We start from the raw sequence: 57,671 nt of genomic DNA on the forward strand, positions 1-57,671 counted from the left end.
CCGGGTTGCTCTGGATGCGCAAATGTTCGAGAGACGCGTGCAGATCGTTCAACGCTTCGGCAAAGGTGTCGTCATAGACGAACGGCTGGCGCAGCTGGATCGACTCCGCCAGGGTCTGGCAGGCCTTGCCCTGCTGGCGCAGCAGGCGTTGGCAGCGGAACAGCACGTCGCTGTGGAAAAAGGCTTCGGCCAGCGCGTTATAGGGGTAATGGGAAGAACTCGCGCGTTCGTGGATGTCCTGGGCGAGGAAATACAGCTTCAGGTAACGGCTGACTTTCGAACCGGGTCGGCCGTTGCCGACGCGGTGCAGGATGATTTCCTTGGCGCTGTTGAGCGCGGCGACGACCCGACCGTTCTGCTGGGCCAGTTCCAGGCGCCGCGCCTCGACGTCCAGTTGACGGATCGGTTCGAGCAATGACGATTTAAGCTTCAGGTAACGGCCTAATTCGCGAAATAGTCGCGCCAGGCTTTGCTGCACCGGCTGGTTGGAAAACAGCGCATGCCAGAGGACCGAGAGCAGGCCATACCACGCTGCACCGGCCACCAGCAGTGAAGGTTCGTGCCAGAAGTCAGTCACCGCGCCGCCGCGCTGGTCCACGCCGATGACGGTGTAGACCGAGAGGATCAAGGTGGCCGAGGCGATCGCGCCATAGCGCTCGCCCAAAGCGCCCAGCATGGTCAGGCCAAAGGCAGCCAGGGCCAGGGCGACAATGAACAGGACGGGGTAGGGAAACAGCAACTCCACCGACAACGCGGCAACGGTGAAGCACACCAGCGTCACGACCAGCGCGTTGAGGCGGCCTTGCCAACTGTCATCGGTCTCGGCCAGGGCGCTGGCGATGATGCCCAGGAACAGGGGGATCAGCAGGCCCATTTCATCCAGATACCAGCACAGCCCCATGCTGCCGGTCAGGGCGATGAACACCCGCACGCTATAACTGAACTTGTCCAACGCCCAAAGGCGCCGCAGGGATTGGCTAAACGAGGTCGATGACATTAAGTGCAAGGGCCTGACGGGCAATGACGCTAAATTGAGGCAGTAATGACGCCGATGCAATGGCGGCGATCACATCTGACAGCAAAAAGTGTTCCGGGGGCAAATGACGCACTTCAATCCTGTGGCGAGGGAGCTTGCTCCCGCTGGGCTGCGGAGCAGACCCTTCTTTATGCGCTGAAATTTTTCAGACAGAGCTCGATGCCCGTTTTGCGACTGCTGCGCAGTCGAGCGGGAGCAAGCTCCCTCGCCACAAGAGCAGGCTCAACATCGGTGAGGGTCAGACGTACTGCGCCGCCGCATACCCCGAAGCCCAGGCCCACTGGAAGTTGAACCCGCCCAGGTGGCCGGTGACGTCCAGCACTTCGCCAATGAAGTACAGGCCGGGGCTTTTCAACGATTCCATGGTCTTGGACGAGACTTCCCGGGTGTCGACGCCACCCAGGGTAACTTCGGCGGTACGGTAGCCTTCGGTGCCGGCCGGGACGACATTCCAGCTCGCCAGTTTCTCGGCGATGTCCGCCAGTTCGGCGTGGGTGTATTGCTTCATCGGCTTGGAGACGAACCAGGTGTCGGCCAGCAGGTTGGCCATTTTCTTGGTGAACAATTCGCCCAGTAGCGTCTTGAGCTCGCTGTTGGGCCGTTCGGCTTGTTGCTGTTGCAGCCATTGCGGCACGTCGTGATCGGGCAGCAAATTGATTTGGACCGTGTCCCCCGGCTCCCAGAAGGATGAGATCTGCAGGATCGCCGGGCCGCTCAGGCCTCGGTGGGTGAACAGGATGTTTTCGCGAAAACTCTGGTCGTTGCAGCTCACCAGGCAATCCACCGAGGTGCCCGACAGTTCGGTGCACAGGGTCTTGAGCTGATCAGTGATGGTGAACGGCACCAATCCGGCGCGGGTTGGCAGCAACTCATGGCCAAACTGCTTCGCTACCTGATAACCGAAACCGGTTGCCCCCAGGGTCGGAATCGACAGCCCGCCGGTAGCGATGACCAGGGACTGGCAGGCGAGGGCGCCAAGGGTGGTTTGCAGCTGGTAGCCACCGTCGGTTTTTTCGATCCGCTCGATTGAAGTGTCCAGGTGCAGGCTGACGCCGGCCTGGTCGCATTCTTCCAACAGCAGGCCGAGGATGTCGCTGGATTTGTTATCGCAGAATAACTGGCCGAGTTTTTTCTCGTGATAGGGCACGCCGTGCTTGGCCACCAGCGCAATAAAGTCCCACTGGGTGTAGCGGGCCAGGGCCGACTTGCAGAAGTGCGGGTTCTGCGAGAGAAAGTTGCCCGGCTCGGTGTACATGTTGGTGAAATTGCAGCGCCCGCCGCCCGACATGAGGATTTTCTTACCGGCCTTGTTGGCGTGGTCCAGCAGCATCACCTGGCGCCCGCGCGCGGCAGCGGTCAGCGCACACATCAAACCTGCGGCGCCAGCGCCAATGATCACGACTTCGGTAGAGCGCAAAACGGTGTCCTCTAAATGTCTGGGGTCTGGCAGGAGTTTGCTCTTGTGGCGAGGGAGCTTGCTCCCGCTCGAGCGCGAAGCGGTCGCAAAACCAACGAACGCGAACTGTCTGAAGAACCGCGTTTATAGCTTTCAAGGCTGCTGCGCAGCCCAGCGGGAGCAAGCTCCCTCGCCACAGAGTGAATCAACTGGAATCAGAGGATCCGCACCCGCAACGACCGACCCTTGATCTTGCCATCGTTCAAGCGTTGCAGCGCCTGCTTGGCGATGCCGCGTTCCACGGCCACGTAGGCCTGGAAATCGAAGATCGCGATCTTGCCGACCTGGGCGCCGGGGATGCCGGCCTCGCCGGTCAGGGCGCCGAGGATATCGCCGGGACGGACTTTGTCCTTGCGCCCGGCGCCGATGCACAGGGTGCTCATGGCCGGCAGCAGCGGGCCGCCGCCCTGGGACTTGAGATTGTCCAGTTGGTCCCAGCTCAGCGGCGATTTCTGCAATTCCTCGATGGCTTGGGCGCGGTGGGCTTCGGACGGCGCCACCAGGCTGATGGCGATGCCTTTCTCACCGGCGCGGCCAGTGCGGCCGACGCGGTGGATGTGGATTTCCGAATCCCGGGCCAGTTCGACGTTGATCACCATGTCCAAGGCATCGATGTCCAGGCCGCGGGCCGCCACGTCGGTGGCCACCAGCACCGAGGTGCTGCGGTTGGCGAACATTGCCAGTACCTGGTCGCGGTCGCGTTGTTCAAGGTCGCCATGCAGGCCGACGGCGGAGATGCCCTTGGCCGTCAGGTGATCGACGGTTTCCTGAACCTGCTGCTTGGTGAAGCAGAACGCCACGCAAGAGGCCGGGCGGAAATGCGCCAGCACCTTGACCACCGCGTCCATGCGTTCCTCGGGGGAAATTTCGTAGAAGCGCTGCTCGATCTGCGCGTCGGAATGGAACGCCTCGGCTTTCACTTGCTGCGGGTCACGCATGAACTTGGAGGCGAGCTGCTTGATGCCCACCGGGTAGGTGGCGGAGAACAGCAGCGTCTGGCGGCGTTCCGGGGTCTGCTGGATGATGTCTTCGATGGCGTCGTAGAAGCCCATGTCGAGCATGCGGTCGGCTTCGTCGAGGATCAGCGTGTTCAAGCCGTCGAGCACCAGCGAGCCCTTGCGCAGATGCTGCTGGATGCGTCCCGGCGTGCCGACGATGATGTGGGCGCCGTGTTCGAGGGAGGCTATCTGCGGGCCGAAGGATACGCCGCCGCACAGGGTCAGGACCTTGATGTTGTCCTCGGCGCGGGCCAGGCGGCGGATTTCCTTGGCGACCTGGTCGGCCAGCTCACGGGTCGGGCACATCACCAGGGCCTGGCAGCCGAAGTAGCGCGGGTTGATCGGGTTCAGCAGGCCGATGCCGAAGGCGGCGGTCTTGCCGCTGCCGGTCTTGGCCTGGGCGATCAGGTCCATGCCCTTGAGGATCACCGGCAAGCTTTGCGCCTGGATCGGCGTCATCTGGGCATAACCGAGTGATTCGAGGTTAGCCAGCATGGCGGCGGACAGCGGCAAAGTATTAAAAGCGGTGGCAATGGTGGTCACGGGACTGGCCTGCAAAACAAAATGTCGCGCAGTGTAGCAGCCTCGTGCCACTTTCTTCGAAAGATCTGGACGAGCTGTGAGGGCCGAACCGTAGAACTGTTTAGTCTGGAGAGAGGGTGGAACCTGTGGCGAGGGAGCTTGCTCCCGCTGGGGCGCGGAGCGGCCCCAAACCGGCCAACACGGTGCCCCTGGAAGTTCGCGTCGCCTGGATTGCGTCTGCTGCGCAGCCGAGCGGGAGCAAGCTCCCTCGCCACAAAAGCCCTGAAGCCTTAAAACCGTCCGAGTCCTATCTAATGCTCGATATGCTCATCCGGGCGTTTCACCCGTCGCCCGTCTTCGCGTGACAACTGGGAAAAGATCGTCGCCGCCAGCATCGCCATGACCCCCACCGTCACGAACGTCAACTGGAACGCGCCCAGCACGGTCTCCACCCCGTCGTTGCCCACCTGGGCGGTAAAGCCGCCAAGTAGCGCGCCAGCGCAAGCCACGCCGAGGCTCAGGGACAGTTGCGCCACCACCGACAACAGGCTGTTGCCACTGCTGGCGCTGGCATCGTCCAGGTCGATCAGGGTCACGGTGTTCATCGCGGTGAATTGTAGCGAGTTGATCGCCCCCAGCACTGCCAGATGCGCCAGCAACAGCCAGTACGGCGTCTGTTCGCTGACCAGTCCCATGCTCGCCAGCATCACGCCCAGGGCGAGGGTATTGGCGGTAAGGACAATGCGATAGCCGAAGCGCTCGATCAATGGCCGGGCGACCGATTTGGCGACCATCGCCGCGGCCGCCAGGGGCAGCATGCTCATCCCGGCCTGGGAGGGCGAATAGCCCAGGGCGACTTGCAGCAGCAGCGGTACCAGGAACGGCAGGGCACCGCTGCCCAGGCGCGCGAACAGATTGCCGAGGATACCCACGGCGAAGGTCCGGGTCTTGAACAGTGACGGTGGGAACAGCGCGTTCTCGACGTGCCCGGCCCGCAACCAATAGGCCGCCAGGCAGGCCATGCCGCCGAACAGCAGCAACATCACCCGCAGGTGCGGCAGGTGCAATTCGCCCAGGCCTTCCATGGCGATGGTGATCAGCACCATCGCCGCGCCAAACAGCAAAAAGCCCAGGCCATCGAAGCGCGTGCGCTCGCTGCCGCGCAGGTCCGGAATGAATTTCCACACGGCATAGCAGCCGACCACGCCCACCGGCAGGTTGATGATGAAGATCCAGTGCCAGGTCATGTACTCGACCATCCAACCGCCCATGGTCGGGCCGATCAGCGGGCCGAGCAGCCCGGGGATGGTGATGAAACCCATGATCCGCACCAGTTCCGAACGCGGATACGCCCGCAGCACCACCAACCTGCCCACCGGCAGCATCAACGCACCGCCCAGGCCTTGGATGACCCGGGCGCCGATCAGCATGCTCAACGAACTGGACAAGGCGCAGAGCAAGGAGCCGAAGCTGAACAGCAGGATCGCGCCGAAGAAAATCTTCTTGGTGCCGAAGCGGTCGGCGATCCAGCCTGACGCCGGGATCAACAGCGCCACGGTGAGCATGTAGGCAATGATCACGCCTTGCATGCGCAGCGGGTTTTCCGCCAGGTCACTGGCCATGGCGGGCAGGGCGGTGTTGAGGATGGTCCCGTCGAGGGACTGCATGAAGAAGGCAATCGCCACGACCCACGGGAGCCAGCGGGCGGTGACTGCATCGAGGGGAGCGCGGTTGGGCATGGGACCTCTTGTATGAAAAGTGAACAATTTCCTGTGACGAGGGATCTTGAAAAAATGAACAGTTACCAGTGGCAAGGAAGCTCTTGTGGCGAGGGAGCTTGCTCCCGCTGGGCTGCGAAGCGGCCCCAATCGACCGGCACGGTCCATCTGAAGGACCGCATCGTTTGGATTACGACTGCTGCGCAGCCGAGCGGGAGCAAGCTCCCTCGCCACTGAGGTACAAAGCCACCTTCTTTGCTGCTACAGGGTCAAGGTCAACCGCTTGACCAACGCCCCCGGCAACAACATCGAGGCCGTGGCCCGTTGGCTGTAGGTGCTGGCCGAAAGCAGAAGTTCCCGCTCCCGGGTCAGCGCTTCGAGCTGCGAGCCCAGCAGGCTGTAGACGCTGTCGTCGAAACGCATCGTGCTGACCGGTGCCTGGATCTGGCCGTTCTCGACCCAGAACGTGGCGAAGCGGGTCATGCCGGTCAGGCGCGCCGCCGGTTGGTCCGAGTAGTTCAGGTACCAAAGGTTGCTGATGTACAGGCCAGTGCCGAGTTCTTCAAGGATGTGCTTCTGCTCCAGCTGCCCGCCCTGCATGTCCAGCGCCGTAGGGTATTCGTAGCTGCTGGCACCGTTGGCGGTGAGGCCGTATTCGGCGGCGCTGCGGGAGTTGACCAGTCGAGCATTGGCTGTGCCCTTGGCAATCAGCGTCAAGTCATCGCGGGGATAACCTTCGTCGGAAAACGCCGGGCTCAAGGAGCCGCTGACCTGTTCGGTCAGCCACACGTTGGGGCTCAAGCTGGCTTCATTGGCGTAGAACTTCTGCAACGGGCTTTGCTTGCTGGCAATCGCCCGGGCCGAAAAACCGCCCCAACTGAGCATGCCCATGATCTCTTCCAGGGCGGCCGGCGCCAGATAAGCCCGATATTCGCCGGGCGGCAACGTGCGCAGCGGGCGGCCGAGAAATTCCAGTTGCTCGCGAGCCTGCTCGAAGCGTCGGGCGAATCCCTCGCTGCTCCATTCATGCCCGGCATAGCTGGCCTTCACCGCTTGGCCGTTCTCATGGAACAGGCTGAAATCGAAGTTGAAGCTGTTGGCCTGATGCCAGCCGAACGCGCCTGAAGAACTGGCGAAACCACGGCTGATGGGCCCCGCAGCATAAAATCCGACCAGATCCAGGCCCTCGGCGGCGCCGGTGATTTCAGCGATGGCCTGCTCCGTTTCGGGCAATGGATGGGCCTGTACGTTGTCGCTGTGCCAATGATTACGGTTGAGCAACAGGTAGGGATCGGCGGGCAACAGTGGCAAGGTTTCGCGCAGTTGCTGCAGCCCTTCGGCCAGTCGCTGCAGGTCGGTCTCGGTGTCACCGGACAACGTGATCTGCAAATCGGCGTGGCGGCCGTCATTGATCAATTTGAAACTGATATTGGCCTGCTGCACCTGGCCGGCCTGGCGGACCTTGCCGTGGTTGAAGCGCACGAAGGCCGACGACTCGGAGGCGTAGCCGAGGGTGAATTGTTCCGGCTCGCGCAGCGCATCGCGCAGCCAATCGACTAACGCCTTGAACGCCCCCGCTTGGTTATTCTCAGTGCTCATCAGACGTCTCCCCCAAACACATCGACATTGCTGAACACACAGGCCGGCGATGCATGGCCGACGCGGATGACCTGGTTTGGTTCGCCCTTGCCGCAGTTCGGCGTGCCCAGGACCTGGGACGTGCTGGCATCGCCTACCGCCCTCAGGCTCTTCCAGAATTGCGCGGAGATGCCCCGGTAGTTGGGGTTCTTCACCACGCCCTTGAGCTCGCCGTTCTCGATCAACTGGCCCCATTCGCAGCCGAACTGGAACTTGTTGCGGGCGTCATCGATGGACCAGGAACGGTTGGTGCGCATCAGCACGCCGTGCTCGATGCCCTGGATCAATTGCTCCAGGGATTGGTCGCCGGGTTCGATGTTCAGGTTCGCCATGCGGTCGATGGGCGGCCGGTTCCAGCCGCAGGCGCGGCTGTTGGCGACACCGTCGAGGCCTGCGCGAAATTGCGAGAGTGCCCCGCCCAGTGGGCGCAACAACAGGCCTTCGCGAATCAGGAACTGCTTGCTGGCGGCGCTGCCGTCGTCGTCGTGGCTGTAGCTCGCCAGTTCTTCGGGGATGTCCGGGTCGAAGGTCACGTTCAACAGGCTGGAGCCATATTGCAATTGGCCGAAATCGCTGGTCTTGACGAAGCTGGTCCCGGCGTAATTGCGTTCATCCCCGAGGATGCGATCCAGCTCCAGCGGATGGCCGATGGACTCGTGAATCTGCAGCATCATCTGGTCGGGCATCAGCAGCAGGTCGCGTGGGCCTTGGGGTGTGTTGGGCGCCATGAGCAATTGCAGGGCCTGGTCGGCAATCCTCGGGCCGGCCCCGATCAGGCCGCAACGGCTGATCACATCGAAGCCGCCTTGCTGGCCGAAATTTTCCCGGCCCAGGGTGCGGGTCTGGCTGTCGTGGCCGTCGAAGGCGGTAACGTCGAGAGCCGGATAGATGAAGCGCTGGGCCTGGCGCAGTTCGGCACCGGCACTGTTGAGGTAGATCTGCTCGACCTGGGTCAGGCCGATGCTCGCCTGCCAGTTCACCAGGCGCTCATCCGCAGGCACGGCGGCCGATTCGTCGCCGAGCAGTTGGTAGCAATCGCTCAGTGGAGGGAAAGCCTGGTCGAAGTGCGGCGAGAAGTAGTCAGCGCGGTCGCTGGACACCGCTTGCTCGCGCAGGTCGAGCAGGGCATGGGGCTTGAGTTGGCGAGCGTGTCGTTCGGCGCGGTCCAGCGCCGCTTGCAGGCCGGCCTGGGACAGATCATTGGTGGCCGCATAGGCCTCGACGCCGTTGACCCGCACGGTGAGCATCGCACCTTCATCACGGTTGAGGCTGGGCGGTTCGGCGACGTTCTTGCGCACCGACAGGTGCTGACCGGACTCACGGACATAACGCAGGGAAAAGAATTCAGCGCCCGTGCGCAAGGCAGCAAACCGCTGCTTGAGCTGGGGATGGAAGTCGAACATGAAACCTCCTTGTCTGGAGTGGCGATGCAGCGAGGTGCGGCGCATTGACGCGGTGGCTCTAGAGTAGGCCTGCGGCGGGGGAGGGATCAAGGCAGATGGGAGTTTTGCGCTGTCAGGTTGGACGCCTTCGTCGGATCGCCGCCCGGAGCAGGCTCGCTCTCACAATGGATATTTGGCGGTCACGAAATCTATGTTCACCCAGAGCCCATGTGGGAGCGAGCTTGCTCGCGATGGCGGTGTGGCAGTCAACGAAGATGTTGAATGGGCCGGCCCCATCGCGAGCAAGCTCGCTCCCACAATGGGATCTTCAGCGGTCACAAAATCTGTGTCCACCACTAAACCCCTGTGGGAGCGAGCCTGCTCCGGGCGGCGATCCGACGAAGGCCGCGCCGCGGTACTGAGTTTTACTGTGCAGCCGTCGCCACTTCACGCAACGGCTTGCCCCGCACCGGTGCATCGCCGGCTACGTAGTAAGGGGCTGTGCTGCGCGGCAGCGGCTTGCGGCCACGGATCTTGTCGGCGATTTTCTCGGCCATCATGATCGTCGGCGCGTTCAGGTTGCCGGTGGTGATGATCGGCATGATCGAGGCGTCGACCACGCGCAAGCCTTCCATGCCATGCACGCGGCCTTCGCCGTCCACCACGGCCATGTCGTCGGTGCCCATCTTGCACGAGCAGGACGGGTGGAACGCGGTTTCGGCGTGCTCGCGGATGAACTGGTCGAGTTGCTCGTCGGTCTGCACGTCGATGCCCGGGCTGATCTCGCGACCACGGAAGGCGTCGAGCGCCGGTTGCTGCATGATCTCGCGGGTCAGGCGGATGCCGTCGCGAAATTCCTGCCAGTCCTGCTCGGTCGCCATGTAGTTGAACAGGATGCTCGGGTGCTGGCGCGGGTCCTTGGACTTGGCCTGGATCCGACCACGGCTCGGCGAGCGCATGGAGCCCATGTGCGCCTGGAAACCATGCTCCTTCACACCGTTGCTGCCGTTGTAGTTAATCGCCACCGGCAGGAAGTGGTACTGGATGTTCGGCCATTCGAAATCCGGGCGTGTGCGGATGAAACCGCCGGCTTCGAACTGGTTGCTGGCGCCGATGCCGGTGCCGTTGAACAGCCACTCGGCGCCGATGGCCGGCTGGTTGTACCAGAGCAGCGACGGGTACAGCGAGACCGGCTGCGTGCAAGCGTATTGCAGGTACAGCTCCAGGTGATCCTGCAGGTTTTCGCCGACGCCTGGCAGGTCGTGGACCACCGGGATGTCGAGACTCTTCAGCAGCTTGGCCGGGCCGACACCGGAGCGTTGCAGGATCTGCGGCGAGGCGATGGCGCCGGAGCACAGCAGCACTTCCTTGCGGGCACGGGCTTCGACGCGCTCTTCAGCGGCGCCCACCAGGTAGCGCACGCCGACCGCGCGCTTGCCTTCGAACAGGATCTTGTCGGTCAGGGCGTGGGTGACGATGGTCAGTGTCGAGCGCTTCTTGGCGACGTCCAGGTAACCGCGCGCGGTGCTGGCGCGACGGCCGTTGGGCGTGACGGTACGGTCCATCGGGCCGAAACCTTCCTGCTGGTAACCATTGAGGTCCTCGGTGCGCGGGTAACCGGCCTGCACGCCGGCTTCGACCATGGCGTGGAACAGCGGGTTGTTGCCGGCCTTGGGGGTGGTCACGCTGACCGGGCCTTCGCCGCCGTGGTAATCGTTCGGGCCGATGTCGCGGGTTTCGGCCTTGCGGAAATACGGCAGGCAATCGAGGTAGGTCCAATCTTCCAGGCCGGGTAGCTTGGCCCAGTTGTCGTAGTCCAGGGCGTTGCCGCGGATGTAGCACATACCGTTGATCAGCGAAGAACCGCCCAGGCCCTTGCCGCGACCGCACTCCATGCGACGGCCGTTCATGTGCGGCTCCGGATCGGTCTCGTAGGCCCAGTTGTAGCGACGACCCTGGAGAGGGAATGCCAGGGCGGCGGGCATCTGGGTACGGAAGTCGAGGCGATAATCCGGGCCGCCGGCTTCGAGCAGCAGGACGGTGACGCCTTCGTCTTCGGTCAGGCGGGTGGCCAAGGTGTTACCGGCCGAGCCGGCACCGATGATGATGTAATCGAATTCTTGGGACATGAAATGCACCCTCTTTTTGAGTTGGGTTCAGGTCAGGCTGCCGAGTGCCACGTTTCCCGTGGCGAGGGAGCTTGCTCCCGCTCGGCTGCGCAGCAGTCGCAAAAAGGGCGACCGTGTTCTGTCTGGAAAACTTGGGGGGCTGAAGTGGGGCCGCTTCGCGGCCCAGCGGGAGCAAGCTCCCTCGCCACAGAAGCCTCACCTCAGGTGCCGTGTCCGATCAGAACACCGACGTGTAGTCGCCCATTTCGACCTGTACCGACTTGATGCGGGTGAAGTTGTTCAGCGAGCTGATGCCGTTCTCCCGGCCCACGCCCGATTGCTTGTAGCCACCGACCGGCATTTCCGCCGCCGATTCGCCCCAGGCGTTGATCCAGCAGATGCCCGCTTCGAGCTGGTGGATCACGCGGTGGGCGCGGTTGAGGTCGCGGGTCACGACGCCAGCGGCCAGGCCGAAGTCGGTGTTGTTGGCGCGGCGGATCACTTCTTCTTCGGTTTCATAGGTGAGGATGCTCATCACCGGGCCGAAGATTTCTTCGCGCACGATGGTCATTTCATCGGTGCAGTCGGTGAACACGGTCGGCGCGACGAACGCGCCCTTGGCGAATTCGCCTTCCGTCAGGCGACCGCCGCCGCACAGCAGGCGCGCGCCTTCGGCCTTGCCCTTCTCGATGTAGCCCAGCACGCTTTCCATGTGGGCGAAGCTCACCAGCGGGCCGAAATTAGTGTTTTCGTCTTCCGGGTTGCCGACGCGAATGCGCGCCACGCGCTCGACGATCTTGGCTTCGAAGGCCGCCTTCAGGTGGCTCGGCACGAACACGCGGGTGCCGTTGGTGCAGACCTGGCCGGAGCTGTAGAAGTTGGCCATCATCGCGGTGTCGGCGGCGCGGTCCAGGTCAGCGTCGTCGAAGATGATCAGCGGCGACTTGCCGCCCAGTTCCATGGTCACGTCCTTGAGCGAAGAACTCGAAGCGCTGGCCATGACCTTCTTGCCGGTGTCGGTGCCGCCGGTGAAGGAGATTTTCTCGATGCGCGGATGTTCGGTCAGCCAGGTGCCGACTTCGCGGCCGCTGCCGGTCAGCACGTTGAACACGCCCGCTGGAACGCCGGCCTCGGTGTAGATCTCGGCCAGTTTCAGGGTGGTCAGCGAGGTGACTTCGCTGGGCTTGAAGATCATCGCGTTACCGGCGGCCAGGGCCGGGGCGGATTTCCACAGGGCGATCTGGATCGGGTAGTTCCAGGCGCCGATACCGGCGACCACGCCCAGGGGCTCGCGACGGGTGTAGACGAAGGAAGTGGTGCGCAGCGGAACCTGCTCGCCTTCGATGGCCGGCACCAGGCCTGCGTAATATTCCAGCACGTCGGCGCCGGTGACGATGTCGACGTATTTGGTTTCGGAGAACGATTTGCCGGTGTCCAGGGTTTCCAGGGCGGCCAGCTCATCGTTGCGCTCGCGCAGGATGTCCACGGCGCGGCGCAGGATGCGCGAGCGCTGCATGGCGGTCATGGCCGCCCAGACTTTCTGGCCTTTTTCGGCGCTGACCACGGCACGCTCGACGTCTTCTTTCGTCGCGCGCTGCACCAGGGCGAGAACTTCACCGTTGGCCGGGTTGATGGCTTCGAAGGTGGCGTCGCCGCTGGCATCGCTGTACGCGCCATCGATGTAGAGTTTTTGCAGTTCGAAACGGGCCATAAAGTCCTCGCAAGTGCATAAGTGGTTGGCTGAGCACCGAGCGTGTCGTTCATAGCTGACTACGCGCTGCGGTGGCGGTTCAGGTGTCGAGCGATTCTGTGTGCTCTGGCGTTCCTGACTTGGCCAGTTGGAAATCCATGTATTCGTAAGCGATCTGGTGTGCCTGGGCGGTATCGAACGCGTCTCCCGACAGCGCCCCGCGCAGCCACAAACCGTCAATCAGCGCGGCCAGGCCCCGTGCCGCGCTACGCGCCTGGTCAACAGGCAAGACGCGGCGGAACTGGCAACACAGGTTGGAATACAGACGGTGATCGTTGATCCGCTGCAACCTGTGCAAAGACGGGTGGTGCATGCTGGTGGCCCAGAAGGCCAGCCAGGTTTTCATTGCCGGGCCGTTGACCTGGCTGGCGTCGAAGTTGCCTTCGATGATCACCTTCAGGTGAGCTCGCGGGCTCGAGTCCGTCAGCGCTTGGCGACGCGCGGTGACGTTCTCGCTCAGCACAGTCATCAGGTACTGGGCCGTCGCTGCGATCAGGCCATTCTTGTCCTGAAAGTAGTGACTGATGATGCCGTTCGAAACACCGGCCAAACGGGCGATCAGCGCAATGCTGGCGTCCCCCATTCCGACCTGATCGACCGCTTGCAACGTGGCTTCGATCAACTGCTGGCGGCGGATGGGTTGCATACCGACCTTGGGCATCTGCAAATCTCCTTAGGCCATCGGACGGACGAGTTCGGTCCGCCTTCATGAGGGCCAGTCTATTTTGTTTTGATTGAACGTTCAATCAACAAAGAATAAGCTCTGCGACAATTCGTCGCGATTTACCGAAAATTCCTACGCGTAAATGGCGCGAATGAGAGGCATCAAGGGGCCCAAGACCCGCGCATGACGGGGGCGAGGGCTCCAAGGGTGTCTTTATAACACCCGCCGGTCGGCTGCCCACTCACCGATTGGTCGGGTATCGCGTTGCCTTGTCCTTCTCTCGCACTGCCTGGAGCATCCGTGCAATGAGTTCTGCCTTGCTAATAAAGACCCCACCGCAAAAGGTGACGGTCAACGGTTGGGTGTTCTACACCTCCACCGCGCTGATCCTGCTGCTCACCGCCATATTGATCATTGCGCCACAAGAGGCAGGCCGATTGCTCGGCATTGCCCAGGCGTGGCTGTCCCGCAGCTTCGGCTGGTACTACATGGTGGTGATCGCCGCCTACCTGGTGTTCGTGGTTGGCCTGGCGCTTTCCTCCTACGGCAAGCTCAAGCTGGGCAGCAAGCACGACACGCCGGACTTCAGCTACGGCGCCTGGGCCGGGATGCTGTTTTCGTCGGGCATCGGCATTTCCCTGCTGTACTTCGGTGCGTCCGAGCCGCTCGACCATTACTTCAACCCGCCTGAGGGCGTGGCCGGCAGCCAGATGGCCGCGCGCCAGGCCGTGCAGCTGACGTTCTTGCACTGGGGCCTGCATGGCTGGGCGATCTATGCCTTGGTGGGCTTGGCCGTGGCGTATTTCGCCTACCGGCATAACCAGCCGCTGGCATTGCGCTCGGCCTTGTATCCATTGGTGGGCGAGCGCTGGGTCAAGGGCGCGGCCGGTCACGCGGTGGACGGGTTTGGCATGTTCGTCACGTTGCTGGGGCTGGTGACCAACCTGGGGATCGGCTCGCTGCAAGTCGCGTCCGGGCTGGAAAACCTCTTCGGCATCGAGCACAGCAACACCAACCTGCTGATCGTGATCATCGTGATGAGCACCGTGGCGACCATCGCCGCCGTGTCCGGCGTGGAAAACGGTATCCGCCGGCTGTCCAACCTGAACATTGTGTTGTTCAGCGGCTTGCTGATCTTCGTGTTGTTGTTCGGTCCGACCCTGCACCTGCTCAACGGTTTCGTGCAGAACGTCGGTGACTACCTCAACGGCGTGATTCTCAAGACGTTCGATCTGTATGTATATGTCGACGACAGCGCCAAATCTGACCGCTGGCTGGGGCTGTGGACCCTGTTCTACTGGGCCTGGTGGATCTCCTGGGCGCCTTTCGTCGGCATGTTCATCGCGCGGATTTCCCGTGGCCGTACCGTGCGCGAGCTGGTGGCGGGCGTATTGCTGATTCCGCTGGGCTTTACGTTGGCGTGGCTGTCGATCTTCGGTAACTCGGCCCTGGACCTGGTGATGAACCAAGGGGCGGTGGAGCTGGGAAAGACGGCGCTGACACAGCCGTCCATGTCGATCTATCAATTGCTGGAGTTTTACCCGGCCTCGAAAGTCGTGATCGGCGTGTCGATCTTCGTCGGTTTCGTGTTGTTCCTGACCCCGGCCGACTCCGGCGCGGTGATGATGGCGAACCTTTCATGCAAGGGCGGCAGCGTCGACGAAGATGCGCCGCATTGGTTGCGGATTTTCTGGTCCGTGGTCATCACGCTGGTGACCGTTGGCCTGTTGTTCGCCGGTAACTTCGAGGCGATGCAAACCATGGTGGTGCTGGCCGGATTGCCGTTCTCGGTGGTGTTGGTGGTCTTCATGTTCGGGCTGCACAAGGCCATGCGCCAGGATGTGCAGGCTGAGCAGGAACGGGCGGAGTTGGCGGCGCTGGGTCGGGTCTTTAGCTGACCGCATTTGATAGTTGCGAACACTATTGTGGCGAGGGAGCTTGCTCCCGCTGGGACGGTCCGACGCTTCGGGCGAAGCAACCCCAAAATTTGACCCCGCGGGGTTTCAGATAGAACAGTGAACCAGGGTTTGCGACTGCTGCGCAGCCGAGCGGGAGCAAGCTCCCTCGCCACGGGATAGCATTTCAATTCTTGTTTCTGCGCACACAAAAACGCCGCGATCATCTCGCGGCGTTTTTGTGTGCGTGGGCTTTAGCCCAGGTTCTTGCCGAGCAGCGCGTGGTACAGCTCGCTGTCGCCGAGGATGCCGACGACTTTCTGGTTGTCGTGCAGCACCAGTTTGTTGCCGGTCTGGTAGCGGATCTGCAAGGCGTCGCGCATGCCGATGTTGGAGTCCACCAGCGTTGGACGACGGCCCAGGTCTTCCACGGCCTGGCCGGGTACCCAGTTCTGCAGGTCCAGAGCCGAGCCGTTCTGCCGGGCGCCCTTGATGGTGTTGCCTTCGGCCAGGTCGAGCCAGGAATCGCCGCCCGGGTCCAGGCACACCGAGCCGTTGATGCGCTTGCAGTTGTCCAGGGTGCGCATCAGGCTGCGACCGCAGAGCACGTTGAGCGGGTTGGTATGGGCGACGAACGTGCGCACATAGTCGTCCGCCGGGTTCAACACGATCTCTTCCGGCTTGCTGTACTGGATGATCCGGCCGTCTTTCATGATCGCGATGCGGCTGCCCAGTTTCAGGGCTTCGTCGAGGTCATGGCTGACGAACACGATGGTCTTGCTCAGCTTGCGCTGCAGCTCCAGCAGTTCGTCTTGCAGACCCTGGCGGATCAGCGGGTCGAGGGCCGAAAAAGGTTCGTCCATCAGCAGGATGTCGGCGTCCATCGCCAGGGCGCGGGCCAGGCCGACCCGTTGCTGCATGCCGCCGGACAACTCGTCGGGCTTCTTGTTGCGCCATTGGGTCAGGCCCACCAGCTCGAGTTTCTCGTCTACCAGCTTGCGGCGTTCCTTCTCAGGCCGGCCCTGCATTTCCAGGCCGAAGCTGATGTTCTCGCGCACCGTCAGCCAAGGCATCAGGGCGAATTTCTGAAACACCATGGCGATACGCTTGGTGCGCATCATCTTCAGCTCGGCGGGGCTGCAGGAGGCGATGTCGATCTGGCGCCCGTCGTGCTCGACGAACAGCTTGCCGCGGCTCACGGTGTTCAAACCGTTGATGCAGCGCAGCAGGCTGGATTTGCCTGAGCCGGAAAGGCCCATCAAGACGCAGATTTCGCCTTTCTCGATGTCCAGGCTGGCTTTTTCCACGCCGACGATCTGCCCGGTCTTCTTCAGGATTTCATTGCGGGTCATGCCCTTGTCGAGCAGTTTGAGGGCTTCGCGTGGATCTTTGGAAAAGATCACGTCGACCTGGTCGAAGCGAATGATGCTCATGCGTCACCCCCTACTTTGGCGTCGGGTTGTTTGCAGATTCGGTCGAGCATGATTGCCAGCAATACGATCGCCAGGCCGGCTTCGAAGCCCAGTGCGATATCGGCGGTATTCAATGCGTTGACCACAGGTTTGCCCAGGCCGTCGGCACCGACCAGCGCAGCAATGACCACCATCGACAACGACAGCATGATGCACTGGGTGATACCGGCCGCGATGCTTGGCATCGCGTGGGGCAGTTCGATGCGCGCCAGTAGCTGGCGACGGGAGCAGCCGAAGGCTTTGCCGGCGTCCATCAGTTCTTCCGGAACGTCGCGGATGCCCAGGTAGGTCAGGCGGATGGGCGCGGCGATCGCGAACACCACCGTAGAGATCAAGCCTGGGACCACACCCAGACCGAAGAGGGTCAGGGTAGGAATGAGGTAGACGAAGGTCGGTACGGTCTGCATCAGATCGAGTACCGGACGCATCAGGGTGTAGAACATCGGTTTGTGCGCGGCAACAATGCCCAGCGGCACGCCGATCAGTACGCAGACCAGGGTCGCGAAGAGCACCTGGGCGAGGGTTTCCATGGTCTCTTGCCAGTAACCCAGGTTGAGGATCAGCAGGAAGGACGCGATGACGAAAACGGTCAGGCCCCATTTGCGCTGGATGAAGTGCGCCAGTAGCGCGATGAGGCCAATTAGCGCCAGCGGATTGAACCAGGTCAGCGCAAACGTCACGCCGTGAATCATCGTTTCCAGGAACAGCGCGATTGCGTCGAAGGTATTGGCGCCGTTTTGCGTCAACCATTCGACAAAGCCCGCGATGTACTGGCCCAAGGGTATTTTCTGATCAATAAGCATGGTAGTGAACGTCCGCATGCAAGGAATAAACAGCCCGGGCGAGCGAACCCGCCCGGCATAAGCTTTTTACTGCGCGAGCTTGGCTTTCACGGCCTCCAGGCCAGGTTTACCGTCAATGGTGGTGACGCCAGCGAGCCAGGTATCGAGCACCTGTGGGTTTTTCTTCAGCCAGGCCTTGGCGGCGGCCTCGGGTTTCATCTTGTCGTCCAGCACGTTGCCCATCAGCGAGCTTTCCATGTCGACGGTGAATTCCAGGTTCTTCAGCAACTGGCCTACGTTGCTGCATTCCTGGCTGTAGCCCTTGCGGGTGTTGGTCGCCACGGTAGCGGCACCGAAGTCCGGGCCGAAGAAGTCGTCGCCGCCGGTCAGGTACTGGATCTTGAAGCGGGTGTTCATCGGATGGGGAGCCCAGCCAAGGAACACCACGTCGGTCCCGCGCTTGGAGGCGCGATCGACCTGGGAGAGCATGCCGGCCTCACTGGACTCGACGACCTTGAAGCCCGCGTCCTTCAGGCCGAAGGCGTTCTTCTCGATCATGCTCTGGATCAGGCGGTTGCCGTCGTTGCCCGGCTCGATGCCGTAGATCTTGCCGTCGAGCTCTTTCTTGAATTTAGGAATGTCGGCGAAATCGTGCAGGCCTTTGTCATACAGGGCCTGGGGAACGGCGAGGGTGTATTTGGCGCCCTTGAGGTTGGTGCGCACGGTTTCCACGGTGCCGGCTTCGCGATAGGCCTTGATGTCGTTTTCCATGGTCGGCATCCAGTTGCCGAGGAACACGTCCATGTTCTTGCCATCGGCCAGGGACTTGTAGGTCACCGGCACCGAAATCATCGTGGTCTTGGTCTTGTAGCCTAGGGCGTCGAGCACCACGCTGGTGGTGGCGGTGGTGACGGTGATGTCGGTCCAGCCGACATCGGAGAAGTTAACGGTGCTGCATTGCGCGGGCTCTGCAGCGTTGGCCAGCATTGGAAGACTCAGCATGGCGGCCAACAACAACGGCTTGGAACCTTTCATGGGTGGACTCCTGGTGTTTTATTGGCAGTGTCCGGTCGGGACAACCGCGCTTTTTTTGCTTTTTTAAGTTGCGGTTGGTGGCGCGTGAGCACGCTTTGTGACACGCGGCCTTGCAAACGAGCCGTAACCGATCATGTACCAGTGCAAATCCGACGCCTACAGGGTGAGTCGTATCCAGTACAGGGAGGGTCGCATCCAGTGTTGGTGACGTCGTTTACAGATTTTTTCGGCCCTCGGCTGGCTTCTGAACCGCAAAAAAACGTCGTAAAACCTGGGCGACAAGGACGCGGCGCTGGTGGGCATGATTGCGTCGGTGTCAGACGTCGAAAGCCCATTCAAAAGCCGGATGATGCGGCCATCCCGGCGTTGAGCGTAGCAGCTGCGCCACCGGACGCTCCTGCGCCCGGACGTGACCGTTCTGGAGATTCAAGGCAATGGCAATCAGCGTGTTCGACCTGTTCAAGATTGGTATCGGCCCATCCAGTTCCCACACCGTTGGGCCCATGCGCGCCGCGGCGCTGTTTATTGAAGCGTTGCGCGCGAAGTCGCTGTTGCACGAGGTGCGCCGCGTCGAGGTGCAACTGTTCGGTTCGCTGTCGGCCACCGGCATCGGCCACGGCAGCGATACCGCCACGATCATGGGCTTGATGGGCGAATGGCCCGACTCGATCGATCCGTCGCAGATCGGCACGCGCATCGAATTGCTGCGCGAGACCCAGACCCTGTTGCTCGATGGTCGCCTGCCGGTGCCTTTTGTCTGGTCCCGGGACATGCGCCTGCTCGACGAAAACCTGCCGTTCCACCCCAACGCAATGACGCTGGTGGTAGAAGGTGACAATGGCGAGCTGCATCGCGACACCTATTATTCCGTCGGCGGTGGTTTTGTCGTCGACCAGGCCCAGGCCTCCAGCGGTGTCATGGACCTGGACACCACCGAGTTGCCTTACGACTTCTCCAGCGCCGAAGAACTGCTCGGGCTGTGTCGCACGCACAACCTGCGGGTGGCCGAGTTGATGATGGCCAACGAGAAGGTCTGGCGGTCGGAAGAAGAGATTCGCAGCGGCCTGATGAAACTCTGGCGGGCCATGCAGGACTGCGTCGAGCAGGGCCTCAAGCATGAAGGCATCTTGCCGGGCGGCTTGAACGTGCGTCGACGGGCAGCGAAGTTGCACCGCAGCCTGCAAGAGTTGAACAAACCGAACGTGATCGGCTCGACCCTGAGCGCCATGGAGTGGGTCAACCTGTTCGCCCTGGCGGTCAACGAGGAAAACGCCGCCGGTGGGCGCATGGTCACGGCGCCGACCAATGGCGCGGCGGGGATCATCCCGGCGGTGCTGCATTACTTCATGAAATTCAGCGAGGCCGTCACCGACGCCAACGTCGTGGATTATTTCCTTGGCGCGGCGGCGGTCGGAATCCTGTGCAAGAAGAACGCCTCGATCTCGGGCGCCGAAGTGGGCTGCCAGGGTGAGGTCGGCTCGGCCTGTGCAATGGCGGCGGCGGGCCTGGCGGAAATCCTCGGGGCCTCGCCGGAACAACTGTGCAACGCGGCGGAAATCGGCCTGGAGCACAACCTCGGCCTGACTTGCGACCCGGTCGGCGGCCTGGTTCAGGTGCCGTGCATCGAGCGCAACGCGATTGCCGCGGTAAAAGCCATCAACGCCGCGCAAATGGCCCTGCGCGGCGATGGCCAGCATTTCATCTCCCTGGACCGCGTGATCCGCACCATGCGCGATACCGGCGCCGACATGCATGACAAATATAAAGAGACATCGCGGGGCGGGTTGGCAGTCAGTGCGGTGGAATGCTGATCCAGGATTCACAAGATAATCCCGTGGCGAGGGAGCTTGCTCCCGCTGGGGCGCGAAGCGTCCCCTTTGCAGTTTTCTGACAAACCGAGGTGCCCGACTCAGGCCCGCTCAGCAGCCCCGCGGGAGCAAACTCCCTCGCCACGGGTATCGAGAAAACCGCTCGTAAAATGAACACCGCTACAAAAACACGCCATGTTTTGGCGCGTCGCAAACAGATAAGGCGTGACTTATCGGTCACGCCTTCGGACGCCGCGCTACCGTCCGTCCCCGCGCTTGCGGTGACAACCATCGCGCAAACGGCGCAGCCCAGTTACCACAAGTGCTACCGATCTGCTCACGGCCCGCTGTGGCAGGCGCCTGTCGCGCTTGATAGCACTTATAACCCAGCCTCGACAGGCCCCTTATATAGACAGGTCGGCATGTCGTTTTCAGGAGTTATTGAACGCGCATTCAAATTTAGGCATGGCAATTGCTCTGTCCTGATAAAGCCCCGTCTCACGCAAGAGAACGGTGGGCAATAACAAGAGCCTCCGCCTGAGGCCATCACCCGCTTTGTGTGAGGAGATACCGCGATGACGACGTCCAACTCCGGGGCCCAACCCCAGAACCGTGCGCCTCAATCCATCGGCTTTTTGCTGCTGGACAATTTCACGCTGATTTCCCTGGCGTCCGCGGTGGAACCGCTACGCATGGCCAACCAACTGTCCGGTCGCGAGCTGTACCGCTGGACCACCCTGACCGTCGATGGTGGCCAGGTCTGGGCCAGTGACGGTTTGCAGATCACGCCAGACGCCTCCATGCACAAGGCGCCATCCCTGGACACCGTCATCGTCTGTGGCGGCATCGGCATCCAGCGCACCGTCACCCGTGAGCATGTTTCGTGGCTGCAAAGCCAGGCCCGTCAGTCCCGTCGCCTTGGCGCGGTCTGCACTGGCAGCTGGGCCCTGGCCTGCGCCGGCCTGCTGGACGGTTTCGATTGCAGCGTGCACTGGGAATGCCTGGCGGCAATGCAGGAAGCTTTCCCACGGGTGTCGATGAGCACGCGCCTGTTCACCCTCGACCGCAACCGCTTCACCAGCTCCGGAGGCACCGCGCCACTGGACATGATGCTGCACCTGATCAGTCGTGATCACGGTCGCGAGCTGTCGGCGGCGATTTCCGAGATGTTTGTCTACGAACGTATCCGCAACGAGCAGGATCACCAGCGCGTGCCGCTCAAGCACATGCTCGGCACCAACCAGCCGAAGCTGCAGGAAATCGTTGCGCTGATGGAGGCCAACCTCGAAGAGCCGATCGACCTGGACGAGCTGGCGGTGTACGTCGCCGTGTCCCGGCGCCAGTTGGAGCGGTTGTTCCAGAAGTACCTGCATTGCTCGCCGTCGCGCTATTACCTCAAGCTGCGGCTGATTCGGGCGCGGCAACTGCTCAAGCAGACGCCGATGTCGATCATCGAAGTGGCCTCGGTGTGCGGCTTCGTCTCCACACCGCACTTCTCCAAGTGCTACCGCGAGTACTTCGGCATTCCGCCACGGGATGAGCGCGTCGGTTCCAACACCACGCAACAGGTGGCGATGATGCCGCTGCCGCAGGCTCTGGTGTTGTCACCGCTGTCCGGCCCGCTGTCGGCGCTGAGCCAGGCGCGTAACGAGTCGACGTTTGCCAGCGTAAGGCTCTGAACCGAGGCGCTATCATCGCGAGCAAGCTCGCTCCCACAGGTTTTGTGTCGTTTACAAATCCTGTGGGAGCGAGCTTGCTCGCGATTTGGTTTTATCAGGCGCTATGGTTCTGCTGATACTGCGTCAACGCTGGCAGCAGTTGCTTGTCGATCGCCTGACGCACGGCCGGGAGGATGGTCGCGCTGCTGGTATACATCTCCTTGACCATCCGCCGCAGTTCATTGGCGCGAGCCCTGTCCAAACCGCGCACGGCGCATTCACACGCCTGCTCGGCCGTCGAGCCGCTGGGAATCTGCAACCCCAGGGCCTTGAGATGGCCCAACAGGTCTTCCTGGTCGATCAAATCGGCGTACATCATGACGCTTTTCCTTGTTCAGGGATTGGGGTCGTGTCTCGATTCTGGTAGCCACCCGAAGCGGCGGCAAGGGCAAATCGTCGTTCTGTCATGAATGACTATGAGCGCGTCGTTTTCGGCTAACTCGCCGGGTCCTGGACTGGGCACACTGGCCCCAAGCTGAATCACGATGGTTTGGTCACCCTCGCGCAACAGCTCCTCCAGTAACGCTCCTGCCCCGATCATGTCACGGCTTGATCGGGGATTTTTTTGTCTGTGAAAAGCAGGGAGAAATGGGTTGTTTGTTCGGGCGCCATCGCGAGCAAGCTCGCTCCCACAAGGGTTCTGTGTCGTTCACAAAATCTAATGTGGGAGCGAGCCTGCTCGCGAGGAACGATGACGCGGTCTACCGCTGCAACACCAGAATCCGCGACAACAACTCATCCCGATCCACATAACACCCCTGGAAATGCCGCGCCCCGGTCGCCGGGTCGAAGGCGTTGCGGGCGTGGAGGGTGCGGCGGTTGTCGAAGCACCAGAATTGGCCGGGTTCGAGCCGCTGCATCAGGCGAAAGCGCGGCTCGCGGGTCAAGGCGATGAAGCGTCGGTAGGCGCGATAGAGCCTGGGCATTTGCTCGACCGACGTATCGAACGGCCCGCGCAGGAAGTTCGCCATGCGAATTTCCGAGACCTGCCCGAGGGCGTCCAGGGCAATGATCGGCGCCAGGCAGCGGTAGTCGCTGTGGCGGTCCTTGTTGCGGAACTCCACCCGGATCTGGCACAGCGCGTCGAAGGCTTCGGGATCTTCCTTGCGCAGCGCTTCGGCAATGGCGAAGCCGTCGACAAAAATACTCTCGCCACCCACGGCGTCGTTCACCAGGCAATGCAGGAACTGCAACCCCGGCTGCAGCTCTCGTGTCGGCAGGTCGCTGTGCAACGGCAGGTTGAAGGCAGTGTAGGCGTTGCTGTCGGCGTCGGCCTTGGATTGCACGTTGAACAGCACGCCGAAATTGCTTTCGCGAATGAAGGAAATGCGTTGCGCAATCTGTTTCAGCGAGCCGGGTTCGGTGGGCACGCCGCGTACTTGGGTCAGGCCGATGTCGCGTACCGCCAGCAACCATTGCAGCAGCGCGTCGGCGTCCTCCATCAGTGCCAGGTAGTCGAACACCGGCAGTTGCAGGTCGCATTGCCAGAGTTGTCGTTGCGGCTTGCTCGCCAGGCGCTCGGCCCTGGATTGCTCGTCATAGGCGTGGGCGCGCAGCCAGCCCGGGTCGAATTGGCTCTGGTGGCCGTCCTGCCAGGCCACGCACAGGCGACCTTGATCATCGACGCGGATTTCACCGGGCGCCAAGTCTTCGGGCACATCGACGATTTCCAGGACTTGCTCACGGGTGACGCTGTAGACGCATTGCTGACAAGGGCAATTGTCTCGCAGCCACGGGTGATGAAAGGGGCTGACCCGGCCATCGGCCCACGTGACGTGAACCCGATCGGCCAACGGTGTCGCAGCGGTCAACGCGTGGACCAGAGGATAGCTGCGGAAGTCGGCAATTGCGGCGGCGGTGTGCATGGCGATCTCCTCGGGACTTTATCGGGCGGGGGGCAGTGCGATGACCCGACCGATATAGGCCGGCGCCGGCAGGTCGGTCTGGCTGTCGAGCAGGGCTCTGAGTTGGCCCAGGGTCTGTTCGGTGAACGGTGCAGAGCGTGGCCCCGCCAGATCGACGTGCAGCAGCATCTGTTCGTTGCCGGCCAGCTCTTTGTCGCCGCCCGCCAGGTGCAGGCTGTGGTAGAGATGCAGGCGTTTGGCGTCGTGGCCAATGATTTGCGTATGTACCTCGACGTCGGCGCCGAGCTTCACTTCGTGCAGGTAGTTCAGGTGCAGCTCGAGGGTGAACAGGGAATGGCCGCTGGCTTCGCGACTTTGGCTGTCCAGGCCGAGCCGGTCCATCAGCGCGTCGGTGGCGTAGCTGAAGATCAGCAAGTAGAAGGCGTCGCGCAAATGGCCGTTGTAGTCGACCCATTCGGGGAGGATGCGGGTTTGGTAGGTGGTGAGGGTGGGCATGAGGTGGGTTCCGATGGTGGTGGCGATTGGGAGGCCGCTATCGCGAGCAAGCTCGCTCCCACAGGTTTTGTGATCGACACATAGCTAATGTGGGAGCGAGCTTGCTCGCGATGGGGCCAGACTTGCTGGCCCAAAAAACCAAGGTTTACTCGCCGAAGGCCATGCCATGCTTGGCCTTGGTGGTCTTCACCGCCTCCAGCACCGCCATCAGGCAATCATCACGATAGCGTTCCAATGCCGAAATGCTGTGCTGGCCCAATTGCTCGCTTGTCCCGTCCACCACATCATCGATCAGCTTTTCGGTCAGTTCCGGTGCCGGCAGATAGGTCCAGGGCAACTGCAGAGCCGGGCCGAACTGGGCCATGAAGTGGCGCATCCCAGCGTCGCCGCCGGCCAGGGTGTAGGTCAGGAACGTGCCCATGAACGACCAGCGCAATCCAGCGCCAAAACGGATCGCGTCGTCAATTTCCCCGGTAGTCGCCACGCCGTCATTGACCAGGTGCAGCGCCTCGCGCCAGAGCGCTTCGAGCAAACGGTCGGCGATGAAACCGGGCACTTCCTTGCGCACGTGCAGCGGTCGCATGCCGAGGGACTCATAGACTTGCATCGCTGCTTGGACGGCTTCGGGCGCGGTGTTCTTGCCACCGACCACTTCAACCAGCGGCAGCAGGTAGACCGGGTTGAAGGGGTGCCCGACCACGCAGCGCTCCGGATGGGTCGAACCCTCGTAGAATTCGCTTGGCAGCAACCCTGAGGTACTCGATCCGATCAGTGCAGTTGGCTTGGCGGCGGCGCTGATCTGGGCGTGCAGTTCGAGCTTGAGTTCCAGCCGTTCGGGGGCGCTTTCCTGGATGAAATCGGCGTCGCGCACGCATTCTTCGATAGTCGCGACAAAGCGCAGTCGATCCTGGGAGGCGCCAGGGGCCAGGCCTTGTTTCTCCAGGGCGCCCCAGGCATTGGCGACGCGTTTGCGCAACGCGGCCTCTGCGCCCGGTGCCGGGTCCCAGGCAACCACGTCGAGGCCATGGGCGAGGGCGCGGCTGACCCAGCCGCTGCCGATGACACCGCTGCCCAGGGCGGCGAAGGTTTTGATGTCGGTGATGAAGCGCATGGTGATTTCCTGAAAAAAGTGAAGATCAACTGTGGGAGCGAGCTTGCTCGCGATGGCGGCGGTACATCCCATGCATCTTTGGAGGCAGGAATATCGCTATCGCGAGCAAGCTCGCTCCCACAGGGAATACGGTGGAGATTTGGCTAGCCGCGCTGGACCAGGCCCATTTTCTTGCGACCTTCAGCCGGGGTCAGGACGCGTGCCCCGAGGCGGCTGAGGATTTCGCCGGCGCGCTCCACCAGTTGGCCGTTGGTGGCGAGCACGCCTTTGTCCAGCCAGAGGTTGTCTTCCAGCCCCACCCGCACGTTGCCCCCCAGCAGCACGGCTTGGGCGGCCATCGGCATTTGCATGCGACCGATGCCGAAGCCGGCCCACACTGCGTCGGCCGGCAGGTTGTCGACCATGGCTTTCATCGTGGTGGTGTCGGCCGGTGCGCCCCATGGGATGCCCAGGCAGAGTTGGAACAGCGGGTTGTCCAGCAGGCCTTCCTTGATCATTTGCTTGGCGAACCACAGGTGGCCGGTGTCGAAGATCTCCAGCTCGGCCTTCACGCCGAGCTCGGTGATGCGCTTGGCGCCGGCCCGCAATTGCGCCGGGGTGGAGACGTAAATGGTGTCGCCGTCGCCAAAGTTCAGGGTGCCGCAATCCAGTGTGCAGATTTCCGGCAGCAATTCTTCGACGTGGGCGAGGCGGGTCAGCGGGCCGACCAGGTCGGTGTTGGGACCGAAATCCATCGGCTGCTCACCGCCACCGATTTCCAGGTCGCCGCCCATGCCGGCGGTGAGGTTGACGATGATGTCCACGTCCGCCTCGCGGATGCGCTCCATCACTTCACGGTACAGCGCCACGTCGCGGCTGAACTTGCCGGTCTGCGGGTCGCGGACGTGGCAATGGACCACCGTGGCCCCGGCCTTCGCCGCCTCGACGGCCGCCGCCGCGATCTGTTTCGGGGTGACCGGCACGTGGGGGCTCTTGGCGGTCGTGTCGCCAGCACCGGTGAGTGCGCAGGTGATGATGACGTCGTGGTTCATGGTGCGGATTCCTTCAGGCGAGGTGGGTCACTGCGCAGCCCTTGGGTTGCGCAGATGGAGAGCGATTGATCAGTTACTGGTGAGTTTCAGGTTGTCGGCGGCGGGCTTGCCGTCGAAGGTGGTCACGCCTTCGAGCCAGCGCTGTTTGTCTTGCGGATGATCCTTGAGCCATTGCCGGGCCGATTCGAGCGGATCCTTGTGATCGAGCAGCGGCTGCATCATCCGGCTCTCGTCCTCGGCGGTGAAGGTCAGGTTGCTCAGCAGGCGGCTGACGTTCGGGCATTGCTCGGCGTAGTTCGGTGCGGTGACGGTCCAGACGGTGGCCATGCCTTCGTTCGGACCGAGGGCGTCTTCGCTGCCGGTGAGGTAAGTCATCTGCACGTTGACGTTCATCGGGTGTGGCGCCCAGCCGAAGAACACCACGGCTTCCTTGCGCCGCACGGCGCGGTCCACGGCGGCGAGCATGCCGGCCTCGCTGGACTCCACCAACTGGAATTTGCCCAGGCCGAACTGGTTCTTGGCGATCATTGCCTTGATCTGCGTATTGGCGCCTGAGCCAGGCTCGATGCCGTAGATCTTGCCGCCCAGCTCCTTCTCGAACTTGGCGATATCGGCGAAGGTCTTCAGGCCCTTGTCGGCCAGGTAAGTCGGCACGGCGAGGGTGGCGCGGGCGTCCTGGAGGCTGGGTTGCTCCAGCACTTTGACCTGCTTGGCCTGGACGAACGGCGTGATGGTCTGGGTCATCAACGGGTTCCAATAGCCCAGGAACAAGTCCAGGCGCTGGTCGCGGATGCCGGCGAAGATGATCTGTTGGGAGGCGCTGGTCTGTTTGGTCTTGTAGCCGAGGCCGTCGAGCATCACCTGGGTCAAGGCGCTGGTGGCGATGACGTCGGTCCAGTTGACCACGCCCAGGCGCACGTCCTGGCAGGCGGCGGGTTCGGCTGCCAGGGTGGCCGAGCTGAGGAACGCGGTACCGGTGAGTGCAAGAACGCAGGAGCTGATCAGTCTTTTCATGTCGGGTTCCTCGGCAGCTTGTTGTTATGGGTTCCGGCATCTGCGTGCCGGTGATGCCAAAGTACGCAGCCGTGGCTTGTTCAAAACGCACAGCGGCGACGTGGTCTTGCACTACAGCGACTCTTGCACTTGAACACCCCTTCCAACTGGCGTATCAAAGTCCGCACGCTGCCCGCCAACCGAGTGCGTTCCATGTCCCAGGATTTCTATTTCTTGTTGATGCCGGGTTTCTCGGCCATCGGTTTCATTTCGGCCATCGAGCCGCTACGGGTCGCCAATCGCTTCCGTGGCGAGCTGTATCGCTGGCATGTGTTGAGCGCCGATGGCGGGGCGGTGTTGGCGAGCAACGGCATGTCGGTCAACGCCGATGCCGCGCTGGAACCGCTGAAAAAAGGCGCGACGTTATGGGTGGTGGCTGGGTTCGAGCCGTTGAAATTCGTCACTCCGGTGTTGGAGCGCTGGCTGCACCGACTGGACAATGACGGCGTTATCCTGGGCGGGATCGATACCGGCAGCGTCGTCCTCGCGGATGCGGAATTACTGGACGGGCATCGCGTCACCCTGCACTGGGAAGCGATTGAAGCGTTCAAGGAATCCTATCCACAGCTCAGCGTGACCCAGGAACTCTTCGAGATCGACCGCCGCCGCATTACCTGCGCCGGCGGCACCGCATCCATCGACCTGATGCTCGACCTCATCGGCCAGGCCCACGGTTCGGAATTGGCGATCCAGGTCAGCGAACAATTCGTGCTCGGTCGCATTCGTCCGCGCAAAGATCACCAGCGCATGGAAATCGCCAACCGCTACGGCATTCGCAACAAGAAACTGGTGCATGTGATTGGCGAGATGGAAGCCCACAGCGAGCCACCCCTGACGACCTTGGCGCTGGCCGAATCGATCAATGTCACCCGCCGGCAACTCGAACGCCTGTTCCGCCTGCACCTGAACGACACCCCCAGCGGCTTCTACCTGCGATTGCGCCTGGAAAAGGCCCGGCAACTGCTGCGCCAGACCGACATGAGTGTGCTGGAAGTGAGCATTGCCTGCGGCTTTGAGTCACCGTCGTACTTCACCCGCAGCTACCGGGCTCGGTTTGCCCGGTGTCCGAGGGAGGATCGACGACGGCAGGGGGACGAGCGGGAGGTGGTTTGACGGGCTTATATCCGATCGGCGTGTTTGGCGCTGGAGGACAAGGCTTTACTGATTGGTCGAAGGGGTATCGCAAGCAATAGTGAGCCTGGAAAATTTCCCGTGGCGAGGGAGCTTGCTCCCGCTTGGGGCGCAGCCGCCCTGAAACCGGATACCGCAGTGCAGCAGGTGAACCCTGCAGGCCGGTTTTACGACTGCTGCGCAGCCGAGCGGGAGCAAGCTCCCTCGCCACAGGTACGGTGTTTGTCTTAGGAGATCTATTTCTTCATCAGCGCCGAGCAGGCTGCTTTATAGGCCTCGTGCTGATATTTGTTCAGCGTCGCCGGCAGGGCGAAATCATGTTTCTTGCTCTGGGCGTTGATGGTCTGTGGCGACAGCAGCGTCACCTCGCAACCTTCCAGCAACTGGAACACCCCTTCGATCTTGAACGTGGTCGGCCCACCGGCGAACTCGCCTTTCTTGCTGCGCTTCTTGATGGCGATGCGCTCGATGCCATTGTCCGTCACGAACGCCCGTACCTGGGCGGCGAAGGCCTTGACGTTCGAGGCTTGATCGTCATCGTCCAGAGCGATCTTCTTGATGTTCAATGCGACGTGGCTCAACGCCTGCTGGTCCAGCGAGGCAACGGCGATGATCGCTTCGCTGCCTTTGATTTCGATGCCGCACGTTTTCATGTGAATTCCTTTGCTGGATGGAGGCGGGCAGCTCTTATAGCTCCAACTGATCAGCATGGATGCCAAAGGCCGCAGCAATTTTCTCGCGGGTGGCCCGGCGAGGCTTGGCGACAGATTCTTGCTGAGCAAACGCGGGTTGAGAAATACCGAGGCGCCTGGCGACCTCATCCTGAGTCAGGTTCAAATGTTCACGCCAGGCGCGTATTGGCGTGGCGCCGTCGACGATACGGCTGACAACCTCATGCGGGATCAGGTCGGGCTCCAGCTTTTGCGCAACGTACTGCGCATACGGAATGACCACGAATGCCGGATTTCCGTCTGCGTCGTTGATGATCTGAATATCAGTAGGTTCGTTCATCGCGTTTCTTGACCTCTTGAATGCTGACGACCTTGATCGCCCCGTCCCAATCGAACATGACTCGATAGCTACCTACCCGCAGGCGGTACGCATAGCCATGGCCAACAAGTGCTTTGACATTCACCACGTCAGGCATCTGGGCGAGCGTCGTAACGGCGTCCCGAACCTGAACCTGATGGACGGAGTGCAATTTCAAAAGCTGCTTAACGGCTTTTCTGGTCCAGTGAATAGTGTTCATGGAAGGATATAAGTCTTTTATAAGATTTGCGAATCCTGACTTATATCCCGTCCAGAGCCAACGCGTGAAAGATGTCTGAATATTGCCCTCACTCCTGCCCAATCGACTCCAAAAACTCCGACCGATCATCGCTCACCTGGGCCATGCAGTCGTTTTCGGCGATCTTGTAGGCGTCGCTGCCGGGTTTTGCCGGGAAGGCGGCGATGGCGCAGTCGGCGTCGCGCTGTTTCTGCCACAGTTGCTGGGCCGCCTTGATCTTGGCGGTGATGTCGTTGAGCTGGGCCTTGTCGCTGGCGTAGCGGGTTTGCAGGCGCTCGTTGAGGCTTTGCAGGTTTTCGTTGAGCAGTTGTTCGGCAGCTTTTTTTCCGTAGACCGAGCAGGCCAGGGTCTGGACGTCGTTTTCAACTTCGTCGCAGGGGTTGGGCTCGGTGTCTTCGGTCGGGTGGGCGACGGTGCTGATCAATGCCAGGGCGAGAAGAATCGATTTCATCGGGTTGTCGCTCAAATCCAGTGAAAGCCAGTGGTGCCGCGGATTCTGGCGCAAGCGCCGGGTAAATAACAGATGGTCGGAGGGGGCCTGTCGCAGCCCATTGTCGCGGATTGACGCTTTCGGCAATTCCCCTGTCGTTTTTGCACCCGGTCGCCACCGCCCTCCGGCATATGCTGGCCCCAAAGCGCCGGCACACGATTCGGCGCATGAATCGCCAACAAGGGGACTGCCTGATGAGCCCAGCCGAATTGCACGCCGACAGCATCGTTATCGACGGGCTGATCATTGCCAAGTGGAACCGCGACCTGTTCGAAGACATGCGCAAGGGCGGCCTGACCGCAGCCAACTGCACAGTGTCGGTGTGGGAAGGTTTCCAGGCCACCATCAACAACATCGTTGCCAGCCAGAAACTGATCCGCGAGAACAGCGACCTGGTGATCCCGGTGAAAACCACCGCCGACATCCGTCGCGCCAAGGAACAGGGCAAGACCGGCATTATCTTCGGCTTCCAGAACGCCCACGCCTTCGAAGACCAGCTCGGCTACGTCGAGATATTCAAGCAGCTCGGCGTCGGTGTGGTGCAGATGTGCTACAACACCCAGAACCTGGTGGGCACCGGTTGCTACGAGCGCGACGGCGGCCTGTCGGGCTTCGGCCGCGAAATTGTCGCCGAGATGAACCGCGTCGGCATCATGTGCGACCTGTCCCACGTCGGTTCCAAGACCTCCGAAGAAGTCATTCTCGAATCGAAGAAACCGGTCTGCTACTCCCACTGCCTTCCGTCTGGCCTGAAAGAACACCCGCGCAACAAATCCGATGAAGAGCTGAAGTTCATCGCCGATCACGGTGGTTTCGTCGGCGTGACCATGTTCGCGCCGTTCCTGGCCAAGGGCATCGATTCGACCATCGACGACTACGCCGAAGCCATCGAATACACCATGAACATCGTCGGCGAAGACGCCATCGGCATCGGCACCGACTTCACCCAGGGCCATGGCCAGGACTTCTTCGAGATGCTGACCCACGACAAGGGCTACGCCCGTCGCCTGACCAGCTTCGGCAAGATCATCAACCCCCTGGGCATCCGCACCGTGGGCGAGTTCCCGAACCTCACCGAGACGCTGCTCAAGCGCGGTCACCCTGAGCGGGTGGTGCGCAAGATCATGGGTGAAAACTGGGTCAACGTTCTTAAAGACGTCTGGGGCGAATAAACCCGCTGCGTCACTGAATCCTTCACCTGCGGCCACTCGCGCCGCAGGCACATCACGAATTTCCGGAGTCAAGTTTTCATGGCCAAGATCGCCCCGCAACTGCCTATCGAAGTCGACAGCGAAACCGGTGTCTGGACCTCCGACGCCCTGCCGATGCTGTACGTGCCGCGGCACTTTTTCGTCAACAACCACATGGGCATCGAGGAAGTGCTGGGCGCCGACGCCTACGCCGAGATCCTCTACAAGGCCGGCTACAAATCCGCCTGGCACTGGTGTGAAAAAGAAGCCGAATGCCATGGCCTGGAAGGCGTCGCGGTGTTCGAGCACTACATGAAGCGCCTGTCGCAACGTGGCTGGGGCCTGTTCAAGATCCAGGACATCGACCTGGACAAAGGCACCGCCAGCGTCAAGCTCGAACACTCGGCGTTCGTCTACGTGTATGGCAAGGTCGGGCGCAAGGTCGACTACATGTTCACTGGCTGGTTCGCCGGCGCCATGGACCAGATCCTGGCCGCGCGTGGCAGTTCGATCCGCACGGTGGCCGAGCAGGTCTACGGCGGTTCCGAAGAAGGCCACGACGACGGCCTGTTCATCGTCAAGCCGTTGTAAGTCGAGGATCGCGCCATGGCTTTTGAAGCAATGTTCCAGCCGATCCAGATCGGCAAACTGACCATCCGCAACCGCGTGCTCAGCACCGCGCACGCCGAGGTCTACGCCACCGACGGCGGCATGACCACCGACCGGTACGTGAAGTATTACGAAGAGAAGGCCAAGGGCGGCATCGGCCTGGCGATCTGCGGCGGCTCGTCGGTGGTTGCCATCGACAGCCCGCAGGAATGGTGGAGCTCGGTGAACCTGTCCACCGACCGTATCATCCCGCACTTCCAGAACCTGGCCGACGCCATGCACAAGCATGGCGCCAAGATCATGATCCAGATTACCCACATGGGCCGTCGCTCGCGCTGGGACGGCTTCAACTGGCCGACCCTGATGTCGCCGTCCGGCGTGCGTGAGCCAGTGCACCGCGCCACCTGCAAGACCATCGAGCCGGAAGAAATCTGGCGGGTGATCGGCAACTACGCCCAGGCCGCGCGCCGGGCCAAGGCCGGTGGCCTGGACGGTGTCGAGTTGTCCGCCGTGCACCAGCACATGATCGACCAGTTCTGGAGCCCGCGGGTCAACAAGCGTACCGACGAGTGGGGCGGCAGCTTTGAAGGCCGCATGAAGTTCGGCCTGGAAGTGTTGAAGGCCGTGCGCGCCGAAGTGGGCGACGATTTCTGTGTGGGCATGCGCCTGTGCGGTGACGAGTTCCACCCGGACGGCTTGTCCCACGAGGACATGAAGCAGATCGCCAAGTACTACGACGACACCGGCATGCTCGACTTCATCGGTGTCGTGGGCTCGGGTTGCGACACCCACAACACCCTGGCCAACGTCATCCCGAACATGAGTTATCCACCGGAGCCGTTCCTCCACCTGGCCGCCGGTATCAAGGAAGTGGTCAAGGTCCCGGTGCTGCATGCGCAGAACATCAAGGACCCGAACCAGGCCACGCGGATCCTGGAGGGTGGCTACGTCGACATGGTCGGCATGACCCGTGCCCACATCGCCGACCCGCACTTGATCGCCAAGATCAAGATGGGCCAGATCGACCAGATCAAGCAGTGCGTCGGCGCCAACTACTGCATCGACCGCCAGTACCAGGGCCTGGACGTGCTGTGCATCCAGAACGCCGCGACCTCCCGTGAATACATGGGCGTGCCGCACATCATCGAGAAGTCCACCGGGCCCAAGCGCAAAGTCGTGGTGGTCGGTGCCGGCCCCGCCGGGATGGAAGCAGCGCGCGTGGCCGCCGAGCGTGGCCACGACGTGACCCTGTTCGAGAAGAAGGAATTCATCGGCGGGCAGATCACCACCGCCTCGAAAGCCCCGCAACGGGACCAGATCGCCGGTATCACCCGCTGGTTCCAACTGGAGCTGGCACGCTTGAAAGTCGACCTGCGCCTGGGCGTGGCGGCGGATGCGCCTACCATCATGGACCTGCGTCCGGACGTGGTGGTACTGGCCGTCGGCGGGCACCCGAACCTGGAGCAGAATGAGCACTGGGGCGCCGCCGAAGGGCTGGTGGTCAGCAGTTGGGACGTGCTCGACGGCAAGGTTGCGCCGGGCAAGAACGTGCTGGTCTATGACACCATTTGCGAGTTCACCGGCATGTCGGTGGCCGACTTCCTCGCCGACAAGGGCAGCCAGGTCGAGATCGTTACCGACGACATCAAGCCGGGCGTGGCCATTGGCGGGACCTCGTTCCCGACCTACTACCGCAGCATGTACCCCAAGGAAGTGATCATGACCGGGGACATGATGCTGGAGAAGGTCTACCGCGAAGGCGACAAGCTGGTGGCGGTGCTGGAGAACGAATACACCGGTGCCAAGGAAGAACGCGTGGTCGACCAGGTGGTGGTGGAGAACGGCGTGCGGCCGGACGAAGAAATCTACTACGCGCTGAAGGAAGGTTCGCGCAACAAGGGCCAGATCGACGTCGAAGCCTTGTTCGCGATCAAGCCCCAGCCGTGCCTGGAGCAGAGCGGCGATGGCTACCTGCTGTTCCGCATCGGCGACTGCGTGGCCCAGCGAAATACCCACGCGGCCATCTACGACGCCCTGCGGTTGTGCAAGGATTTCTAACGGCTTGCACATGATCCTGTGGGAGCGAGCTTGCTCGCGATAGCGGTGGGTCAGTCAATTCAAATGGGACTGACAGAATGCAATCGCGAGCAAGCTCGCTCCCACAGGCACCGAGTAAGGCATCTCGACCTGCAAGACCCTGAGGTCTTTGGGAGCAACACCTATGTTGAACACCCTTCTTCCAATCCTGCTGTTCGCAGCCCTGGGCCTCGCGGTCCTCGGCGCCTTGCGGCGGGTGAACATGTGGCGCCGGGGACGGCCGGCCAAGGTCGACCTGATCGGCGGCCTCTTTGCCATGCCCAAGCGCTACATGGTGGATCTGCACCATGTGGTGGCGCGGGACAAATACATCGCCAACACCCACGTTGCCACGGCGGGCGGTGCGGTGGCATCGATTGTGTTGGCGATACTCGTCCACGGTTTTGGCCTGCACAATCGCATCCTCGGCTACGCCTTGCTGCTGATGTCGGCGGTGATGTTCGTCGGCGCGATCTTCATGTACTTGCGTCGGCGCAACCCGCCAGCGCGTTTGTCGAAAGGCCCGTGGATGCGCCTGCCGAAAAGCCTGTTGGCCTTCTCGGCGTCGTTCTTCCTGGTGACCCTGCCGGTGGCGGGCATCCTGCCGGAGAACTTCGGTGGCTGGCTGGTGGCGGCGATCCTGGGTGTCGGTGTGCTTTGGGGCGTGTCGGAATTGTTTTTCGGCATGACCTGGGGAGGGCCGATGAAGCACGCCTTCGCCGGTGCCCTGCACCTGGCCTGGCACCGCCGCGCCGAGCGCTTTGGTGGTGGCCGTTCCACTGGCTTGAAGCCGCTGGACCTGAACGACCCCACCGCGCCGCTGGGTGTGGAAAAACCCAAGGATTTCACCTGGAACCAATTGCTCGGTTTCGACGCTTGCGTGCAGTGCGGCAAGTGCGAAGCAGCCTGCCCGGCGTTCGCCGCCGGGCAACCGTTGAATCCGAAAAAACTCATCCAAGACATGGTCGTCGGCCTGGCCGGCGGCACCGATGCGAAATTCGCTGGCAGTCCGTATCCAGGCAAACCTGTGGGCGAGCACAGCGGCAATCCGCATCAGCCGATCGTCAACGGCCTGGTGGACGCCGAGACCCTGTGGTCCTGCACCACCTGCCGAGCGTGCGTCGAGGAATGCCCGATGATGATCGAGCACGTCGATGCCATCGTCGACATGCGCCGCCACCTGACCCTGGAAAAAGGCGCGACGCCGAACAAGGGCGCCGAGGTGCTGGAAAACCTCATCGCCACCGACAACCCTGGCGGCTTCGCCCCGGGCGGGCGGATGAACTGGGCGGCGGACTTGAACCTGAACCTGCTCAGCGAGAAAAAATCCACCGACGTGCTGTTCTGGGTCGGCGACGGCGCCTTCGACATGCGTAACCAGCGCACCCTGCGGGCGTTCGTCAAAGTCCTGAAGGCGGCGAAAATCGACTTCGCCGTGCTCGGCCTCGAAGAGCGCGACAGCGGCGACGTGGCCCGGCGCCTGGGTGACGAAGCGACGTTCCAGCTGTTGGCCAAGCGCAACATCCAGACCCTGGCCAAATACAGCTTCAACCGCATCGTCACCTGCGACCCCCACAGCTTCCACGTACTGAAAAACGAATACGGCGCCTTCGATGGCAACTACCTGGTGCAGCACCACAGCACCTACCTGGCGGAAATCATCGACGCCGGCGCCCTGAACCTCGGGCAGCACAAGGGCAACAGCGTGACCTATCACGACCCATGCTACCTGGGCCGCTATAACGGCGAATATGAGGCGCCGCGCCACGTGCTGCGTGCGTTGGGCATCGAGGTCAAGGAAATGCAGCGTTCCGGTTTCCGTTCGCGTTGCTGCGGCGGTGGCGGCGGCGCGCCGATCACCGACATCCCAGGCAAGCAGCGCATCCCGGACATGCGCATGGACGACATCCGCGAAACCGGCGCCGAGCTGGTGGCGGTGGGTTGTCCACAATGCACCGCGATGCTCGAAGGCGTGGTCGAACCACGGCCGATGATCAAGGACATTGCCGAACTGGTGGCCGACGCGCTGCTTGAAGACGCGGCCCCGAACAAGCCTGTGGCCCCGGCCAAACGTGAACCCGCGGAGGTGCATTAATGAGCGACATCATCCGCCGCGACCCTCGCGCCGAGTGGATCGCCCGCAACCGCCTGCACCCGCTGCACGCGGCCATGCAACCGGTACAGCACAGCTGGATGGGGCCCAACGGCGTCATTCGCAAGAATGTCCATGGTGTCGGTTTCATCGGCCCCAACGGCATCAAGCGCATCGACCGCAGCGGCGCCCAGCAGGGCGGCGCAACCAAGCGTACCGCGGCGACTGAGGTGCAACTGCCACTGCATCAAGTCGTGCAACCGGCGTTCTACATCAGCGTTGTGCCGGATATGGTCGGTGGCCGTCTCAGCAGCCACGACCGCGATCTGCTGGGCCTGGCCCATCAACTGGCCGGCAGCGAAGGCGCGGTATTGGCCGTGGTCTTCGGCGAGCACAAGGAAAGCGCTTTCGCCACCGCAGGCGTGGACCGCCTGCTGGTGCTCGATGGCGAAGAATTCAGCGGTTATGCACCGGAGCAACGGGTGCAAGGCTTGCGAGCTGTGGATAACCAATTCAACCCACTTCACTGGCTGCTGCCTGACAGCCGCAGTGGCGGCGGTGAATTGGGGCGACGCTTCGCCGCGGCCTTGGGCGAGCGCCCGGCCACACGGGTCTGGCAGGTCAAGGGCGAGGAGTGCATCGGCCGCGCCGGTGCGGGCTTGCAGGATTTGGCCCGGCCGTTGGCGCGCTTGATCTTGGCCGCCGCCGAATGCGCCGAGCCGGTCAGCGAAACCCGTCACGAAGCCTTGCCGGTGGAGTTATCCACAAGCGTGGCCCGCAGCTTGTCGCGCATCGAGGACCTCGGCGCGGTGGCGGTGGACCCGGGCGCGATTCCGATGGCCGAGGCCGAGTTCATTTTCTCCGGCGGCAACGGGGTCAAGGACTGGGCGTTGTTCCACCAGACCGCCGCGGCTCTGGGCGCCACCGAAGGCGCCTCGCGGGTGGCGGTGGACGACGGCTTCATGGCCCGCGATCGTCAGGTCGGTGCGTCCGGCACCTGGGTCACCGCACGGGTCTATGTGGCCGTGGGGATTTCCGGGGCGATCCAACACCTGCAAGGCATCGGTGCCTGCGACAAGGTGGTGGCGATCAACCTCGATCCGGGCTGCGACATGATCAAGCGCGCGGACCTGTCGGTGATCGGCGACAGCGCGGCGATTCTCCAGGCCCTGATCGCGGCGGTAGAGGCTTACCGCAACGAAGCCAGGCGCGATGCGGCTTAAGCTAAGGAAACGTTCATGACTACCCAAGTGATCAGCCTCGTCTCCATCGGCGCCCACCCGACCTCTGGTCGACCCCGGCGCGCCGAGCAAGATGCCCGCGCCGTGGAACTGGGCCTGCAACTGGCTGGCAATGACCTGCAAGTGCTGCATGCCGGCGATGTGGCCGAGCCGGCCCTGCGCGCCTACCTGGGCATGGGGCTGGATGAACTGCATGTGTTGGAGAACCCGAATGGGGCCGATGCGTTGCCTGCCCTGACCGACTATCTGCGTGACGCTGGCGCCCAAGTGGTGTTGACCGGTAGCCAGGCGGAAACCGGCGAAGGTTCGGGCATGTTGCCGTTCCTGTTGGCCGAGAGCCTGGGGTGGCCATTGGTGGTGGGGCTGGCCCAGGTCGAATCCATCGAGAACGGCACGGCCCTGGTGCTGCAAGCCTTGCCCCGCGGCCAACGACGCCGTCTCAAAGTGCGCCTGCCGTTTCTCGCCACTGTGGATAACGCCGCGCCCAAACCTCGGCAAAGCGCCTACGGGCCGGCCCGGCGGGGAGCGCTGCATGCTGAAGAAGTCGAAATCATCGACGATGCCTTGCTGGCGGTGGCGACCCTGCAGCCGGCCAAGCCAAGGCCCAAGCGCCTGAAAGTGATCAAGGCCAAGAGCGGCGCCGACCGCATGAAAGCCGCCACGGCCAAGGCCAGCGGCGGAGGCGGGCAGGTGCTCAAGGGCGTGAGTCCGGAAGCCGGGGCCGAGGCGATTCTGAAATTGCTGGTGGAAGAAGGGGTGGTTCGCTAAACCCAGACTCAACTTGGATCCCTGTGGGAGCGAGCTTGCTCGCGATAGCAATTTATCAGTCACTGCAGAGTGACTGCTCTGGCCCTATCGCGAGCAAGCTCGCTCCCACAGGGGATTGATGGAGCACCTGGAGCTGGTGCCAAGCTCACATATAGATTTGGTTACCCACAATCCCTGTGCGCGCCTCTGTGGATAACCTGTTCGCCCCTCGCTACACCCCATGCCACTCAGGCTCTCCAGCCCATCGATTAAAAAATAGCCAACCTAACCTTCGGTTTTTATTGGCTTTTCTCTGTGAATAAACCCCGGCCCGAGAGAAACTTGCCCCCAATCTCTGTTGGCGCTTCTGTGGATAAGATGTTCGCTCTCCGCTACAAGCCAAGCGCTTCGGCGCTTACAGGGAATTGATCAAATAATAGCCAAACTCCCGTTGTCTTCATAAAAGACACCGGAAAACGCCGATTTATAGCGCGTCCGACGGGTTTTCCACAGAACCGTCAAATTTACCCCCAAACACTGTTGGCGCTTCTGTGGATAAGGTGTTCGCTCTGCTCTGTAACCCTTTATATTCAGGCTTCTCAGCGGCTTGATCAAAAAACAGTCAAACCGCCAGAAAACCGTTGCCGACGCATAAGTCACGGATTTTATTCACATCGACGCTTAAAAAAATCCTGACGCTAGCAGGGTTGTCCCCATTTGCTGTGGGTGTCCATGTGGATAACTTGTTCGCGAAACCCTGTAAGCCACGGCGGGCTTAGCGCCAATCGCGATAGATCAAATTTCATACAGTTCTAAGGAACTGCCTTGACGTACGGATGTCGCCTGTCTTCACTCAGGGCACAAGGACACCGCGACTTTATCCATGTCTGGTTCAGGGAGAACGCATGATGGATAGCAAGCCCCCCACCCCGTTACCCGATTCAGCCCCGACGTGTATCCCGACGCCTGCCACCGCGCTGCCCCGACGTGTTCATCGTCGCGCAGCCAACCAGCGTGCGCGCCTATAACGCCTGAGCTTTTCCCCACGACACCGTTGATTGCCGCTCCAACCCATACGGGATAGCGGCCAGGCGCTTGTGCGCCTGTGGATTTACAGGCAACCGCAGAGTTGCCCCTTCTGCCTGAGAGGAATTGAACATGACACGGATCTCGACCCCCATCAGTGAAATCAAGGAACACTACGACGTTATCGTCATTGGTTCCGGCTACGGCGGCGGCATCGCCGCGTCGCGCCTGTCCCGGGCCGGGCGCAAGGTCTGTCTGCTGGAGCGGGGCCGGGAGATCCAGCCCGGCGAATACCCCAACACACTGCTCGCCGCCACTGAGGAGTTGCAGGTACACGACCCCGACGGTCACATCGGTTCGCGCACCGGGTTGTTCGACCTGCACGTCAACGCCCAGCAGAACGTGGTGGTCGGGTGTGGCCTGGGTGGCACGTCGCTGATCAATGCCAACGTCGCGTTGGAAGCCGAGCCTGGGGTCTTCGAAGACCCGCGTTGGCCACTGGCAATGCGCGAGCACAGTGACACGCTGCTCAAGGACGGCTACGCCCGGGCCCGGGAGATGCTCAAGCCCAATCCCTATCCGGCGTCTGCGCCGAACCTGCCCAAGCTCGACGCCCACAAGAAGTCGGCGGATTACCTCAAGCAGGGCGCGCATTTCTACAAGCCGCCGATCAACGTGACCTTCGACAAGCTGCCCAACAACCTCAACCACGTCGGCGTCGAACAACTGCCGTGCAACGGCTGTGGCGACTGCGTCTCGGGCTGTAACAACAAGGCGAAGAACACCACGCTGATGAACTACCTGCCGGACGCCTGGAACCACGGCGCGGAGATTTTCTGCCAGGCCGAGGTGCGGCACCTGGAGCGCGACGGCGATGGTTGGATCGTGCATTTCCAGTACCTGGACAGCGGTCGCGAGATGTTTTCGGCGCCGACGCTTTTTGTCCGCGCGGACATCGTGGTGGTGTCCGCCGGCACCTTGGGCTCCACCGAAATCATGCTGCGCTCGCGGGACAAGGGCTTGTCGATGTCCGCCCAGTTGGGCGAGAACATGAGCGGCAACGGTGACATCCTCGGCTTCGGCCACAACTGCGACCAGGTCATCAACGGCATCGGCTTTGGCGCCCATTCGGCCAAGGAACTCGAGCCGGTGGGGCCGTGCATCACGTCGGTGATCGACATGCGCACCGAGGGCGACTGGCGCAGCCGGATGGTGATCGAGGAAGGCTCTATCCCTGGCGCCCTTGGCCGGGCCATGGTGCCGAGCATGGCGACGTTCGCTGAAATGATCGGCGTGCCGACCGACACTGGCTTCGGTGCCAGCCTCAAGTACAAGGGCCGCGAGGCCGAGAGCTTTCTGCGCGGGCCGTATTACGGCGCGCTGCACAACATGCAGACCTACTTGATCATGAGCCATGACAACGGCAAGGGCCGCATGGTCCTCGACAACAAGGATCAGCTACGCATCGACTGGCCGGGTGTCGGCGAGCAGGAAAACGTCACCCTCGGCAACGAACGGCTGCACCAGAGCACCAAGGCCCTGGGCGGGATCTGGGTCGAGAACCCGATCTGGACCAAACTGCTCAAGCACAGCATCGTCTCGGTCCATCCGCTGGGCGGCTGTGTGATGGGCGAAGACGCGGTCCAGGGCGTGGTCAACCACAAGGGCCAGGTGTTCAGCGGTGCCAGCGGCACCGACGTCTACCCGGGCCTGTACGTGACGGACGGCTCGGTGATCCCGACGTCCCTGGCGGTCAACCCGTTGCTGACCATTTCGGCGGTCAGTGAGCGCAACATGGGGTTGCTGGCGGCCGATCGCGGCTGGCTGATCGATTACACGCTGCCGTCGGCCCCGCGCAAACCGGTAGCGGCGCCGACCCTCGGGGTGCAGTTCACCGAAACCATGAAGGGTTACTTCTCTACCGCATTCACCGAGCCCCAAGGCACCGACCTCAACCTTTACGAAGCGGCGGCCAAGCGCGGCCAGGCCGATAACTCGCCGATCGAATTCACCCTGACCATCACTGCCGCCGACCTTGATCGCTTGATCAAGGAACCGGAGCACGCCGCGACCCTGGTGGGCACCCTCGATGCGCCTCTGCTGTCGGCCAAGCCGCTGGTTGCCAGCAACGGCGTGTTCAACCTGTTCGAGCAATACCAGGAGCAGGTCGGCGTGCGCCATATGAACTACGACATGAAGCTGACCGCCGAAGACGGCAGCGACTACTTTTTCAGCGCCTTCAAGACCGTGCCCGAGGACAACGGCGTGCTGAACATCTGGCACGACACCAGCACGCTCTACGTCACGCTCTATCGCGGACCGGACAAGACCGGCGCAGTGCTCGGCTCCGGCGTAATGCACATCCTGCCGGCTGACTTCGCCAAGCAGATGACCACCATGAAAGTGCTCAATGCCCGTAATGAGCGTGAGCGAGTGGAGGCGCTGGCGCGGTTCGGCAAGTTCTTCGCCGGCATTTTGTGGGAGAGCTACGGCGGTGTCTTCGCCGGGGACGTCTACTTCAACCCGGACGCGCCGCCCCGCCTGAAACGGCCATTGGATGCGCCGGCGCCGGTGGTGCATTTCTTCCAGACCGAGGACAACGTCGAGTTGCGCCTGACCCGCTACCAGGCCGGCAGCAAAGGCCCGGTGATGTTGGTCCATGGCCTGGGCGTGGGGTCGAATATCTTTTCCACCGACACCATCCACACCAACCTGCTGGAGTATCTGTGCAAGCACGAATACGACGTCTGGTTGTTGGACCTGCGCGTCAGCATCCTGCTACCGGCCAGCAAAAATGAATGGAACGGCGACCAGGTCGCCCAGTACGACTTCAAGGCCGCCATCGAACAGATCCAACAGGCGACCCTGGCCCGTGACGTGCAATGCGTGGTGCATTGCTACGGTGCGACGACCTTCTTCATGTCGATGCTCGCGGGGTTGCAGGGCGTGCGCTCGGTGGTCTGCTCGCAGATCGCCGCCGACACGGTGGTCGCCACCGCCACCGGTCTGAAGGCCGGGTTGCACCTGCCCGGCATGCTCGATGCCATCGGCATCAAATCCATGACGGCCTACGCCGATACCAAGGAAAGCTGGTTCAACAAACTCTACGACAAGGCCCTCAACGGCTATGCCCGGATCGAGGCCCAGGGCTATTGCACCAACCCGGTCTGCCATCGCATCACGTTCATGTATGCGTCGCTGTACCGCCACGACACCCTCAACGAAACCCTGCACGACAACCTGCATGAGCTGTTCGGCGAGTCGAATATCCAGACCTTCGAGCACTTGGCGCTGATCGTGCGCAAGGGGCATCTGGTGGACTTCAAGGGCAACGACGTCTACATGCCGCATTTCGATCGGTTGAAGTTGCCGATCTGCTTCATCAGCGGCGCCGACAACCAGTGCTACCTGCCGCAGAGCACCCTCAAGACCTACGAGCGGTTGTGCGACATGCATGGCCCGCAGTTGTTCAGTCGCCATGAAATACCGGGCTATGGCCACATCGACTGCATGTTCGGCAAGGATGCGGTGGTGGATGTGTATCCGATCATTCTTGAGCACCTGGAGAAGACCGCGCTCGGTTGACTCAAGACCGAGTCGACCGCATCGCGAGCAAGCTCGCTCCCACAGGGGGCCTATGTGCCGCTGAATTCGTGCACGCCGCGAAACCAGTGTGGGAGCGAGCTTGCTCGCGATGGCGATCGCCAGAGCGATGTATCTCGTGAGTCAGGAATAAGGAAAAGGATGCCATGAACACTTACATCCGCTGGTTCCAACGCGTCATCTGGATCGGAATCGTCATGAACATGGTCTTCGCGATCCCGGCGCTGTTTGCGCCGGCGTTGCTGACGTCCATGATTGGCCTGCCCCCCGTATTGTCCGATCCCTGGCTGGAAAACGCCGGCATGTTGCTGGTGGGGATCAGCCTGTTCTACATGCCTTCGGGCTTCAACGCGCCGCGTTTCGTGGTGCATTCGTGGTTGTGCGTGCTGTCGCGGCTGGTGGCGGTGGTGTTCTGGATCTACCTGATCAACACCAACAACCAGGGCTCGCTGTTCGTGCCGATGTTGATGGGCGACCTGACCATGTTCTTGGTCCTGGGCGTGCTGTTGTACCTCGGCAGCCCAGTGGCCAACCGTCCGCTGGCGTTGCTCTGCGCCGGTTGGCGCGAGTGGCGCGCCGGCTGGGCGCTGCGCTGGCAGAGTCACGGGTTCAAGGTCGGCACGTTGGTGGTGGTCTTGCTGTTGGGTTTCATCGGCTACCAGACCTGGTACCAGATGATCCGGGAAGTGCCGCAACCGGACTTCGCTTCCGACGAAGACCACTACAAATACGCCGCCATCGGTCTGGGAATCGAGGCGCGGATTCCCTACTACCTGTTCGCCGTGCTGCCGCAGATGTGCCCGGAAAAACTGCCCAAGCCGGGCGGCTACGAGGTGTTCGGTTTCCTCTATGAAAACGGCAAGGACCTGCCCATCGGCATGGCCAAGCGGCAGCTCGGCTATCCCACCGTGGAGCCGAACTGCGCGCTGTGCCACACCGGTTCCTATCGGGCCAATGCCACTGACGTAGCGGTACCGGTCGCCGCCGCGCCGGCCAATACCCTGCAACTGCAAGCCTTCCAATGGTTCGCCTACGAGTGTGCCAGCGACCCGAAATTCACCCCCGATGCGGTCATGACGGCGATCAACAACAAGTTCCAGCTGGGCTTTTTCGAAAAGCTCTACAACCGCTACCTGATCATTCCGATGGCCAAGAGCGCGTTGCTCAAGCAGAAGCAGGCCTACGCCTGGCAGAAGCTGCGTCCGGCCCAGGGGCCAGGACGGACCGACACCTTCAACCCGACCAAAATGGTGGTCTTTGGCTTCCCGGATGACTCCACGATCGGCACCGTGGACCTGCCCCAGGTGTGGAACCAGAAACCTCGTGAATCCATGTACCTGCACTGGGACGGCAATAACAACAAGATCCACGAACGCAACTACGCGGCGGCCATGGCCGTGGGCGCGACGCCGGAATCGGTGCTGCCGCCGAGTTTCAATCGCGTCACGAACTGGCTGCTGGGCCACAAGGCGCCGGCCTGGCCGTTCGCTCTGGACCAGGCGAAAGTCGCCCAGGGCAAACCGATCTGGGAACAGAACTGCGCCGCTTGCCATGATTTCGGCCGCAGCGACACTGGCCAGGTCACCACCAACATCGACCAGTTGGGCACCGACCCCCATCGCCTCAACTCCTTCACCACCGGCCTGGTCACGGCGTTCCACGGCTTCAAGAAACCGCCGTTCGACTTTGGCGCCTACCGCAAGACCCAGAGCTACAGCAACACCCCTACCGACGGCATCTGGCTGCGGGCGCCATACCTACACAACGGTTCGGTGCCAACCCTGTGGGATCTGCTGCAAGCGCCGGAACAACGTCCGCAAGTGTTCTACACCGGCTCCGATATCTACGATCCGCAGAAGGTCGGTTTCGTCACCAGTGGCGCGCAGATGAAGGCGTCGGCGGATTTCAAATACGACACCCGCCTGGAAGGCAACCACAACGGCGGTCACCTGTATGGCACGCAGCTGTCGGACGTCGACAAGCGGGCCCTGATCGAATTCATGAAGACCCTGTAGCCCGGGGCATTACGAAGGAGCGTTCACATGTCATTACTGCACCATTGGGAACATGAGTTCGACAAGGTCAAGGTCCGCCTGCACGGGTTGGTCACGCGGCTGGAGATGTCCTGGAAGAAACTCGTCAACGACCTGGAGCCCGAGGAGTTCCAGGCCATCGTCAAATTGCTGGAGCGAGGCCACGACCAGGCCCGGCATGTCATCGATCACGGCGATCTGCCGGACGACGAACCGGCGGTGCCGTGGGAGTTGGCTCACGGCCTGTCGATCCTGAAGATCGGCAACGCCACGCCGCTGCCGCAAAGCGAAGACGAGTTGCCCACCCGGGTTCTCAAGGACGGCACCTTGCTCGGTTGTCGCAAATGGGAGTTGCTGGACCTGCTGTGGAGCGAGGCGCTGCTCAAGTGGATCGAAAACCTGCGTCACCACGCGCCGTTCGCCACAAACCCGGCGCTGGTGAAAATGGACAACGACGTGGTGCTGGCCATCGCCGGCGATTGGGGCACCGGGCCGTTCGACAGCCACGCGCCCGCCGTGGCCGTCGCCAACCAGATGCAACTGGCCCAGGCCGATTTCACCATCCACCTGGGCGACGTGTATTACGCCGGCACCCATTCCCAGGAAGACGTTGACATGGTCGGCTGGCCCCAGGGCAAGCACGGCTCGTTCACGCTCAATTCCAACCATGAGATGTACAGCGGCGCACACGGTTATTTCAAGGAACTGGCCAAGCGTTTTCCGGTGCAACAGGGCACCAGCTACTTTGCGTTGTACAACGACGATTGGTTGGTGGTTGGGCTCGACAGCGCCTACGCCTCGGATGCTATGAACCTGTACATGGACGGCACCCTCAACACCCAGCAGATCGAATGGATGAAGAGTCTGCCCAAGCGCAAGAAGCTCATGGTTCTCAGCCATCACCAGGGCTTCGATATCTCCGGGCACAACAAGACTGCGCTCTACCAACCGGTCTGTGACGCCTTGGGGCGCGAGCCGGATTATTGGTATTGGGGGCATTTGCACAATGGCATCTGCTATGCGCCGCAAGGCGGGTTGCACGCGCGCTGCGCCGGGCACGGAGCGATTCCCTACGGCACCACCAGCGAATTGAACGGACATGCGCGGGTGTTGTGGTCGGAAACTGAGCTGGCGGGGGACGAGGCGTATCCGGAGCGGGTGTTGAATGGGTATGTGAAGGTACAACTGAAGGGAGAGGAGATTGTCGAGACGTTTTATGGGGAGGATGGCAGTGTGCGGTGGTCTTCCCGGTAGTCGGTGAATGTCAGGCCGCTATCGCGAGCAAGCTCGCTCCCACATGGGGTCTTCGGTGCGCTGAAGATCCCCTGTGGGAGCGAGCTTGCTCGCGATGCTTCTGACTTAGCCCTGGACCGGCACGCCCTTGAGGTACGGCGCCGGCTCGGCCCCGAGGTTGTTGAGCAGGCGCTCGCTGTACCAATCCACGAAGTTCACCACGCCGAACTCATAGGTCTTGGAGTACGGGCCTGGCTGGTAGGCGGTGGAGTTGATGCCGCGCTGGTTTTCCTCGGCCAGGCGACGGTCCTGGTCGTTGGTGGCGTCCCAGACTTCGCGCATGCGTGCCACGTCGTAGTCCACGCCTTCGACCGCATCCTTGTGCACCAGCCACTTGGTGGTGACCATGGTTTCCTGGGCGCTGATCGGCCACACGGTGAACACGATGATGTGGTCGCCCATGCAGTGGTTCCACGAGTGCGGCAGGTGCAGGATGCGCATCGAGCCCAGGTCCGGGTTCTTGATGCGACCCATCAGCTTGGCGCAGCCTTGCTTGCCGTCCATGGTCATCGACACGGTGCCCTTGAGCAGCGGCATGCGCACGATGCGGTTGCGCAGGCCGAAGCTGGCGTGGGCGTACGGGATCTTCTCGGCATCCCAGGCGGCGGCGGAAGCGGCCACGTGGTCCTTGAACGCCTGGTCGGCGCGTGGGTCGGTAACGTCGTCCCATTCCAACAGGGTCTTGAGCAATTCAGGGTGCGAGGCGTTGCAGTGGTAGCACTCGCGGTTGTTCTCCAGCACGAGTTTCCAGTTGGCCTTTTCCATCAAGGTGGTTTGCACCGCCACCTTGGTGTTCTCCATGTCGTACGGTTCCATGTAGTGGTTCAGGGTCGACAGGAAATCATCGATGGCCGGCGGGTTTTCGGCCAGGCTGATGAAGATGTAGCCGCCAGCAGTCTTCACGTTCACCGGCTTGAGGCCGTACTGCTTCATGTCGAAGTCGGCGCCCATCTCGGTGCCGGCGAACAGCAGGCGACCGTCCAGTTCGTAGGTCCACTGGTGGTAGTGGCAGACCAGTTTGGCGACCTTGCCCTTTTCGCTGGTGCACAGCCGCGAACCGCGGTGGCGGCAGACGTTATGGAAGGCGTGCACCACACCGTCGGCGCCGCGAATCACGATGATCGGGTTCTTGCCGATTTGCAGGGTCAGGTAGTTGCCCTTGGCCGGGATTTCGCAAGTCATGCCGGCGATCAACCATTCTTTCTGGAAGATTTCCTGCATGTCGATATCAAACAGGCGCTCATCACTGTAGAACGGTTGCGGCAGCGAAAAGGTACGCTCGCGCTCTTGCAGCATTTGCGCGGTGGCCTTGCGTGCGGGTTCCAGCGGATCGCCCAGGCTCAGGGTAGTGGTGTCCATCGTTTTATCCTCGTGGCCCTCTAAGCGGGGCCGGTGAAAATGGCTAATCGGTTGTGCTACGCAAGGCAGAAAACTTTGTTTATCTGTTGGGGCGAGTGTGGGGCCGCGCAGGGGCACAACCTTATCCATGGGCGACATGGCCCAATCTGTTCCCGACGCGCAAGCCCCGGTCGTTGGGGGCTGGTCGCGATAAGTATGTGAATGTCGCAGATAGGTAAATGGTCACTCAGGTGCCTGCGCACAATCGCCATCATGAAGGCCGACAGTCGGCCGTGGAGATCAGCATGTCCAATAATTTCCTGAACCCGGTCACCACCCAGACCTGGGCCAATGGCCGACATATCGTGCGTTGCGTCAAAGTCATCCAGGAAACCTGGGATGTGCGCACCTTTTGCTTCATGGCCGACCAGCCGATCATGTTCTTTTTCAAGCCCGGGCAGTTCGTCACCCTGGAGCTGGAAATCGAAGGCCAGCCGATCATGCGTTCCTACACCATCTCCAGCTCGCCGTCGGTGCCCTACAGCTTCTCCGTAACGATCAAGCGCGTGCCGGGGGGCAAGGTCTCCAACTGGTTGCACGATACCCTGCATGAAGGCCAGGAACTGGCGGTGCACGGGCCGGTGGGGTTGTTCAACGCCATCGATTTCCCGAGCCCGAAAGTCTTGTACCTCAGTGGCGGCGTGGGCATCACGCCGTGCATGTCCATGGCGCGCTGGTTCTACGACACCAACGCCAACGTCGACATGACCTTCATCCACAGCGCCCGCTCGCCCAAGGACATCATCTACCACCGCGAGCTGGAGCACATGGCGTCGCGGATCGACAACTTCAGCTTGCACCTGATCTGCGAAAAGCATGGCCTGGGCGAGCCGTGGGCCGGGTATCGCGGTTACCTGAACCACAAGATGCTGGAATTGATGGTGCCCGACTTCCTCGAGCGCGAAGTGTTCTGCTGCGGCCCGACGCCTTACATGACGGCGGTCAAGCGCCTGCTGGAAGCGGCCGGCTACGACATGAAGCGTTACCACGAGGAATCCTTCGGCGCGACGCCACCGGAAGCCCGCGCCGATGCGGTGGAGCAGGCCGAGCAGGCTGCCGACGCGCCAGAAGTCGATGCCGCGGACCTGCACCTGGTGGAATTCACCTCTTCTGGCAAGAGCATTCGCGTGGGGCCGGGAGAAACCGTCCACGCCGCTGCCGCCAAGCTTGGCATGATGATCCCCAAGGCCTGCGGTATGGGCATCTGCGGCACCTGCAAGGTGCTGAAGCTGGGCGGGGAAGTGGAGATGGAGCACAACGGCGGGATCACCGAGGACGACGAGGCCGAGGGTTATATCCTGTCGTGCTGTAGCGTGCCGAAGGGGGATGTGCGGATCGATTTCTGATTCGCTCGCTCGGGTAGATGTAAATCCCTCTGTGCCTGGAGGGATTTACTTGTGCCTAGAGGTATTTCCTTGTGCCTAGAGGGATTTCCTGTGGCGAGGGGATTTATCTCCGTCGGGCTGCGAAGCAGCCCTAAAACCTGCAATCGCGGTGCTTCAGGCAGACCGAGTTGACTGCTTTGGGGCTGCTTTGCAGCCCAGCGGGGATAAATCCCCTCGCCACGGGTGTCCCGGCCCGGTCTTGAGTGTGTTTCTACTTAGCCCGCCATCACTTCCCGAATATCCGCCGCCAGCTCCCGCACCCGCGCTTCCTCGGTATCCCACGAGCACATGAAGCGTGCGCCGCCCTTGCCGATGAAGGTGTAGAAACGCCAGCCCTTGGCCGTCAGTGCGGCGATGGCCGGTTCCGAGAGTTGCAGAAACACGCCGTTGGCCTGGACCGGAAACATCAGTTCCACGCCGTCGATGTCGCTGACCAGTTCAGCCAGCAATTGCGCGCAGCGGTTGGCGTGGCGGGCGTGCTTGAGCCACGCGTCGTCTTGCAGCAAGCCGACCCACGGCGCGGAGAGGAAGCGCATTTTCGAAGCCAGTTGCCCGGCCTGTTTGCAGCGGTAGTCGAAGTCTTCGGCCAGGTCGTGGTTGAAGAACAGGATCGCCTCGCCCACCGCCATGCCGTTTTTCGTCCCGCCGAAGCACAGCACGTCCACGCCGGCTTTCCAGGTCAGGTCGGCCGGGGTGCAGCCAAGGAAGGCGCAGGCGTTGGAGAAGCGCGCGCCGTCCATGTGCAGGTTCAGCCCCAGTTCCTTGCAGGTGGCGCTGATGGCGCGGATTTCATCCGGCGTATAGACACTGCCGACTTCCGTGGCCTGGGTCAGGGTCACGACGCGTGGCTTGGGGTAGTGGATGTCCTGGCGCTTGAGCGCGACCTCGCGGATCGATTCGGGGGTCAGCTTGCCATTCTCGGTGCGTGCCACCAGCAGCTTGGAACCGTTGGAGAAGAATTCCGGTGCGCCGCATTCGTCGGTTTCGACGTGGGCGGTTTCCGAGCAGATCACGCTGTGATAACTCTGGCACAACGACGACAGGGCCAAGGAGTTGGCAGCGGTGCCATTGAACGCAAAGAACACTTCGCAGTCGGTTTCGAATAGCTCCCGGAAGCCATCTGCCGCGCGGTGGGTCCAATCGTCGTCGCCGTAGGCACGCTGGTGGCCCTGGTTGGCTTCTTCCATGGCGGCCCAGGCTTCGGGGCAAATACCGGAATAGTTGTCGCTGGCGAATTGTTGGCTCTTGTCGGTCATGGCCTTGCTCCTTGAATAGAGAGTCCTGGGTAAGAGATCCCTGGCGGAATGCCCCGGATGAGGGGTTCCATGGTTCGGCGTGCTTGGGTCCACGACGCCGTGATCGATACTGGTGCGCACTTTACCCAAGATTGGCGGGGGAACACACCGGATGTTTCTGTCAGAAAAAAACCGAGTCATTGAGTCGATAGGATCATGAGTCGACGTGATGGCGCTCTGGACTTGCTCAAATGGTTGGCACTGTTGTCGATGATTCTCGATCATCTGCGATATATCGGTTTTTCCGTCGATTGGCTATACGTGCCGGGGCGGCTGGCGTTTCCGTGGTTCTGCCTGGCGATGGCGGCGAACCTGACGCGCGGCGGGACCGATGCTGGCTCGTGGCGCTACCTGGGTTGGTTGTTGCTGTTCAGTGCCGTCAGCGAAATTCCCTACCGCCTGTTCATTCCCGACCCCTCCACCCTGAACGTCATGCCGACGCTGGTGCTCGGGTTGTTTGTGGCGCGCGGTTGGCAGGCGCCCACCCTCGAGGCCCGATGCCTGGCCGCGGTGGCACTACTGTTGGCGGCGCTGTTTTCGTCGAATTTGATGTTCGGTTTCTTCGGCGTGCTGCTGCCGCTGGTGATGTTGCTGCTGTTCAAGCGTTCCTTGTATCTGGCCTTGTTGCCGGGATTGGTCTGTGTCGCGGCCAACCAGTGGCGGGTGTTGTATGGCGCGGCTTGGCTGGGGGACGCGGTGGCGATTTGGGGACTGGTGGCTTGCCTGATCGCGCCAGGGTTGGGGCTGGTGCTGTCGCGACAGGCGAGGCGTTTTCAGCCGCCGGCGATGCGGCGCTGGGCGTATGGCCTTTATCCGGCGCATTTCCTGGCCTTGCTCGTGGTTCGCCAGATCGCCGCATAGCCTTTGTGGCGAGGGGATTTATCCCCGCTGGGCTGCGAAGCAGCCCCAAGATAGCTAATTCAACCAATCTGACCCACCCAGGTGTCTGGTTTTAGGGCCGCTTCGCGCCCCAGCGGGGATAAATCCCCTCGCCACAATGACCGTGTCTGTTCCCATGTCGTAAACGCACCTTTGCGTGGCGTCCATAGGCATTTGACCTGCCTGCGCCGGCCATACCATCGCATCCAAAGGGCACGACCGAAACGGTCCGTGCCTCACCGAGACGAAAGGCGCACCGCCGCCGCTGGGAGAGACGCGATGTTCAGCAAGCAAGACCAAATCCAAGGCTACGATGATGCACTGCTGGCGGCGATGAATGCCGAGGAGCAACGCCAGGAAGATCACATCGAACTGATCGCGTCGGAGAACTACACCAGCAAGCGTGTGATGCAGGCCCAGGGCAGCGGCTTGACCAACAAATACGCCGAAGGCTACCCGGGCAAGCGCTACTACGGTGGCTGCGAGCACGTCGACAAAGTCGAAGCCCTGGCCATCGAGCGCGCCAAGCAATTGTTCGGCGCCGATTACGCCAACGTCCAGCCGCACTCCGGTTCGTCGGCCAACAGCGCCGTCTACCTGGCCTTGCTGCAAGCCGGCGACACCATCCTGGGCATGAGCCTGGCCCACGGCGGTCACCTGACCCACGGTGCCAAAGTGTCGTCCTCGGGCAAGCTTTATAACGCGGTGCAATACGGTATCGACACCACCACCGGCCTGATCGACTACGACGAAGTCGAGCGCCTGGCAGTCGAGTGCAAGCCGAAGATGATCGTTGCCGGTTTCTCCGCCTACTCCAAGACCCTGGATTTCCCACGTTTCCGCCAGATCGCCGACAAGGTCGGTGCGCTGTTGTTCGTCGACATGGCCCACGTCGCTGGCCTGGTTGCCGCCGGCCTGTACCCGAACCCGCTGCCGTACGCCGACGTGGTGACCACCACCACCCACAAGACCCTGCGCGGTCCACGGGGCGGCCTGATCCTGGCCAAGTCCAACGAAGAGATCGAGAAGAAGCTCAACGCCGCGGTATTCCCCGGCGCCCAGGGCGGCCCGCTGATGCACGTGATTGCCGGCAAGGCCGTGTGCTTCAAGGAAGCGCTGGAGCCTGGCTTCAAGGCCTATCAACAGCAAGTGATTGAAAACGCCCAGGCCATGGCTGGCGTGTTCATCAAGCGCGGCTACGATGTAGTGTCCGGCGGCACCGACAACCATCTGTTCCTGGTCAGCCTGATTCGCCAAGGCCTGACCGGCAAGGACGCCGACGCCGCCCTGGGCCGTGCCCACATCACCGTCAACAAGAACGCCGTGCCGAACGACCCGCAATCGCCGTTCGTGACCTCGGGCCTGCGCATCGGCACCCCGGCAGTGACCACGCGTGGTTTCAAGGTTACTCAGTGCGTCACGCTGGCCGGCTGGATCTGCGACATCCTCGACAACCTCGGCGACGCCGATGTCGAGGCCAATGTCGCGCAGCAAGTGGCGGCCCTGTGCGCGGACTTCCCGGTTTATCGCTGAGTCGGTTTTGGAGTAAATGACTATGCAACGCTATTCAGGCTTCGGCCTCTTCAAACACTCACTCAGCCATCATGAAAACTGGCAGCGGATGTGGCGCACGCCGACCCCGAAAAAGGTCTACGACGTGGTCATCGTTGGCGGTGGCGGGCATGGCCTGGCGACCGCCTATTACCTGGCCAAGGAACACGGCATCACCAACGTGGCCGTGGTCGAGAAGGGCTGGTTGGGCGGCGGCAACACCGCGCGCAACACCACCATCGTGCGCTCCAACTACCTGTGGGACGAATCGGCCCACCTGTACGAACACGCGATGAAACTCTGGGAAGGCCTGTCCCAGGACCTGAACTACAACGTGATGTTTTCCCAGCGTGGCGTCTACAACCTGTGCCACACCCTGCAGGACATCCGTGATTCCGAGCGTCGCGTCAGCGCCAACCGCCTCAACGGCGTGGACGGCGAGTTGCTCAACGCCAAGCAAGTGGCCGACGAGATCCCGTACCTGGATTGCTCGAAAAACACCCGCTACCCGGTGATGGGCGCCACCGTCCAGCGTCGCGGCGGCGTGGCTCGTCACGATGCCGTGGCCTGGGGCTTTGCCCGGGCGGCTGACGCCTTGGGCGTGGACTTGATCCAGCAGACCGAAGTGATCGGTTTCCGCAAGGAAAACGGCGTGTGCATCGGCGTGGAAACCAACAAGGGCTTCATCGGCGCCAAGCGCGTCGGCGTGGTCACTGCCGGTAACTCCGGGCACATGGCCAAGCTCGCGGGCTTCCGCCTGCCGGTCGAATCCCACCCGCTGCAAGCGCTGGTGTCCGAGCCGATCAAGCCAATCATCGACAGCGTGATCATGTCCAACGCCGTGCACGGCTACATCAGCCAGTCCGACAAGGGCGACCTGGTGATCGGCGCCGGTATCGACGGCTACAACGGCTACGGCCAGCGTGGTTCGTACCCGGTGATCGAGCACACCATCCAGGCTATCGTCGAGATGTTCCCGGTGTTGTCCCGCGTGCGCATGAACCGCCAGTGGGGCGGCATCGTCGACACCACGCCGGACGCCTGCCCGATCATCTCCAAGACCCCGGTGCCGAACATGTTCTTCAACTGCGGTTGGGGCACCGGTGGCTTCAAGGCGACACCTGGCTCGGGCAACGTGTTTGCCGCGAGCCTGGCCAAGGGTGAAATGCACCCATTGGCCGCACCTTTCTCCATCGACCGTTTCCACAACGGTGCGTTGATCGATGAACACGGCGCTGCTGCGGTTGCCCACTAACAGGAGAAATCCCCATGTTGCATATCTTCTGTCCTCACTGCGGCGAACTGCGCTCCGAAGAGGAATTCCATGCATCCGGCCAGGCGCATATCCCGCGCCCACTGGATCCGAACGCCTGCACCGACGAGCAGTGGGGCGACTACATGTTCTTCCGTGACAACCCACGCGGCTTGCACCATGAGCTGTGGGATCACGTCGCCGGTTGCCGCCAGTACTTCAACGCGACCCGTGACACCGTGACCTACGAGATTCTCGAAACCTACAAGATCGGCGAAAAGCCGCAGTTCACCGACAAGGCTGACAGTCCGAAAGCGGCTGCACAGGCTCTGGGAGAGAAGGTATGAGCCAGATCAATCGCCTGTCCAACGGCGGACGGATCGACCGCAACAAAGTGCTGACATTCACCTTCAACGGCCAGACCTACAAAGGCTTCGAAGGTGACTCCCTGGCCGCCGCGCTGCTGGCCAACGGTGTCGACATCATCGGCCGCAGCTTCAAGTATTCCCGTCCGCGCGGCATCTTCGCCGCCGGCGCCGAAGAGCCGAACGCGGTGCTGCAGATCGGTGCCACCGAAGCCACGCAGATTCCCAACGTGCGCGCCACGCAACAGGCGCTGTATCAAGGTTTGGTCGCCACCAGCACCAACGGCTGGCCGAACGTGAACAACGACATGATGGGGATTCTCGGCAAGGTCGGCGGCAAGCTGATGCCGCCGGGTTTCTACTACAAAACCTTCATGTACCCGCAATCGTTCTGGATGACCTACGAGAAGTACATCCGCAAGGCCGCGGGCCTGGGTCGCTCGCCGACCGAGAACGATCCGGACACCTACGACTACATGAACCGTCACTGCGACGTGCTGATCGTTGGCGCTGGCCCGTCTGGCCTGGCTGCCGCGTTGGCGGCTGGCCGCAGCGGTGCCCGCGTGATCCTGGCCGACGAGCAGGAAGAGTTCGGCGGCAGCCTGCTCGACTCCCGCGAAAGCCTGGACGGCAAGCCGGCGACCGAGTGGGTCGCGGCCGCAGTGGCTGAGCTGCGCTCGATGCCGGAAGTGGTGCTGTTGCCTCGCGCCACCGTGAACGGTTATCACGACCATAACTTCCTGACCATCCATGAGCGGCTCACTGATCACCTGGGTGACCGCGCACCGATCGGCCAGGTTCGCCAGCGCATCAACCGGGTTCGCGCCAAGCGCGTGGTCCTGGCGACCGGCGCCTGCGAGCGCCCATTGGTCTACGGCAACAACGACGTGCCGGGCAACATGCTGGCTGGCGCAGTTTCTACCTACATCCGCCGCTACGGCGTGGCGCCGGGCAAGAAACTGGTCCTGAGCACCAACAACGACCACGCCTATCGCGTGGCCCTGGACTGGTTCGACGCCGGCCTGCAAGTGGTCGCCGTGGCCGACGCCCGCAGCAACCCACGTGGCGCGCTGGTGGAAGAAGCCCGCGCCAAGGGCATCCGCATCCTCACCGGCAGTGCCGTGATCGAGGCCCGTGGCAGCAAGCGCGTCACCGGGGCACGTGTGGCCGCGATCGACGTCCGTGCCCACAAAGTCACCAGCCCCGGCGAATGGCTGGACTGCGACCTGGTGGCCAGCTCCGGCGGCTACAGCCCGGTGGTCCACCTGGCTTCACACCTGGGCGGCAAGCCGATCTGGCGTGAAGACATCCTCGGTTTCGTACCGGGCGAAGCCCCGCAAAAACGTGTCTGCGTCGGCGGTATCAACGGCGTCTATGGCCTCGGCGATAGTTTGGCCGACGGATTCGAAGGCGGCGTGCGCGCGGCCAGCGAAGCCGGCTTCAAGGCCGTCGAGGGCGTGTTGCCTAAAGCGCTGAGCCGTCACGAAGAACCGACCCTGGCGCTGTTCCAGGTGCCTCACGAAAAAGCCACCGCACGGGCGCCGAAGCAATTCGTCGACCTGCAGAACGACGTCACTGCCGCCGCCATCGAGCTCGCCACCCGCGAAGGCTTCGAGTCGGTGGAACACGTCAAGCGCTACACCGCGCTGGGCTTCGGTACCGACCAGGGCAAGCTGGGCAACGTCAACGGCCTGGCCATCGCGGCCCGCTCGCTGAACGTGAGCATCCCGCAGATGGGCACCACCATGTTCCGTCCGAACTACACGCCGGTGACCTTCGGCGCGGTGGCGGGCCGGCACTGCGGGCACATCTTCGAGCCGGTGCGTTTCACCGCGCTGCATGCCTGGCATGTAAAGAACGGTGCCGAGTTCGAAGACGTCGGCCAGTGGAAGCGCCCTTGGTACTTCCCGAAGAACGGCGAAGACCTGCATGCCGCAGTCAAGCGCGAATGCAAGGCCGTGCGTGACAGCGTCGGCCTGCTGGACGCTTCGACCCTGGGCAAGATCGACATCCAGGGCCCGGACGCTCGTGAGTTCCTCAACCGCGTCTACACCAACGCCTGGACCAAGCTCGACGTGGGCAAGGCCCGCTACGGCCTGATGTGCAAGGAAGACGGCATGGTCTTCGACGACGGCGTAACGGCCTGTCTGGCGGACAACCACTTCCTGATGACCACTACCACTGGCGGCGCGGCGCGTGTACTGCAGTGGCTGGAAATCTATCACCAGACCGAATGGCCAGACCTGAAGGTGTACTTCACCTCGGTCACCGACCATTGGGCAACGATGACCTTGTCGGGCCCCAACAGCCGCAAGCTGCTCGGCGACGTCACCGACATCGACCTGGACAAGGACGCGTTCCCGTTCATGACCTGGAAGGAAGGCTTGGTGGGCGGCGTGCCGGCCCGAGTGTTCCGGATCTCGTTCACCGGTGAACTCTCGTACGAAATCAACGTGCAGGCCGACTACGCCATGGGCGTGCTCGAGCAGATCGTCGAGGCTGGCAAGAAGTACAACCTGACCCCGTACGGCACCGAGACCATGCACGTATTGCGGGCCGAGAAGGGCTTCATCATCGTCGGCCAGGATACCGACAGCTCGATGACCCCGGACGACCTGAACATGGGCTGGTGCGTCGGCCGGACCAAGCCGTTCTCGTGGATCGGCTGGCGCGGCATGAACCGTGAAGATTGCGTGCGTGAAGACCGCAAGCAACTGGTGGGCCTCAAGCCGATCGACCCGAATGTCTGGCTGCCGGAAGGCGCGCAACTGGTATTCAACCCCAAGCAGGCGATCCCGATGTCGATGGTTGGCCACGTCACTTCCAGCTATGCGCATAACTCCCTGGGTTATTCGTTTGCGATGGGCGTGGTCAAGGGCGGCTTGAAGCGCCTGGGCGAGCGAGTGTTCGCGCCATTGGCCGACGGCAGCGTGATCGAGGCAGAGATCGTTTCTTCGGTGTTCTTCGATCCGAAGGGGGATCGGCAGAATATCTAGTGGCTTGAGGTCCTGTGGGACGCAATCGCGAGCAAGCTCGCTCCCACAGTTGATCGCGTAACCCTTGTGGGAGCGAGCTTGCTCGCGATGACGGCCTGACAGCCACCACAAGGGTTTGACCCAACAGCATTCAGACAGGTGCTCCATATGACCGCAGTCAACGTGTACCAACAACGCCCAACCACCGGGGCCAA

The 57,671-nt window shown here is 62.1% G+C and carries 44 protein-coding genes (2 of these 44 only partly in view); 20 read left to right on the forward strand and 24 right to left on the reverse strand.

Annotation, left to right across the window (positions count from 1 at the left end; translation table 11 throughout):
• The 9 genes from yccS to betI all read right to left on the reverse strand — a co-directional run.
• Positions 1–997: the start of a YccS family putative transporter gene (gene yccS / locus FHK92_RS11935; RefSeq protein WP_181288248.1), read on the reverse strand. Its footprint begins 1,187 nt before the window's first position; only the first 997 of its 2,184 coding nucleotides appear in the window; it begins with the start codon at positions 995–997; its stop codon lies off the left edge, out of view.
• 277 nt (positions 998–1,274) lie between these two features.
• Positions 1,275–2,453 (reverse strand): BaiN/RdsA family NAD(P)/FAD-dependent oxidoreductase, encoded by a 1,179-nt coding sequence (locus FHK92_RS11940; RefSeq protein WP_181288249.1) that lies wholly within the window; start codon positions 2,451–2,453, stop codon positions 1,275–1,277.
• Between the two features lie 194 nt (positions 2,454–2,647).
• Complete coding sequence (gene dbpA, locus FHK92_RS11945; RefSeq protein WP_258232652.1) at positions 2,648–3,985, reverse strand: ATP-dependent RNA helicase DbpA; 1,338 nt, start codon at positions 3,983–3,985, stop codon at positions 2,648–2,650.
• Positions 3,986–4,323: 338 nt separating this feature from the next.
• Positions 4,324–5,898, reverse strand: a complete 1,575-nt coding sequence (gene mdtD / locus FHK92_RS11950; RefSeq protein ID WP_258232648.1) for a multidrug transporter subunit MdtD — start codon at positions 5,896–5,898, stop codon at positions 4,324–4,326.
• A gap of 93 nt (positions 5,899–5,991) precedes the next feature.
• Positions 5,992–7,329: a TldD/PmbA family protein gene (locus FHK92_RS11955; protein ID WP_181288251.1), complete on the reverse strand. Its 1,338-nt coding sequence runs from the start codon at positions 7,327–7,329 to the stop codon at positions 5,992–5,994.
• Positions 7,329–8,771 (reverse strand): TldD/PmbA family protein, encoded by a 1,443-nt coding sequence (locus FHK92_RS11960; RefSeq protein WP_181288252.1) that lies wholly within the window; start codon positions 8,769–8,771, stop codon positions 7,329–7,331. Before FHK92_RS11960 ends, FHK92_RS11955 begins: the two co-directional genes overlap by 1 nt.
• A gap of 404 nt (positions 8,772–9,175) precedes the next feature.
• Positions 9,176–10,879: a choline dehydrogenase gene (betA, locus tag FHK92_RS11965; protein WP_181288253.1), complete on the reverse strand. Its 1,704-nt coding sequence runs from the start codon at positions 10,877–10,879 to the stop codon at positions 9,176–9,178.
• A gap of 217 nt (positions 10,880–11,096) precedes the next feature.
• Entirely contained in the window at positions 11,097–12,569 is a 1,473-nt protein-coding gene (gene betB / locus FHK92_RS11970; RefSeq protein WP_181288254.1) for a betaine-aldehyde dehydrogenase, read from the reverse strand.
• Positions 12,570–12,648: 79 nt separating this feature from the next.
• Positions 12,649–13,269, reverse strand: a complete 621-nt coding sequence (betI, locus tag FHK92_RS11975) for a transcriptional regulator BetI (RefSeq protein WP_181288255.1) — start codon at positions 13,267–13,269, stop codon at positions 12,649–12,651.
• A 365-nt stretch (positions 13,270–13,634) separates the two neighbouring features.
• On the opposite strand from betI, the gene FHK92_RS11980 reads away from it, so the two are divergent.
• The gene (locus tag FHK92_RS11980; RefSeq protein WP_181288284.1) at positions 13,635–15,170 is read left to right on the forward strand and encodes a BCCT family transporter; all 1,536 of its coding nucleotides are present in this window, start codon (positions 13,635–13,637) and stop codon (positions 15,168–15,170) included.
• A gap of 251 nt (positions 15,171–15,421) precedes the next feature.
• Here FHK92_RS11980 and choV read toward each other — a convergent pair whose 3' ends face one another.
• From choV to FHK92_RS11995, 3 genes are all read right to left on the reverse strand, one after another.
• Complete coding sequence (choV, locus tag FHK92_RS11985) at positions 15,422–16,600, reverse strand: choline ABC transporter ATP-binding protein (protein ID WP_181288256.1); 1,179 nt, start codon at positions 16,598–16,600, stop codon at positions 15,422–15,424.
• A complete protein-coding gene (gene choW, locus FHK92_RS11990) occupies positions 16,597–17,442 on the reverse strand; it encodes a choline ABC transporter permease subunit (protein WP_181288257.1) in 846 nt (281 codons plus the stop codon). Before choW ends, choV begins: the two co-directional genes overlap by 4 nt.
• A gap of 66 nt (positions 17,443–17,508) precedes the next feature.
• Complete coding sequence (locus FHK92_RS11995) at positions 17,509–18,456, reverse strand: choline ABC transporter substrate-binding protein (protein ID WP_181288258.1); 948 nt, start codon at positions 18,454–18,456, stop codon at positions 17,509–17,511.
• Positions 18,457–18,890: 434 nt separating this feature from the next.
• Between FHK92_RS11995 and FHK92_RS12000 the strand changes: the two genes are divergently transcribed.
• Together FHK92_RS12000 and FHK92_RS12005 are read left to right on the forward strand one after the other, a co-directional pair.
• The gene (locus FHK92_RS12000) at positions 18,891–20,267 is read left to right on the forward strand and encodes an L-serine ammonia-lyase (RefSeq protein WP_181288259.1); all 1,377 of its coding nucleotides are present in this window, start codon (positions 18,891–18,893) and stop codon (positions 20,265–20,267) included.
• Positions 20,268–20,839: 572 nt separating this feature from the next.
• On the forward strand, positions 20,840–21,943 hold the full coding sequence (locus FHK92_RS12005; protein ID WP_039590608.1) for a choline metabolism transcriptional regulator GbdR: 1,104 nt from the start codon (positions 20,840–20,842) through the stop codon (positions 21,941–21,943).
• 94 nt (positions 21,944–22,037) lie between these two features.
• Here the strand turns inward: FHK92_RS12005 and FHK92_RS12010 are convergent, their stop codons facing one another.
• The 6 genes from FHK92_RS12010 to FHK92_RS12035 form a co-directional block, all read right to left on the reverse strand.
• Complete coding sequence (locus FHK92_RS12010) at positions 22,038–22,301, reverse strand: hypothetical protein (RefSeq protein WP_030137829.1); 264 nt, start codon at positions 22,299–22,301, stop codon at positions 22,038–22,040.
• 382 nt (positions 22,302–22,683) lie between these two features.
• On the reverse strand, positions 22,684–23,847 hold the full coding sequence (locus FHK92_RS12015) for a gamma-butyrobetaine dioxygenase (RefSeq protein ID WP_181288260.1): 1,164 nt from the start codon (positions 23,845–23,847) through the stop codon (positions 22,684–22,686).
• Positions 23,848–23,865: 18 nt separating this feature from the next.
• Positions 23,866–24,342, reverse strand: a complete 477-nt coding sequence (locus tag FHK92_RS12020; RefSeq protein WP_181288261.1) for a thioesterase family protein — start codon at positions 24,340–24,342, stop codon at positions 23,866–23,868.
• 145 nt (positions 24,343–24,487) lie between these two features.
• Positions 24,488–25,453, reverse strand: coding sequence for an L-carnitine dehydrogenase (locus FHK92_RS12025; protein ID WP_181288262.1), 966 nt, complete (start codon positions 25,451–25,453; stop codon positions 24,488–24,490).
• A gap of 143 nt (positions 25,454–25,596) precedes the next feature.
• On the reverse strand, positions 25,597–26,484 hold the full coding sequence (locus FHK92_RS12030; RefSeq protein WP_181288263.1) for a BKACE family enzyme: 888 nt from the start codon (positions 26,482–26,484) through the stop codon (positions 25,597–25,599).
• A gap of 69 nt (positions 26,485–26,553) precedes the next feature.
• A complete protein-coding gene (locus FHK92_RS12035; RefSeq protein ID WP_181288264.1) occupies positions 26,554–27,498 on the reverse strand; it encodes a choline ABC transporter substrate-binding protein in 945 nt (314 codons plus the stop codon).
• A gap of 192 nt (positions 27,499–27,690) precedes the next feature.
• On the opposite strand from FHK92_RS12035, the gene FHK92_RS12040 reads away from it, so the two are divergent.
• Positions 27,691–28,650, forward strand: coding sequence for a GlxA family transcriptional regulator (locus tag FHK92_RS12040; RefSeq protein WP_030139302.1), 960 nt, complete (start codon positions 27,691–27,693; stop codon positions 28,648–28,650).
• A 254-nt stretch (positions 28,651–28,904) separates the two neighbouring features.
• Here the strand turns inward: FHK92_RS12040 and FHK92_RS12045 are convergent, their stop codons facing one another.
• From FHK92_RS12045 to FHK92_RS12060, 4 genes are all read right to left on the reverse strand, one after another.
• Positions 28,905–29,321 carry a DUF3010 family protein gene (locus FHK92_RS12045; RefSeq protein ID WP_030139303.1) on the reverse strand — a complete coding sequence of 139 codons (417 nt, stop codon included), beginning with the start codon at positions 29,319–29,321 and terminating at the stop codon, positions 28,905–28,907.
• A 34-nt stretch (positions 29,322–29,355) separates the two neighbouring features.
• Entirely contained in the window at positions 29,356–29,679 is a 324-nt protein-coding gene (locus FHK92_RS12050; RefSeq protein ID WP_030139304.1) for a helix-turn-helix domain-containing protein, read from the reverse strand.
• Entirely contained in the window at positions 29,663–29,917 is a 255-nt protein-coding gene (locus FHK92_RS12055; RefSeq protein ID WP_030139305.1) for a type II toxin-antitoxin system RelE family toxin, read from the reverse strand. The genes FHK92_RS12050 and FHK92_RS12055 overlap by 17 nt, the downstream gene beginning before the upstream one ends.
• Positions 29,918–30,005: 88 nt before the next feature.
• Positions 30,006–30,407, reverse strand: a complete 402-nt coding sequence (locus FHK92_RS12060; protein WP_181288265.1) for a lysozyme inhibitor LprI family protein — start codon at positions 30,405–30,407, stop codon at positions 30,006–30,008.
• Positions 30,408–30,640: 233 nt separating this feature from the next.
• Here FHK92_RS12060 and FHK92_RS12065 point away from each other — a divergent pair, with 233 nt between their 5' ends.
• The 9 genes from FHK92_RS12065 (at position 30,641) to FHK92_RS12105 (ending at position 46,317) form a co-directional block, all read left to right on the forward strand.
• Complete coding sequence (locus FHK92_RS12065) at positions 30,641–31,618, forward strand: dipeptidase (protein ID WP_030139307.1); 978 nt, start codon at positions 30,641–30,643, stop codon at positions 31,616–31,618.
• 78 nt (positions 31,619–31,696) lie between these two features.
• The gene (locus FHK92_RS12070) at positions 31,697–32,227 is read left to right on the forward strand and encodes a DUF5943 domain-containing protein (RefSeq protein ID WP_030139308.1); all 531 of its coding nucleotides are present in this window, start codon (positions 31,697–31,699) and stop codon (positions 32,225–32,227) included.
• Between the two features lie 15 nt (positions 32,228–32,242).
• A complete protein-coding gene (gene dgcA, locus FHK92_RS12075; RefSeq protein ID WP_030139309.1) occupies positions 32,243–34,303 on the forward strand; it encodes a dimethylglycine demethylation protein DgcA in 2,061 nt (686 codons plus the stop codon).
• Positions 34,304–34,466: 163 nt separating this feature from the next.
• Positions 34,467–36,416 (forward strand): dimethylglycine demethylation protein DgcB, encoded by a 1,950-nt coding sequence (gene dgcB / locus FHK92_RS12080; protein WP_181288266.1) that lies wholly within the window; start codon positions 34,467–34,469, stop codon positions 36,414–36,416.
• On the forward strand, positions 36,416–37,636 hold the full coding sequence (gene etfA / locus FHK92_RS12085; RefSeq protein WP_181288267.1) for an electron transfer flavoprotein subunit alpha: 1,221 nt from the start codon (positions 36,416–36,418) through the stop codon (positions 37,634–37,636). The genes dgcB and etfA overlap by 1 nt, the downstream gene beginning before the upstream one ends.
• A 15-nt stretch (positions 37,637–37,651) precedes the next feature.
• Positions 37,652–38,422, forward strand: a complete 771-nt coding sequence (gene etfB, locus FHK92_RS12090; RefSeq protein ID WP_181288268.1) for an electron transfer flavoprotein subunit beta — start codon at positions 37,652–37,654, stop codon at positions 38,420–38,422.
• A gap of 1,137 nt (positions 38,423–39,559) precedes the next feature.
• Positions 39,560–43,012, forward strand: a complete 3,453-nt coding sequence (locus FHK92_RS12095) for a GMC oxidoreductase (protein WP_181288269.1) — start codon at positions 39,560–39,562, stop codon at positions 43,010–43,012.
• A gap of 164 nt (positions 43,013–43,176) precedes the next feature.
• Complete coding sequence (locus FHK92_RS12100) at positions 43,177–45,045, forward strand: c-type cytochrome (RefSeq protein WP_181288270.1); 1,869 nt, start codon at positions 43,177–43,179, stop codon at positions 45,043–45,045.
• A 27-nt stretch (positions 45,046–45,072) separates the two neighbouring features.
• Positions 45,073–46,317 carry a metallophosphoesterase gene (locus FHK92_RS12105; protein WP_181288271.1) on the forward strand — a complete coding sequence of 415 codons (1,245 nt, stop codon included), beginning with the start codon at positions 45,073–45,075 and terminating at the stop codon, positions 46,315–46,317.
• A 105-nt stretch (positions 46,318–46,422) separates the two neighbouring features.
• Here FHK92_RS12105 and gbcA read toward each other — a convergent pair whose 3' ends face one another.
• Complete coding sequence (gene gbcA / locus FHK92_RS12110) at positions 46,423–47,715, reverse strand: glycine-betaine demethylase subunit GbcA (RefSeq protein ID WP_181288272.1); 1,293 nt, start codon at positions 47,713–47,715, stop codon at positions 46,423–46,425.
• Between the two features lie 284 nt (positions 47,716–47,999).
• Between gbcA and gbcB the strand changes: the two genes are divergently transcribed.
• Entirely contained in the window at positions 48,000–49,100 is a 1,101-nt protein-coding gene (gene gbcB / locus FHK92_RS12115; protein WP_030139297.1) for a glycine-betaine demethylase subunit GbcB, read from the forward strand.
• A gap of 254 nt (positions 49,101–49,354) precedes the next feature.
• On the opposite strand, the gene FHK92_RS12120 is transcribed toward gbcB, so the two are convergent.
• Positions 49,355–50,395 (reverse strand): threonine aldolase family protein, encoded by a 1,041-nt coding sequence (locus FHK92_RS12120; protein WP_030139296.1) that lies wholly within the window; start codon positions 50,393–50,395, stop codon positions 49,355–49,357.
• Between the two features lie 195 nt (positions 50,396–50,590).
• On the opposite strand from FHK92_RS12120, the gene FHK92_RS12125 reads away from it, so the two are divergent.
• From FHK92_RS12125 to FHK92_RS12150, 6 genes are all read left to right on the forward strand, one after another.
• Positions 50,591–51,295, forward strand: a complete 705-nt coding sequence (locus FHK92_RS12125; RefSeq protein ID WP_181288273.1) for a TraX family protein — start codon at positions 50,591–50,593, stop codon at positions 51,293–51,295.
• 297 nt (positions 51,296–51,592) lie between these two features.
• A complete protein-coding gene (gene glyA / locus FHK92_RS12130) occupies positions 51,593–52,846 on the forward strand; it encodes a serine hydroxymethyltransferase (RefSeq protein ID WP_181288274.1) in 1,254 nt (417 codons plus the stop codon).
• A gap of 22 nt (positions 52,847–52,868) precedes the next feature.
• Entirely contained in the window at positions 52,869–54,119 is a 1,251-nt protein-coding gene (locus FHK92_RS12135; protein ID WP_030139293.1) for a sarcosine oxidase subunit beta, read from the forward strand.
• Between the two features lie 14 nt (positions 54,120–54,133).
• A complete protein-coding gene (locus tag FHK92_RS12140; protein ID WP_030139292.1) occupies positions 54,134–54,463 on the forward strand; it encodes a sarcosine oxidase subunit delta in 330 nt (109 codons plus the stop codon).
• Positions 54,460–57,477, forward strand: coding sequence for a sarcosine oxidase subunit alpha (locus FHK92_RS12145; protein ID WP_181288275.1), 3,018 nt, complete (start codon positions 54,460–54,462; stop codon positions 57,475–57,477). The genes FHK92_RS12140 and FHK92_RS12145 overlap by 4 nt, the downstream gene beginning before the upstream one ends.
• Positions 57,478–57,624: 147 nt before the next feature.
• A protein-coding gene (locus FHK92_RS12150) for a sarcosine oxidase subunit gamma (RefSeq protein ID WP_181288276.1) crosses the window boundary here: on the forward strand, positions 57,625–57,671 show its beginning. Its footprint extends 586 nt past the window's final position; 47 of the gene's 633 nt are visible here — the first part of the coding sequence; the start codon lies at positions 57,625–57,627; its stop codon lies beyond the right edge, outside the window.

Origin of the sequence: Pseudomonas brassicacearum subsp. neoaurantiaca (assembly GCF_013608025.1) — a bacterium.
Lineage (GTDB): Bacteria > Pseudomonadota > Gammaproteobacteria > Pseudomonadales > Pseudomonadaceae > Aquipseudomonas.

Bases quoted from the DNA above. Each gene is read 5' to 3' on its own strand.
- dbpA (WP_258232652.1), bottom strand. From the start codon at position 3,985: ATGCTGGCTAACCTCGAATCACTCGGTTATGCCCAGATGACGCCGATC.
- mdtD (WP_258232648.1), bottom strand. From the start codon at position 5,898: ATGGACCGTGCCGGTCGATTGGGGCCGCTTCGCAGCCCAGCGGGAGCA.
- FHK92_RS11955 (WP_181288251.1), bottom strand. From the start codon at position 7,329: ATGAGCACTGAGAATAACCAAGCGGGGGCGTTCAAGGCGTTAGTCGAT.
- FHK92_RS11960 (WP_181288252.1), bottom strand. From the start codon at position 8,771: ATGTTCGACTTCCATCCCCAGCTCAAGCAGCGGTTTGCTGCCTTGCGC.
- betA (WP_181288253.1), bottom strand. From the start codon at position 10,879: ATGTCCCAAGAATTCGATTACATCATCATCGGTGCCGGCTCGGCCGGT.
- betB (WP_181288254.1), bottom strand. From the start codon at position 12,569: ATGGCCCGTTTCGAACTGCAAAAACTCTACATCGATGGCGCGTACAGC.
- betI (WP_181288255.1), bottom strand. From the start codon at position 13,269: ATGCCCAAGGTCGGTATGCAACCCATCCGCCGCCAGCAGTTGATCGAA.
- choV (WP_181288256.1), bottom strand. From the start codon at position 16,600: ATGAGCATCATTCGCTTCGACCAGGTCGACGTGATCTTTTCCAAAGAT.
- choW (WP_181288257.1), bottom strand. From the start codon at position 17,442: ATGCTTATTGATCAGAAAATACCCTTGGGCCAGTACATCGCGGGCTTT.
- FHK92_RS11995 (WP_181288258.1), bottom strand. From the start codon at position 18,456: ATGAAAGGTTCCAAGCCGTTGTTGTTGGCCGCCATGCTGAGTCTTCCA.
- FHK92_RS12000 (WP_181288259.1), top strand. From the start codon at position 18,891: ATGGCAATCAGCGTGTTCGACCTGTTCAAGATTGGTATCGGCCCATCC.
- FHK92_RS12005 (WP_039590608.1), top strand. From the start codon at position 20,840: ATGACGACGTCCAACTCCGGGGCCCAACCCCAGAACCGTGCGCCTCAA.
- FHK92_RS12010 (WP_030137829.1), bottom strand. From the start codon at position 22,301: ATGATGTACGCCGATTTGATCGACCAGGAAGACCTGTTGGGCCATCTC.
- FHK92_RS12015 (WP_181288260.1), bottom strand. From the start codon at position 23,847: ATGCACACCGCCGCCGCAATTGCCGACTTCCGCAGCTATCCTCTGGTC.
- FHK92_RS12020 (WP_181288261.1), bottom strand. From the start codon at position 24,342: ATGCCCACCCTCACCACCTACCAAACCCGCATCCTCCCCGAATGGGTC.
- FHK92_RS12025 (WP_181288262.1), bottom strand. From the start codon at position 25,453: ATGCGCTTCATCACCGACATCAAAACCTTCGCCGCCCTGGGCAGCGGT.
- FHK92_RS12030 (WP_181288263.1), bottom strand. From the start codon at position 26,484: ATGAACCACGACGTCATCATCACCTGCGCACTCACCGGTGCTGGCGAC.
- FHK92_RS12035 (WP_181288264.1), bottom strand. From the start codon at position 27,498: ATGAAAAGACTGATCAGCTCCTGCGTTCTTGCACTCACCGGTACCGCG.
- FHK92_RS12040 (WP_030139302.1), top strand. From the start codon at position 27,691: ATGTCCCAGGATTTCTATTTCTTGTTGATGCCGGGTTTCTCGGCCATC.
- FHK92_RS12045 (WP_030139303.1), bottom strand. From the start codon at position 29,321: ATGAAAACGTGCGGCATCGAAATCAAAGGCAGCGAAGCGATCATCGCC.
- FHK92_RS12050 (WP_030139304.1), bottom strand. From the start codon at position 29,679: ATGAACGAACCTACTGATATTCAGATCATCAACGACGCAGACGGAAAT.
- FHK92_RS12055 (WP_030139305.1), bottom strand. From the start codon at position 29,917: ATGAACACTATTCACTGGACCAGAAAAGCCGTTAAGCAGCTTTTGAAA.
- FHK92_RS12060 (WP_181288265.1), bottom strand. From the start codon at position 30,407: ATGAAATCGATTCTTCTCGCCCTGGCATTGATCAGCACCGTCGCCCAC.
- FHK92_RS12065 (WP_030139307.1), top strand. From the start codon at position 30,641: ATGAGCCCAGCCGAATTGCACGCCGACAGCATCGTTATCGACGGGCTG.
- FHK92_RS12070 (WP_030139308.1), top strand. From the start codon at position 31,697: ATGGCCAAGATCGCCCCGCAACTGCCTATCGAAGTCGACAGCGAAACC.
- dgcA (WP_030139309.1), top strand. From the start codon at position 32,243: ATGGCTTTTGAAGCAATGTTCCAGCCGATCCAGATCGGCAAACTGACC.
- dgcB (WP_181288266.1), top strand. From the start codon at position 34,467: ATGTTGAACACCCTTCTTCCAATCCTGCTGTTCGCAGCCCTGGGCCTC.
- etfA (WP_181288267.1), top strand. From the start codon at position 36,416: ATGAGCGACATCATCCGCCGCGACCCTCGCGCCGAGTGGATCGCCCGC.
- etfB (WP_181288268.1), top strand. From the start codon at position 37,652: ATGACTACCCAAGTGATCAGCCTCGTCTCCATCGGCGCCCACCCGACC.
- FHK92_RS12095 (WP_181288269.1), top strand. From the start codon at position 39,560: ATGACACGGATCTCGACCCCCATCAGTGAAATCAAGGAACACTACGAC.
- FHK92_RS12100 (WP_181288270.1), top strand. From the start codon at position 43,177: ATGAACACTTACATCCGCTGGTTCCAACGCGTCATCTGGATCGGAATC.
- FHK92_RS12105 (WP_181288271.1), top strand. From the start codon at position 45,073: ATGTCATTACTGCACCATTGGGAACATGAGTTCGACAAGGTCAAGGTC.
- gbcA (WP_181288272.1), bottom strand. From the start codon at position 47,715: ATGGACACCACTACCCTGAGCCTGGGCGATCCGCTGGAACCCGCACGC.
- gbcB (WP_030139297.1), top strand. From the start codon at position 48,000: ATGTCCAATAATTTCCTGAACCCGGTCACCACCCAGACCTGGGCCAAT.
- FHK92_RS12120 (WP_030139296.1), bottom strand. From the start codon at position 50,395: ATGACCGACAAGAGCCAACAATTCGCCAGCGACAACTATTCCGGTATT.
- FHK92_RS12125 (WP_181288273.1), top strand. From the start codon at position 50,591: ATGAGTCGACGTGATGGCGCTCTGGACTTGCTCAAATGGTTGGCACTG.
- glyA (WP_181288274.1), top strand. From the start codon at position 51,593: ATGTTCAGCAAGCAAGACCAAATCCAAGGCTACGATGATGCACTGCTG.
- FHK92_RS12135 (WP_030139293.1), top strand. From the start codon at position 52,869: ATGCAACGCTATTCAGGCTTCGGCCTCTTCAAACACTCACTCAGCCAT.
- FHK92_RS12140 (WP_030139292.1), top strand. From the start codon at position 54,134: ATGTTGCATATCTTCTGTCCTCACTGCGGCGAACTGCGCTCCGAAGAG.
- FHK92_RS12145 (WP_181288275.1), top strand. From the start codon at position 54,460: ATGAGCCAGATCAATCGCCTGTCCAACGGCGGACGGATCGACCGCAAC.